Source organism: Geodermatophilus sp. SYSU D01186, from assembly GCF_054050215.1.
On record NZ_JBJGYW010000028.1, the window covers coordinates 1 to 55,359 of the forward strand.

General features: G+C 73.6%; 61 protein-coding genes and 1 other RNA gene (1 of these 62 only partly in view). 19 read left to right on the forward strand and 43 right to left on the reverse strand.

The features are described from left to right. Positions 1-133: 133 nt before the first annotated feature. The 3 genes from ACI784_RS18770 to ACI784_RS18780 are packed head-to-tail and all read right to left on the reverse strand — an operon-like array spanning position 134 to position 3,218. On the reverse strand, positions 134-1,015 hold the full coding sequence (locus tag ACI784_RS18770; protein ID WP_457014493.1) for an enoyl-CoA hydratase-related protein: 882 nt from the start codon (positions 1,013-1,015) through the stop codon (positions 134-136). After that, positions 1,012-2,001: an acyl-CoA dehydrogenase family protein gene (locus ACI784_RS18775; RefSeq protein ID WP_457014494.1), complete on the reverse strand. Its 990-nt coding sequence runs from the start codon at positions 1,999-2,001 to the stop codon at positions 1,012-1,014. The genes ACI784_RS18770 and ACI784_RS18775 overlap by 4 nt, the downstream gene beginning before the upstream one ends. Next, the gene (locus ACI784_RS18780) at positions 1,998-3,218 is read right to left on the reverse strand and encodes an acyl-CoA dehydrogenase family protein (RefSeq protein ID WP_457014495.1); all 1,221 of its coding nucleotides are present in this window, start codon (positions 3,216-3,218) and stop codon (positions 1,998-2,000) included. The genes ACI784_RS18775 and ACI784_RS18780 overlap by 4 nt, the downstream gene beginning before the upstream one ends. A gap of 106 nt (positions 3,219-3,324) precedes the next feature. Here ACI784_RS18780 and ACI784_RS18785 point away from each other — a divergent pair, with 106 nt between their 5' ends. Beyond that, positions 3,325-3,948, forward strand: coding sequence for a TetR/AcrR family transcriptional regulator (locus tag ACI784_RS18785; protein WP_457014496.1), 624 nt, complete (start codon positions 3,325-3,327; stop codon positions 3,946-3,948). 82 nt (positions 3,949-4,030) lie between these two features. Continuing rightward, complete coding sequence (locus ACI784_RS18790; RefSeq protein WP_457014497.1) at positions 4,031-5,602, forward strand: long-chain-fatty-acid--CoA ligase; 1,572 nt, start codon at positions 4,031-4,033, stop codon at positions 5,600-5,602. Between the two features lie 161 nt (positions 5,603-5,763). On the opposite strand, the gene ACI784_RS18795 is transcribed toward ACI784_RS18790, so the two are convergent. After that, positions 5,764-6,615, reverse strand: a complete 852-nt coding sequence (locus tag ACI784_RS18795; RefSeq protein ID WP_457014498.1) for a patatin-like phospholipase family protein — start codon at positions 6,613-6,615, stop codon at positions 5,764-5,766. An 83-nt stretch (positions 6,616-6,698) separates the two neighbouring features. On the opposite strand from ACI784_RS18795, the gene ACI784_RS18800 reads away from it, so the two are divergent. Next, positions 6,699-8,444 (forward strand): class I adenylate-forming enzyme family protein, encoded by a 1,746-nt coding sequence (locus ACI784_RS18800; RefSeq protein ID WP_457014499.1) that lies wholly within the window; start codon positions 6,699-6,701, stop codon positions 8,442-8,444. Between the two features lie 71 nt (positions 8,445-8,515). Continuing rightward, on the forward strand, positions 8,516-9,583 hold the full coding sequence (locus ACI784_RS18805) for a potassium channel family protein (RefSeq protein ID WP_456923360.1): 1,068 nt from the start codon (positions 8,516-8,518) through the stop codon (positions 9,581-9,583). A 24-nt stretch (positions 9,584-9,607) separates the two neighbouring features. Here ACI784_RS18805 and ACI784_RS18810 read toward each other — a convergent pair whose 3' ends face one another. Together ACI784_RS18810 and ACI784_RS18815 are read right to left on the reverse strand one after the other, a co-directional pair. Continuing rightward, complete coding sequence (locus ACI784_RS18810; RefSeq protein WP_457014500.1) at positions 9,608-11,155, reverse strand: adenylate/guanylate cyclase domain-containing protein; 1,548 nt, start codon at positions 11,153-11,155, stop codon at positions 9,608-9,610. Next, positions 11,149-11,775, reverse strand: coding sequence for a PadR family transcriptional regulator (locus ACI784_RS18815; protein WP_456923358.1), 627 nt, complete (start codon positions 11,773-11,775; stop codon positions 11,149-11,151). Before ACI784_RS18815 ends, ACI784_RS18810 begins: the two co-directional genes overlap by 7 nt. A gap of 74 nt (positions 11,776-11,849) precedes the next feature. Here ACI784_RS18815 and ACI784_RS18820 point away from each other — a divergent pair, with 74 nt between their 5' ends. After that, complete coding sequence (locus ACI784_RS18820) at positions 11,850-12,707, forward strand: class I SAM-dependent methyltransferase (protein WP_457014501.1); 858 nt, start codon at positions 11,850-11,852, stop codon at positions 12,705-12,707. 4 nt (positions 12,708-12,711) lie between these two features. Here ACI784_RS18820 and ACI784_RS18825 read toward each other — a convergent pair whose 3' ends face one another. Then, complete coding sequence (locus tag ACI784_RS18825) at positions 12,712-13,158, reverse strand: SRPBCC family protein (RefSeq protein ID WP_456923356.1); 447 nt, start codon at positions 13,156-13,158, stop codon at positions 12,712-12,714. A 354-nt stretch (positions 13,159-13,512) separates the two neighbouring features. Between ACI784_RS18825 and ACI784_RS18830 the strand changes: the two genes are divergently transcribed. After that, complete coding sequence (locus ACI784_RS18830) at positions 13,513-14,433, forward strand: dioxygenase family protein (RefSeq protein WP_456923355.1); 921 nt, start codon at positions 13,513-13,515, stop codon at positions 14,431-14,433. A gap of 65 nt (positions 14,434-14,498) precedes the next feature. Here the strand turns inward: ACI784_RS18830 and ACI784_RS18835 are convergent, their stop codons facing one another. After that, on the reverse strand, positions 14,499-14,663 hold the full coding sequence (locus ACI784_RS18835) for a hypothetical protein (RefSeq protein ID WP_456923354.1): 165 nt from the start codon (positions 14,661-14,663) through the stop codon (positions 14,499-14,501). A 56-nt stretch (positions 14,664-14,719) separates the two neighbouring features. Beyond that, positions 14,720-15,235 (reverse strand): hypothetical protein, encoded by a 516-nt coding sequence (locus ACI784_RS18840; RefSeq protein WP_457014502.1) that lies wholly within the window; start codon positions 15,233-15,235, stop codon positions 14,720-14,722. A gap of 86 nt (positions 15,236-15,321) precedes the next feature. On the opposite strand from ACI784_RS18840, the gene ACI784_RS18845 reads away from it, so the two are divergent. Further along, complete coding sequence (locus ACI784_RS18845) at positions 15,322-16,302, forward strand: ornithine cyclodeaminase family protein (protein WP_457014503.1); 981 nt, start codon at positions 15,322-15,324, stop codon at positions 16,300-16,302. 11 nt (positions 16,303-16,313) lie between these two features. Here ACI784_RS18845 and ACI784_RS18850 read toward each other — a convergent pair whose 3' ends face one another. Beyond that, positions 16,314-16,646 (reverse strand): branched-chain amino acid transporter permease, encoded by a 333-nt coding sequence (locus ACI784_RS18850; RefSeq protein WP_456923351.1) that lies wholly within the window; start codon positions 16,644-16,646, stop codon positions 16,314-16,316. Then, positions 16,639-17,418 (reverse strand): AzlC family ABC transporter permease, encoded by a 780-nt coding sequence (locus tag ACI784_RS18855; protein ID WP_457014504.1) that lies wholly within the window; start codon positions 17,416-17,418, stop codon positions 16,639-16,641. Before ACI784_RS18855 ends, ACI784_RS18850 begins: the two co-directional genes overlap by 8 nt. Positions 17,419-17,481: 63 nt before the next feature. On the opposite strand from ACI784_RS18855, the gene ACI784_RS18860 reads away from it, so the two are divergent. Both ACI784_RS18860 and ACI784_RS18865 read left to right on the forward strand, forming a co-directional pair. Beyond that, positions 17,482-17,934, forward strand: a complete 453-nt coding sequence (locus ACI784_RS18860; RefSeq protein ID WP_457014505.1) for an Lrp/AsnC family transcriptional regulator — start codon at positions 17,482-17,484, stop codon at positions 17,932-17,934. 201 nt (positions 17,935-18,135) lie between these two features. Beyond that, the gene (locus ACI784_RS18865; RefSeq protein WP_457014506.1) at positions 18,136-19,362 is read left to right on the forward strand and encodes an epoxide hydrolase family protein; all 1,227 of its coding nucleotides are present in this window, start codon (positions 18,136-18,138) and stop codon (positions 19,360-19,362) included. A 65-nt stretch (positions 19,363-19,427) separates the two neighbouring features. Here ACI784_RS18865 and ssrA read toward each other — a convergent pair. The 7 genes from ssrA to ACI784_RS18900 form a co-directional block, all read right to left on the reverse strand. Beyond that, positions 19,428-19,802: a transfer-messenger RNA gene (gene ssrA / locus ACI784_RS18870) on the reverse strand. A 129-nt stretch (positions 19,803-19,931) separates the two neighbouring features. Continuing rightward, complete coding sequence (locus ACI784_RS18875; protein ID WP_456923348.1) at positions 19,932-21,071, reverse strand: magnesium and cobalt transport protein CorA; 1,140 nt, start codon at positions 21,069-21,071, stop codon at positions 19,932-19,934. A gap of 207 nt (positions 21,072-21,278) precedes the next feature. Then, a complete protein-coding gene (locus ACI784_RS18880; RefSeq protein WP_456923347.1) occupies positions 21,279-22,898 on the reverse strand; it encodes an SLC13 family permease in 1,620 nt (539 codons plus the stop codon). A gap of 47 nt (positions 22,899-22,945) precedes the next feature. After that, positions 22,946-23,485, reverse strand: coding sequence for a carboxymuconolactone decarboxylase family protein (locus ACI784_RS18885; protein ID WP_457014507.1), 540 nt, complete (start codon positions 23,483-23,485; stop codon positions 22,946-22,948). Continuing rightward, positions 23,482-24,339: an SCO6745 family protein gene (locus ACI784_RS18890; protein ID WP_456923345.1), complete on the reverse strand. Its 858-nt coding sequence runs from the start codon at positions 24,337-24,339 to the stop codon at positions 23,482-23,484. The genes ACI784_RS18885 and ACI784_RS18890 overlap by 4 nt, the downstream gene beginning before the upstream one ends. Positions 24,340-24,348: 9 nt before the next feature. After that, positions 24,349-24,810: a protein-tyrosine phosphatase family protein gene (locus tag ACI784_RS18895; RefSeq protein ID WP_457014508.1), complete on the reverse strand. Its 462-nt coding sequence runs from the start codon at positions 24,808-24,810 to the stop codon at positions 24,349-24,351. 3 nt (positions 24,811-24,813) lie between these two features. Beyond that, on the reverse strand, positions 24,814-25,797 hold the full coding sequence (locus ACI784_RS18900) for a GNAT family N-acetyltransferase (protein ID WP_457014509.1): 984 nt from the start codon (positions 25,795-25,797) through the stop codon (positions 24,814-24,816). Positions 25,798-25,965: 168 nt separating this feature from the next. Between ACI784_RS18900 and ACI784_RS18905 the strand changes: the two genes are divergently transcribed. Beyond that, on the forward strand, positions 25,966-26,286 hold the full coding sequence (locus ACI784_RS18905; RefSeq protein WP_456923342.1) for a GYD domain-containing protein: 321 nt from the start codon (positions 25,966-25,968) through the stop codon (positions 26,284-26,286). Between the two features lie 4 nt (positions 26,287-26,290). Here the strand turns inward: ACI784_RS18905 and ACI784_RS18910 are convergent, their stop codons facing one another. From ACI784_RS18910 to prfB, 8 genes are all read right to left on the reverse strand, one after another. Then, positions 26,291-26,659: a VOC family protein gene (locus ACI784_RS18910; protein WP_456923341.1), complete on the reverse strand. Its 369-nt coding sequence runs from the start codon at positions 26,657-26,659 to the stop codon at positions 26,291-26,293. After that, positions 26,659-27,555, reverse strand: coding sequence for an amidohydrolase family protein (locus ACI784_RS18915; RefSeq protein WP_457014510.1), 897 nt, complete (start codon positions 27,553-27,555; stop codon positions 26,659-26,661). The genes ACI784_RS18910 and ACI784_RS18915 overlap by 1 nt, the downstream gene beginning before the upstream one ends. Then, the gene (locus ACI784_RS18920; RefSeq protein ID WP_457014511.1) at positions 27,552-28,475 is read right to left on the reverse strand and encodes an NADP-dependent oxidoreductase; all 924 of its coding nucleotides are present in this window, start codon (positions 28,473-28,475) and stop codon (positions 27,552-27,554) included. The genes ACI784_RS18915 and ACI784_RS18920 overlap by 4 nt, the downstream gene beginning before the upstream one ends. After that, a complete protein-coding gene (smpB, locus tag ACI784_RS18925) occupies positions 28,472-28,948 on the reverse strand; it encodes an SsrA-binding protein SmpB (RefSeq protein ID WP_456923338.1) in 477 nt (158 codons plus the stop codon). The genes ACI784_RS18920 and smpB overlap by 4 nt, the downstream gene beginning before the upstream one ends. 9 nt (positions 28,949-28,957) lie before the next feature. Further along, on the reverse strand, positions 28,958-29,137 hold the full coding sequence (locus tag ACI784_RS18930; RefSeq protein ID WP_456923337.1) for a hypothetical protein: 180 nt from the start codon (positions 29,135-29,137) through the stop codon (positions 28,958-28,960). 227 nt (positions 29,138-29,364) lie between these two features. After that, on the reverse strand, positions 29,365-30,249 hold the full coding sequence (ftsX, locus tag ACI784_RS18935; RefSeq protein ID WP_456923336.1) for a permease-like cell division protein FtsX: 885 nt from the start codon (positions 30,247-30,249) through the stop codon (positions 29,365-29,367). A 56-nt stretch (positions 30,250-30,305) separates the two neighbouring features. Then, positions 30,306-30,995 (reverse strand): cell division ATP-binding protein FtsE, encoded by a 690-nt coding sequence (ftsE, locus tag ACI784_RS18940; protein WP_456923335.1) that lies wholly within the window; start codon positions 30,993-30,995, stop codon positions 30,306-30,308. A gap of 205 nt (positions 30,996-31,200) precedes the next feature. Next, positions 31,201-32,316, reverse strand: coding sequence for a peptide chain release factor 2 (prfB, locus tag ACI784_RS18945; RefSeq protein WP_456923334.1), 1,116 nt, complete (start codon positions 32,314-32,316; stop codon positions 31,201-31,203). Between the two features lie 45 nt (positions 32,317-32,361). Here prfB and ACI784_RS18950 point away from each other — a divergent pair, with 45 nt between their 5' ends. Beyond that, positions 32,362-32,673, forward strand: coding sequence for a DUF6343 family protein (locus ACI784_RS18950; protein WP_456923333.1), 312 nt, complete (start codon positions 32,362-32,364; stop codon positions 32,671-32,673). A gap of 10 nt (positions 32,674-32,683) precedes the next feature. Here ACI784_RS18950 and ACI784_RS18955 read toward each other — a convergent pair whose 3' ends face one another. Together ACI784_RS18955 and cutA are read right to left on the reverse strand one after the other, a co-directional pair. Continuing rightward, positions 32,684-34,447, reverse strand: a complete 1,764-nt coding sequence (locus ACI784_RS18955) for a putative bifunctional diguanylate cyclase/phosphodiesterase (RefSeq protein ID WP_457014512.1) — start codon at positions 34,445-34,447, stop codon at positions 32,684-32,686. 107 nt (positions 34,448-34,554) lie between these two features. Beyond that, positions 34,555-34,887 (reverse strand): divalent-cation tolerance protein CutA, encoded by a 333-nt coding sequence (cutA, locus tag ACI784_RS18960; RefSeq protein WP_456923330.1) that lies wholly within the window; start codon positions 34,885-34,887, stop codon positions 34,555-34,557. A gap of 62 nt (positions 34,888-34,949) precedes the next feature. Here cutA and ACI784_RS18965 point away from each other — a divergent pair, with 62 nt between their 5' ends. Next, positions 34,950-35,186 (forward strand): hypothetical protein, encoded by a 237-nt coding sequence (locus ACI784_RS18965; RefSeq protein WP_456923329.1) that lies wholly within the window; start codon positions 34,950-34,952, stop codon positions 35,184-35,186. Positions 35,187-35,203: 17 nt separating this feature from the next. Here ACI784_RS18965 and ACI784_RS18970 read toward each other — a convergent pair whose 3' ends face one another. Genes ACI784_RS18970 through ACI784_RS18980 form a run of 3 tightly spaced genes read right to left on the reverse strand, consistent with a single transcriptional unit; the run spans position 35,204 to position 37,706 of the window. Further along, complete coding sequence (locus ACI784_RS18970) at positions 35,204-36,001, reverse strand: MBL fold metallo-hydrolase (RefSeq protein WP_457014513.1); 798 nt, start codon at positions 35,999-36,001, stop codon at positions 35,204-35,206. After that, the gene (locus ACI784_RS18975) at positions 35,998-36,873 is read right to left on the reverse strand and encodes an alpha/beta hydrolase (protein WP_457014514.1); all 876 of its coding nucleotides are present in this window, start codon (positions 36,871-36,873) and stop codon (positions 35,998-36,000) included. Before ACI784_RS18975 ends, ACI784_RS18970 begins: the two co-directional genes overlap by 4 nt. Positions 36,874-36,884: 11 nt before the next feature. After that, on the reverse strand, positions 36,885-37,706 hold the full coding sequence (locus ACI784_RS18980; protein WP_456923324.1) for an alpha/beta fold hydrolase: 822 nt from the start codon (positions 37,704-37,706) through the stop codon (positions 36,885-36,887). 243 nt (positions 37,707-37,949) lie between these two features. Here ACI784_RS18980 and ACI784_RS18985 point away from each other — a divergent pair, with 243 nt between their 5' ends. Further along, on the forward strand, positions 37,950-38,897 hold the full coding sequence (locus tag ACI784_RS18985; protein WP_457014515.1) for a helix-turn-helix domain-containing protein: 948 nt from the start codon (positions 37,950-37,952) through the stop codon (positions 38,895-38,897). A gap of 185 nt (positions 38,898-39,082) precedes the next feature. Here the strand turns inward: ACI784_RS18985 and ACI784_RS18990 are convergent, their stop codons facing one another. Continuing rightward, entirely contained in the window at positions 39,083-40,309 is a 1,227-nt protein-coding gene (locus ACI784_RS18990) for a serine hydrolase domain-containing protein (protein ID WP_457014516.1), read from the reverse strand. 596 nt (positions 40,310-40,905) lie between these two features. Here ACI784_RS18990 and ACI784_RS18995 point away from each other — a divergent pair. Next, a complete protein-coding gene (locus ACI784_RS18995; RefSeq protein ID WP_457014517.1) occupies positions 40,906-41,658 on the forward strand; it encodes an SDR family NAD(P)-dependent oxidoreductase in 753 nt (250 codons plus the stop codon). A gap of 9 nt (positions 41,659-41,667) precedes the next feature. On the opposite strand, the gene ACI784_RS19000 is transcribed toward ACI784_RS18995, so the two are convergent. Genes ACI784_RS19000 through ACI784_RS19025 form a run of 6 tightly spaced genes read right to left on the reverse strand, consistent with a single transcriptional unit; the run spans position 41,668 to position 45,395 of the window. Then, positions 41,668-42,135: a hypothetical protein gene (locus ACI784_RS19000; RefSeq protein ID WP_457014518.1), complete on the reverse strand. Its 468-nt coding sequence runs from the start codon at positions 42,133-42,135 to the stop codon at positions 41,668-41,670. Beyond that, positions 42,132-42,596 carry a TadE/TadG family type IV pilus assembly protein gene (locus ACI784_RS19005; protein ID WP_457014519.1) on the reverse strand — a complete coding sequence of 155 codons (465 nt, stop codon included), beginning with the start codon at positions 42,594-42,596 and terminating at the stop codon, positions 42,132-42,134. The genes ACI784_RS19000 and ACI784_RS19005 overlap by 4 nt, the downstream gene beginning before the upstream one ends. Continuing rightward, positions 42,589-42,795, reverse strand: coding sequence for a hypothetical protein (locus ACI784_RS19010; protein ID WP_097207893.1), 207 nt, complete (start codon positions 42,793-42,795; stop codon positions 42,589-42,591). Before ACI784_RS19010 ends, ACI784_RS19005 begins: the two co-directional genes overlap by 8 nt. A gap of 31 nt (positions 42,796-42,826) precedes the next feature. Further along, positions 42,827-43,768, reverse strand: coding sequence for a type II secretion system F family protein (locus ACI784_RS19015; RefSeq protein ID WP_456923318.1), 942 nt, complete (start codon positions 43,766-43,768; stop codon positions 42,827-42,829). Further along, the gene (locus ACI784_RS19020) at positions 43,765-44,637 is read right to left on the reverse strand and encodes a type II secretion system F family protein (protein WP_457014520.1); all 873 of its coding nucleotides are present in this window, start codon (positions 44,635-44,637) and stop codon (positions 43,765-43,767) included. The genes ACI784_RS19015 and ACI784_RS19020 overlap by 4 nt, the downstream gene beginning before the upstream one ends. Next, positions 44,625-45,395 carry a CpaF family protein gene (locus tag ACI784_RS19025; RefSeq protein WP_457014521.1) on the reverse strand — a complete coding sequence of 257 codons (771 nt, stop codon included), beginning with the start codon at positions 45,393-45,395 and terminating at the stop codon, positions 44,625-44,627. Before ACI784_RS19025 ends, ACI784_RS19020 begins: the two co-directional genes overlap by 13 nt. Positions 45,396-45,443: 48 nt before the next feature. On the opposite strand from ACI784_RS19025, the gene ACI784_RS19030 reads away from it, so the two are divergent. The 3 genes from ACI784_RS19030 to ACI784_RS19040 all read left to right on the forward strand — a co-directional run bounded on the left by ACI784_RS19030 (position 45,444) and on the right by ACI784_RS19040 (position 48,212). Further along, positions 45,444-46,886: a recombinase family protein gene (locus ACI784_RS19030; RefSeq protein ID WP_457014522.1), complete on the forward strand. Its 1,443-nt coding sequence runs from the start codon at positions 45,444-45,446 to the stop codon at positions 46,884-46,886. A gap of 736 nt (positions 46,887-47,622) precedes the next feature. Then, positions 47,623-47,844, forward strand: coding sequence for a hypothetical protein (locus ACI784_RS19035; RefSeq protein WP_457014523.1), 222 nt, complete (start codon positions 47,623-47,625; stop codon positions 47,842-47,844). A 2-nt stretch (positions 47,845-47,846) separates the two neighbouring features. Further along, complete coding sequence (locus ACI784_RS19040; RefSeq protein ID WP_457014524.1) at positions 47,847-48,212, forward strand: hypothetical protein; 366 nt, start codon at positions 47,847-47,849, stop codon at positions 48,210-48,212. A gap of 412 nt (positions 48,213-48,624) precedes the next feature. On the opposite strand, the gene ACI784_RS19045 is transcribed toward ACI784_RS19040, so the two are convergent. The 4 genes from ACI784_RS19045 to ACI784_RS19060 form a co-directional block, all read right to left on the reverse strand. Beyond that, complete coding sequence (locus tag ACI784_RS19045) at positions 48,625-49,185, reverse strand: hypothetical protein (RefSeq protein ID WP_457014525.1); 561 nt, start codon at positions 49,183-49,185, stop codon at positions 48,625-48,627. Positions 49,186-49,202: 17 nt separating this feature from the next. Continuing rightward, a complete protein-coding gene (locus ACI784_RS19050; RefSeq protein ID WP_457014526.1) occupies positions 49,203-51,704 on the reverse strand; it encodes a BsuBI/PstI family type II restriction endonuclease in 2,502 nt (833 codons plus the stop codon). 315 nt (positions 51,705-52,019) lie between these two features. Then, positions 52,020-52,556, reverse strand: a complete 537-nt coding sequence (locus ACI784_RS19055) for a hypothetical protein (protein ID WP_457014527.1) — start codon at positions 52,554-52,556, stop codon at positions 52,020-52,022. Positions 52,557-52,788: 232 nt separating this feature from the next. Further along, positions 52,789-53,724, reverse strand: coding sequence for an AraC family transcriptional regulator (locus ACI784_RS19060; RefSeq protein WP_457014528.1), 936 nt, complete (start codon positions 53,722-53,724; stop codon positions 52,789-52,791). 90 nt (positions 53,725-53,814) lie between these two features. Between ACI784_RS19060 and ACI784_RS19065 the strand changes: the two genes are divergently transcribed. Beyond that, positions 53,815-54,492: a class I SAM-dependent methyltransferase gene (locus ACI784_RS19065; protein WP_457014529.1), complete on the forward strand. Its 678-nt coding sequence runs from the start codon at positions 53,815-53,817 to the stop codon at positions 54,490-54,492. Here ACI784_RS19065 and ACI784_RS19070 read toward each other — a convergent pair. Next, positions 54,474-55,007 (reverse strand): OsmC family protein, encoded by a 534-nt coding sequence (locus ACI784_RS19070; protein WP_457014530.1) that lies wholly within the window; start codon positions 55,005-55,007, stop codon positions 54,474-54,476. The genes ACI784_RS19065 and ACI784_RS19070 overlap by 19 nt on opposite strands. An 84-nt stretch (positions 55,008-55,091) precedes the next feature. Here ACI784_RS19070 and ACI784_RS19075 point away from each other — a divergent pair, with 84 nt between their 5' ends. Beyond that, positions 55,092-55,359, forward strand: the 5' portion of a protein-coding gene (locus tag ACI784_RS19075; RefSeq protein WP_457014531.1) for an MmcQ/YjbR family DNA-binding protein. Its footprint extends 125 nt past the window's final position; 268 of the gene's 393 nt are visible here — the first part of the coding sequence; its start codon is at positions 55,092-55,094; its stop codon lies off the right edge, out of view.

The following is a 55,359-nucleotide window of genomic DNA, read 5'->3' on the forward strand; positions in this document are numbered from 1 at the left end:
GGCATGCCGTACTTCAAGTCTCGATTCTGCTCCTCTACCACACGCCCCCCCACCCCCCCCCCCCCCCCCCCCCCCCCGCCCGCCCCCCCCCCCCCCCCCCCCCCCCCCCCCCCCCCCCCCCCCCCCCCCTCCGCTAGGGCGTCACATCGGCGGGCGGCTCCGGCCACCGGGGGACGCCGGCGACCGCGCCGTCCCCCAGGGGGGCGGCGAACCGCGGCGGCCGCTTCTCGAGGAACGAGGCGACCCCCTCCGCGGCGTCCGGCCCGGCGCCGAGCTCGACCAGGGCCCGGGACTCGGCGCGGTGGGCGTCCCACGGGGAGGCCGTCCCGAGCATCGACCACAGCAGCTGCCGGGCCGCCCCGACCGCCACCCCGGAGGTGTTGTCGGCGATCTCGCGCGCCAGCTCCAGGGCGGTGGGCAGCAGGTCGGCGTCCGGGACCACGCGGGAGACCAGGCGCCCGCGCAGCGCCTCGGCGGCGTCGAACACCCGGCCGGTCGCCACCCACTCCATCGCCTGGCTGATGCCGACGACCCGCGGGAGGAACCAGGTGGAGGCCGCCTCCGGCACGATGCCGCGCCGGGCGAAGACGAACCCGAAGCGGGCCGACTCCGCCGCGATCCGGACGTCCATCGGCAGGGTCATGGTGGCGCCGATGCCGACGGCCGGGCCGTTGACCGCGGCGATGACGGGCTTGCGCAGCGCCGCGAAGGGCAGCGACGCGATGCCGCCCCAGTCCCGGGGGACGCCGTCCACCGTGCCGCGGGCCACGGGGTCGGGGCGGCCCCGGTCGCGGAAGGTGCCCTGCCCGCCGCCGAGGTCCGCGCCGGGGCAGAACGCCCTCCCGGCCCCGGTCACGACGACCACCCGGACGGCGTCGTCGGCGTCGGCGGCCGCGGCCGCGGCGGCCAGCTCGGTGGCCATGACCGCGGTGAACGCGTTCATCCGGTCCGGCCGGTCGAGGGTGATGGTGGCGACGCCGTCGGCCACCTCGTACCGCACCTGGGGAGCGGTCATCCGAGCGCGCCGGCGACCGCGAGCCGGGCGACGGCGTCCAGGTGCTCGGCCGCGTCGCCCAGCAGCAGCCGGTCGACCTTGGCCCGCCGCCAGTACAGGTGGGCGTCGTGCTCCCAGGTGAAGCCGATGCCGCCGTGCACCTGGATGCAGGTCTCGGCGGCCCGCTCCAGCACCTCGGCGGCCTGCGCCTTGGCGGCGCTGGCCGCCAGCGGCAGCTCGTCGGGTGCCGCGTCGGCTGCCCACGCGGCCCACCAGACCAGCGAGCGCAACTGGTCCACCCCGACCCAGGCGTCGACCAGCAGGTGCTTGACCGCCTGGTAGGAGCCGATGCGGCGACCGAACGCCTCGCGCTGCTGGGCGTACCCGACGGCCATCCGCACGGCTGCGTCGGCCCCGCCGAGGTCCTCGGCGGCGAGCGCGACGGTGGCCACCTGGCGGGCGCGGGTCCACAGGTCGGCGGCGTCCTCGGCCAGCACGCGCCGGGAGGTCAGCCGGACCGAGGCCAGCCCGCGGGTGGCGTCCACCGGCGGCCCGCTGGTGGCCTCGCCCTCCCCGACCACCAGCGCGCCGTCGTCCAGGCCGAGGAACAGGCGCGCGCCGGCGGCGTCGATCGACGGCGCGGAGCCGGTCACCGGGCCGTCGACGACGGCGAACCGTGCCGACCCGTCGGCCAGCTGCGCGGCGAGGTCGGGGTGCCCGGCGAGCAGGACCCCGGCGCGGGCCGCGGTCACCAGCGACGGGCCGGCGAGCACCGCGCCGCCCTGCTCGGCGACGACGGCGAGGTCCAGCAGCGACGCACCGGCACCCCCGGCCGACTCGGGCACCGTGATGCCGAGGAAGCCGATGTCGGCCAGGTGCTCGTGCCCGGGCGCGAGCGCACCCCCCTCGAGCGCATCGCGGGCGGCTCCGGCCGAGGCCGTGCGGCGGTAGAAGTCGCGGGCGCCGGCGGCGGCGTCGCGCTGGTCGGGGCCGAGGTCGAAGTTCACCGCCGGCCTCCCGAGAACGGCACGTCCTTGTCGCCGCGGGGTTCCGGCGGCAGCCCGAGCACGCGCTCGCCGAGGATGTTGCGCAGCACCTGGTCCGTGCCGCCGGCGATCGCCAGGCCCGGCAGGTACCCCTGGCTGCGCTGCCAGGTGTCGTCGCCGTCCGCGGTGGCGGCGTAGACCGCGTCGTCGCCCAGCAGCCGGACGCCGGCGTCGGCGACCAGCTTCGCCGCGGCGGTGCCGGCCAGCTTGCCGGCGCTGGCCTCCGGCCCGGGCAGCCCGCCCTGGCTGAGCACGGTGAACCGGCGGTACCCGGTGTAGCGGGTGGCCAGCGAGGCGACGACCGCCCGGCCCACCGCCTGCCGGGCGAGCACCTGCCGCTCGGCGTCCAGCCGCGGCAGCCGTTCGCGGGCCAGCGCGGCGAGCTGCTCCACCGGGACGCCGAGGTCGCTGCCGGCACCGCCGATGGTCACGCGCTCGTTCATCAGCGTGGTGATCGCGACCCGCCAGCCCTCGCCCGGCTCGCCCAGCCGCTCCTCGTCGGGGATGCGGACCTCGTCGAAGAACACCTCGTTGAAGCCGGCCGAGCCGACCATCTGCCGCAGTGGCCGGACCGTCACCCCCGGCGCGTGCACGTCGACGACGAACATCGTCAGCCCGGCGTGCTTGGGGCGGTCGGGGTCGGTGCGGGCGAGCAGGATCCCGAGGTCGGCGACGTGCGCCAGCGTCGTCCAGACCTTCTGGCCGGTGACCACCCACTCGTCGCCGTCGCGCACCGCGGTGGTGCGCAGCGCCGCGAGGTCGGACCCGGACGCGGGCTCGCTGAACAGCTGGCACCAGACGTCGTCGGCGCGCAGCAGCCGGGCCAGGTACCGGCGCTTCTGCTCCTCGCTGCCGTGCGCGATGACCGTCGGCCCGCACATGCCCAGGCCGATGTGGTTGATGAGGGTCGGCACCCCGGCGCGGGCCAGTTCCTGCTGCACGATCGCCTGCTGCACCAGCGTGCCGCCCTGCCCGCCGTACTCGCGCGGCCAGGTCACCCCCACCAGGCCGGCCTCGGCGAGGACCCGCTGGGTGCGCCGCAGCCCGGCCTCGTGCGTGCGGGCGTCGACCGCCTCCTCCCCCACGCCGACGTGCAGCAGGTCGGCCGCCCGCTCCTCGAGCACCTGCCGGACCGACGCCCGGTAGGTCGCCTCGTCGGGGGTGTCGTCGAAGTCCACGGGCTCGCCTCTCTCCGGTGGGGCGGTCGGCGGCAGCGTGACAGCGGTCCCCCGGAACGGTCAACGGTGACTGTTCGGCGGCCCGGGCCGCCCCTACGCTCGCGCGGTGACCGCCGGCCCCGCAGCGCCCCGGTCCCGCTCCGCGCGGACCGCCGACAGCCGGGCGCTGATCCTCGACGCGGCGGTCGCCTGCCTGGTCGAGGACGGCTACGCCGGCGCCTCCACCCTCGCCGTCCAGGCGCGGGCGGGGGTGTCCCGGGGGCGGCTGCTGCACCACTTCCCGTCCCGCGCCGAGCTGCTGGTGGCCGCCGCCGAGCACCTGTCGACCACCGTGCTCGCCGGTGTGCGGCAGCGCGCGGCGGCCCTCATGGCCGACCAGCCGGCCGGCCCCGAGCGGGTCGACCGGGCCGTCGACCTGATGTGGGCGACGTTCCAGGAGCCCCCGTTCTGGGCCGCGGTGGAACTGTGGACGGCGGCCCGCACCGACCCCGAGCTGCGCGCGGCGCTGCGGGACGGCGAGCGGCGGCTGCGGGCGGCGATCCGGGCCGTGGCCGACGGGATCTGGGGCCCGGAGATCGCCGCCGCCGAGCTCTACGCCGAGACCTGCGAGCTGCTGTTCACCAGCATGCGCGGGGTCGCGATCGTCTACGCCTTCGAGGACCGGCCCCCGGCCACGGACCCGCACCTGGCGCTGTGGAAGCGGCTGGCCACCCGGATGCTGTCCGCCTGAGCCCCGGCAGTCACGGTTGACCGCCCCGGACCGCCCGGCCAGCATGACGCGGGTCACACCCGGCGCGCGGCAGGAGGCCTCCGTGAGTGTCGAGATCCCCCGGCTCCAGGGCCGCGGCATGACGATGGCCGACCAGCTGGCGCGCTGGGCGCGGCGCACACCGGACGCCGTCGCCCTGGTCTTCGAGGGCACGCGGCGCGGCTACGCCGAGCTCGACGAGCGGGTGACGCGGCTGGCCCACGCACTGGCCGACCGCGGGGTGGTGGCCGGCGACCGCGTGGCCGTGCTCGGGCTCAACGGCCCGGAGGTCTGGGAGGCCTACCTCGCCGGCGTCCGCCTGGGCGCGGTCGTCGTCCCGGTCAACTTCCGGCTGGTCGCCGACGAGGTCGCCTACGTGCTGACCGACAGCGGGACCACCGCCCTCGTCGTCGACGGCGCGATGGCCGGGCTCGCGGCCAAGGCCCGCGAGCAGACGCCCGGCGTGCACACCGTGCTGACCATCGGCGAGGAGTACGAGGCGGCGCTGGCCGCGGCCGGCGCCGACCCTCTGGACGTCGAGGTCGACGAGGGCGCCGCCGCCTTCATCATGTACACCTCGGGCACCACCGGGCGGCCCAAGGGCGCGGTGCTCACCCACCGCAACCTGCTCATGCACGTGTTCAGCATGGTGGTCCACCTCGGCGCCGATCCCAGCGACCGGGTGGGCTGCCCGGGCGCCCCGCTGTTCCACATCGCCGGGCTGGCCGGGGGCCTGCCGCCGCTGCTGCTCGGCGGCACCCACGTGGTCCTGCGCTCCGGCGGGTTCGACCCGGTGGCCACCCTGGACCTGATCGAGCGGGAGAAGATCACCAACATCTTCCTCGTGCCGGCGATGTGGGCGGCGGTGGTCGCCGTCCCGGACATCGCCCGGCGGGACCTCTCCTCGCTGCAGCGCATCTCCTGGGGCGCGGCGCCGGCGTCGACCACGCTGCTGCGCACGCTGATCGACACCTTCCCGCAGGCGGAGGTGGTGACCGCCTTCGGGCAGACCGAGTGCAGCCCGGTCACCTGCTTCCTGCGCGGCGAGGACTCCGTGCGCAAGATCGGCTCGATCGGGACGCCGATGCTGAACGTCGAGGTCCGCATCGTGGACGAGGCGATGCACGACGTCCCGCGGGGCGAGGTGGGCGAGATCGTCTACCGCAGCCCGATGGTGATGAAGGAGTACTGGCGGAAACGGGAGCAGACCGCGGAGGCCTTCGCCGGCGGGTGGTTCCACTCCGGCGACCTGGTCCGCGAGGACGAGGAGGGCTACCTCTACGTCGTCGACCGCAAGAAGGACATGATCATCACCGGCGGCGAGAACGTGTACTGCGCCGAGGTCGAGGACGTCCTGGCCGCGCACCCGAAGGTCGGCGAGGTGGCGCTGATCGGCGTCCCGGACAGCCGCTACGGCGAGGCGCCGCTGGCCGTCGTCGCCCCGCGGGACCCGGCCGACCCGCCCACCCCGGCCGAGCTCACCGCCTGGTGCCGGGAGCGGCTGGCGCACTACAAGAACCCGCGGGAGTACTCGCTGGTCGGCGCGCTCCCCCGCAACCCCAGCGGCAAGGTGCTCAAGACCCGGCTGCGGGAGGAGCACTCGGCCGGCTCGCTGGTCGCCGACCCCGCCGTCTGAGAAAGGACCCCGTCCTCCCCACCCCTCGCAAGCTCGGGGCGGTGCCCGGGACGAGGCCAGGGGCCAAGGGGGACCCCGTCCTCCCCACCCCTCACAAGCTCGGGGCGGTGCCCTGGACGGGGCCAGGGACCAAGGCGGACGCCGTCACACGTCCGCTTCGCTCAGCCCTGCCAGGCCTCGGCGACCTGCGCGGCGACGCTCGCCGCCTGCGCGCGACCGGCGCGGGCCGACCCCGCGCGGGCGGCCGGGTCGAGCACGTTGCGGCCGATGGCCGCGCGGCTGCCCTCGTCGGGCGAGACGACGGCGACCCGGGCGACCATCCCGGTCACCTGGGCGTCGACGCTGGCCAGCGGGCCGACCCCGCGCGGGATCGGCGCGAGGACGACGACCCGCTCGTGGCCCTCGGCGAGGTCGGCGTTGGCCGCCGAGCGCATCCCGCCGTCGACGTAGCGGCGGCCGTCGATCGTCACCGGCGGGTAGACGCCGGGCACCGCGCAGCTGGCCGCCACGGCCAGGAGCAGCGGGACGCCGGAGTCCCGGTCCAGGGCGCGGAACTCGCCGGTGTGCGCATCGACGGCGGTGACGGTGAGCGCGCGGTCGGGCCACTCGGTGCTGGCCAGCCGGCTGCCGATGACGTCGAGCCGCTCCTGCTCCGACGGCGTCAGCCCCGCCCGCTCGGCGGCCAGCGCCAGCGCACCGACCCGCCGCCGGAACTCGACGTCCCGGCCGCGGCTGCGCAGCACCGCCCAGGCGTACCGGGCCAGGGCCGCGCGGGTCATGCGGGCGACCCGCTCATCGGTGGGCGGCTCGAGCTGGCGGGCGAACAGCGTCTCCAGGTCGGCGCCGCTGGTGACCTGCGCACCGACCACCGAGCCGGCCGAGGTGCCGACGACGAGGTCCGCGCCGGTCAGGTCGACGCCGGCCTCCGCCAGGCCGGCGAGGACGCCGATCTCCCACGCGATGCCGGTGATCCCGCCGCCCCCGAGCACGAGGGCCGCGCGCTGGTCGCTCATGCCGCCATCCTCACCCACGGTGGGACCTCGACACCCGTTGTGACGTGCGCCACGCTGGGGCACCCCGGACAGGAAGGTCCCGCATGACCGCCACGCAGGCCCCGCCGACCCCCGGCGCGAACAGCTGGCCGCCCGGCCTGCCCCGCTCGCTGGAGTACCCGCAGGTGCCGGTCGGCTCGATCCTGCGCGCGGCCGTGCGCCGCTGGGGCGACCGCGAGGCCTTCGTCGACCACGACGTCCCGCTGACCTTCACCGAGCTCGGCGCGCGGGCCCACGCGGTCGCGAACTGGCTGGCCGACGCCGGGGTCGGCCGCGGCGACGTCGTCGCGGTGCACATCCCCAACTGCCGGCAGTACCCGGCGGTCTACTACGGGGTCCTGCTCGCCGGGGCCACCTTCTCCCCCACCAACCCGCTGCTGCCCGCGGCCGACCTCGCCGCGCAGCTGACCGACGCCGACGCCCGCGTGCTCGTCACCTGGGACCAGGTGCTGCCCCTCGTGCGCACGGCGCTGGCCGGCACGCCGGTCGAGACCGTCGTGGTCACCGGGGAGGCACACACCCTCGACCTCGCCGCCCGCCTCGACGGCCTGGCCGCCGACGACGTCGACCTCGCCGCCCTGCTCGCCGCCGACCCCACCGACCGCCGCCACGACGCCGCCGTCGACCCCGCGGCCGACCTCGCCCACCTGGCCTACACCGGCGGCACCACCGGGGTGAGCAAGGGCGTGGAGCTGCCGCACCGCGCCGTCGTCACCAACGTCCTGCAGTCGGCCTGCTGGACGTCGGGGTCGCTGCCCGAGCTCGACGCGGCCGGCGACGTGACCCTGCGCCAGGTGGTCGGCCCCGAGGAGTACCCGACCCGGCTCGGCGAGGCCCGCATCATCAACCTCACCCCGTGGTTCCACGCCATGGGCGCGATCGGCTACCTCAACGGCATGGTCCTGAGCGGGACGACGACCGTGGTCCACCTGCGGTTCGACCCGGTCCGCTACGTCGAGGACGCCGCCCGGTACCGGGTGACGTCGATCGGCGGCGCACCCCCGGTGTTCGTCGCGCTGCTGCAGGTCCCCGGCATCGGCGAGGCCGACCTGTCGTCGGTGCGCGGGGTCTCCAGCGGTGCCGCGCCGCTGCCCGTTCCGCTCATCGAGAGGCTCCGCGCGCTGCTGCCCGACGCGGTCATCGGCGAGGGCTACGGCCTCACCGAGGTCACCATGCAGGCCACCGGCAACCCGTCGTTCCGCTCGGGCACCCGCAAGGCCGGCACCGTGGGGGTGCCGGTGTTCGACACCGAGATCACCATCCGCCCGCTGGGCGGGGGCGACCCGCTGCCGCCCGGGGAGCGCGGCGAGGTCTGCATCCGGGGGCCGCAGGTCATGCGCGGCTACGCGCACCGGCCCCAGGCCACCGCCGAGGCGATCGACGCCGAGGGCTGGTTCCACACCGGCGACGTGGGCGTCCTCGACGAGGACGGCTACCTGGCGATCGTCGACCGCACCAAGGACATGCTGCTCTACAAGGGCTACAACGTCTTCCCGCGCGAGCTCGAGGAGGTGCTGTTCGGCGTCCCCGGGGTGGCCGGCGCGGCGGTGGTCGGCCGGCCGGACGAGGAGGCCGGCGAGCTGCCGGTCGCCTACGTCGTCCGGCGGGCCGATGACGTAGGGGCCGCGCTCACCGCGGAGTCGGTGATGGCCGCGGTAAACGGCCGGGTGACGCCCTACAAGCGGCTGCGCGACGTCGTGTTCATCGACGCGATCCCGGTCTCGGCGGCGGGCAAGGTGCTCAAGCGGGAGCTCGCCGCGCGGGAGCGGGCGGCGGCCACCGGCGGCTGAGCCACCGGCGACTCACCCCGAGGGGTGCGGCGCGGACGCGGGAGTCACCGCGGCTCACTATCGTCCCGCGGGTGGAGAGCGACAGCGGCCTCTCGGAGACCGAGCACAGCGGCGTACGGATCGCGCACGTCGAGCAGTCGCCGGTGCGGCAGGTGTGGCAGCGGGTGCTCCTCGCCGCCTTCTTCCTGTCGCTCACGGTGCTCATCGTCTGGCTGGACCGCGACGCGTACCGCGACGGCGACCAGGTCGGCATCTCGCTGCTCGACGCGATCTACTACTCGACGGTCACGCTCTCCACGACCGGGTACGGCGACATCACGCCGCTGACCGACGGCGCGCGGCTGGTGAACATCCTGTTCATCACGCCGTTGCGCATCATGTTCCTGATCGTCCTCATCGGGACCACCCTCGAGGCGCTGACCGCGCGCTCGCGGGAGGAGTTCCGCATCCGTCGCTGGAGGTCCCGCGTGCGCCAGCACGTCATCGTGTGCGGCTACGGCACCAAGGGCCGCAGCGCGATCCGCTCGCTGCAGGCCACCGGTACGCCGCTGGAGCAGATCGTCGTCGTCGACCCCGAGCCGCGGGCCATCGACGAGGCCAACTCCGTGGGCCTCACCGGCATCGTCGGCGACGCCGGGCGCACCGAGGTGCTGCGCCGCGCGTCGGTGGAGCGGGCCCGCGCGGTCATCGTCGCGGCCAACCGGGACGACGCCTCGGTGCTGATCACCCTGACCGTCCGCCAGCTCAACCCGAGCGTCCCGATCACCACGTCGGTGCGCGAGGAGGAGAACGCCAACCTGCTGCGCCAGTCCGGCGCGGACACGGTCATCACCACGTCGGCCACCTCCGGGCGGCTGCTGGGGCTGTCCACCGACAGCCCGCGCGTGGTGGCCGTCGTCGAGGACCTCGTCACCGGCGGCCAGGGGCTGGACCTCACCCAGCGACGGGTCACCGCCGGCGAGGTGGGTCTGGGCCCGCGGCAGCTGCGCGACATCGTGCTGTCGGTGACCCGCGGCGGGCGGACGCTGCGCTTCGACGACCCGCTGATCGGCACCCTCCAGGCCGACGACGTGCTCGTGGTGGTCAAGTCCCACGCGAAGGGGCCGGTCCAGACCGGCGGTCAGGCCGCCGCCGTCTGAAGGCCCGGCGGACCACCAGGGCCCTCAGACGGTCAGCACCCAGGTCTGCGTCGGCTCGTCCCGGCCGCGCAGCTCCACCACCGTGCCCGGCGCCCAGTGCTGCGCCTCGTGGCCGCCGGCGGAGCGGATCACGTTGTTCGAGACCAGGGCGCGACCGGGGTGGTCCTTGGCCAGGTCGGTGAGCCGGGCCGCCTCGTTCACCGGGTCGCCGATCACCGTGTACTCCAGCCGGCGGGCCGCGCCCACCTGGCCGGCCCACACCGGCCCGCAGGCGACCCCCACGCCGACGTCGACCTCGCCCGCCGCGGCGACGGCCGTGCAGATGCGCCGCGCCGCCCGCAGCGCCGCCCCGGCCGGGTCCGGGTGGTCGGCGGGGGCGCCGAAGACGCACAGGGCGGCGTCCCCCTCGAACTTGTTCACCAGGCCGCCCTCGTCCTCGACCATCGCGACGACGATCTCGAAGAAGCGGTTGAGCAGGCCGACCATCTCCTCCGGCCCGGTGCGCCGGACGAGCGTCGTCGAGCCGGCGATGTCGACGAACAGCGCGGCCACCGTGCGCACCTCGCCGCCGAGGGAGACGCCCGCGTCCAGGGCCCGCTCGGCGACCGTCGTCCCGACGTGCCGGCCGAACAGGTCGCGCAGCCGCTCGCGCTCGGCGAGCCCGTCGACCATGGAGTTGACGCCCTCCTGCAGCAGGCCGATCTCCCCCGCGTCGTCCACCGGGACCCGCACGCCGTGGTCCCCGGCCCCCACCCGCTGCACCGCCCGGCGCAGCTCCCGGAGGGGCATGCCGACCGAGCGGCCGGCCTGGTTGGTCGTGTAGAGCCCCACCACCAGGGCGACGAGGACGAGGAACACCAGCGCGTCCTCGGGCGGGCCCTCCGGGTTGCTGGGGTCGAGGAACAGCAGCGCCAGCCCCATCAGGGGAACGCCGCTGGTCAGCGACCAGGCCAGCAGCAGCCGCGGCCGCACGCCGAGGACCAGCGCACCGGCCGGCGGGTGGGTGGCCAGCGCCCGCGCGGTGAGCCCGCGGGCCAGCCGCAGCGTGAGCAGGTAGCAGTGCCCGGCCGCCGCGACCCCGCCGAGCAGCGCGGCCAGCGCCACGCGCAGCCCGACCAGGGACAGGTCGGAGACGACGGCGCCGACGATCCCCACGAGGACGCCGCCGGCCAGCCAGCCCAGCCCGACGACGAGCGCGACGTCGGCCGGCAGCCGCAGCGCCTGGGCCGCCTCCTCGGGACCCGGTGGCCGGCCGGCCCGCAGCCAGGCCGTGGTCAGCCGCTGGCGGCGCAGTACGGCCAGGACCCCGAGCGGCAGGGCCACCACGAGGTAGCCGACCGCGCTGAGCACGATGGCCGTACGGCCGGCGGGGTCCCGCGCGCCGGTCGACAGGCCCCACAGCAGCAGCGCCACGATGGCCAGGCCGACGAGGTTGGCGGCCAGGACGTGCAGGACGATGTACGGCACCGCGCGGCGGCCGCGGGGGGCGAACTCCAGCGCCGCGTCCACCCGCCGCAGCGCGGCCCCGCTCACCGTCGCCCCGGGCGGGCCGGTGCGGACCCGGGTCACCACCGGGCCCGCCGGGCGGTCTCGGTCTGCTGCGCTCCGTCGGCGCTCGCCCCGGCCGGGTCGTCGGGCCACTGCTCGACCTGGGTGGTCGCCCAGTCGGCCCAGTCGGCCACCAGCCGGTAGAAGTCGGTGAGGAACCGGCCCACCAGGAGGTGCTCGGCCGACCGCTCGGGGAAAGGCCCGTCACCGGCCGCGTACGCCTCGGCCGACGCCCGGGTGGCACCGTTGCGCTCCTCGGCCCAGCGGCGGGCGGCGGCGAGGGTGGCGAGGGCGTCGGCCGTCGTCCCGTGCTCGGCGAAGGCCAGCTTGAGCAGCTGCTCGAACTCCAGCACCGGCCCGCTGCCGGGCTCCCGGTGCCAGGCGGCCAGGGCCTCGCGCCCCTCGGGGGTGATGGCGTAGACGGTGCGCGAGCGCTGCCCGACCGCCTCCGACCGCGCCGTGGCGAGGCCGTGCGCGACCAGCTTCTTGGGCTCCTCGTACAGCTTGCTCTGCGCTCGCGGCCACATCCGGCCGACGCTGCGGTCCATCTGGCGGGTGAGCTCGTAGGTGCTCCACGACGGCCGCACCGCGAGCAGGCTGAGGATGGCGTACGAGGTCGTGGTCAGCGCCCCCGGGCTTGACATCTTCCTCCCTATGGGAGTACGCCGTCCGGCATGCTCCCCAAGGGAGCAGACTAGCCGCCGCGAAGGGACGCGCCATGACGCAGACCCCACTCCGGATCGACCCCGGCAACCTCGAGCAGGCCCGCGCCTGGGACGGCGGGGAGGGTGCGCACTGGGCCGCCAACGCCGACCGGTACGACGACGCGGTGCGCGCCCACCACCCGGTGTTCATGGCCGCGGCGGGCATCACCGCCTCCGACGAGGTGCTCGACGTCGGCTGCGGCGCCGGGCGCACGACGCTGGACGCCGCGCGCACCGCCGTCGACGGGCACGCGCACGGGGTCGACCTGTCCGCCCCGATGCTCGAGGTGGCCCGTGCGCGGGCCCGGGCGGAGGGGTTGACCAACGCCACCTTCACCCAGGCCGACGCCCAGGTGCTCGCCTTCCCGCCCGCCGCGTACGACGTGGCCCTCAGCCGCAGCGGGGCCATGTTCTTCGCCGACCCGGTGGCCGCGCTGCGCAACGTCGCGGGCGGACTGCGCCCCGGCGGCCGGCTGGTGCTGATGACGTGGCAGGACGTCGGGCGCAACGAGTGGATGGCGGCGCTCATGGAGGCGCTGGCCGCCGGCCGCGCGCTCCCCCTCCCGCCACCGGGCAGTCCTGGACCCTTCGGGCTCAGCGACCCCGGCCGCATCCGCGCCGTCCTCACCGCCGCCGGGTTCGCTGACGTCGGGGTCGCGACACTGGAGGTGCCGGTGCACCTCGGGCGGGACGCCGCGGACGCCGAGCGGCTCGTGCTCGGGCAGCTGAACTGGCTGCTCGAGGGGCTCGACGCCGCGGGCCGCGAGCAGGCGCTGGGGTCGCTGCGCGCCTCGCTCGCCGCGCACGAGACGGTCGACGGCGTCACCTACGGGTCGGCCGCCTGGCTCGTCACCGCGCGCCGCGGGGCCTGACGCCTCACCTCCGTTCCAGCCGCTCCCGGAGCCGGGTGAGGTCCTTGCGGTTGGCCCGGCGGATCGCGGTCGCCATCACGGGGCCGGCGAGCCGCGAGAAGCCGCTCGGGCGGCCGCGGTTGCGCAGGGTCATGCGGGTGCTCCCGTCGTGCCGCGGCTCCCAGGTGTAGGTGGTCTCCATCGGGAACGGCCCCTGCGCCGTGCGCATGACCAGCCGGCGGCCGGGCTCCAGTTCGACGACCTCGTAGGTGTAGGCCAGCCGGCGGCCGAGGAAGGTCGCCACGAAGTCCATGCGGGAGCCGACCGCGACCGGTGGCGGGGTGCGCCACTCGACCGACGCGATGTTCGCGTACCACTCAGGGGCGTTGGCCGGGTCGCCCGCGTAGGCGGCGACCTCCTCGACCGGACGGCGGACCACCGTCTCGGTCACGACGTCGACGTCCCTGGCCACTGCTGCACCTCCCGGTCGCGCGGGAGCATCGTCCCGCAGGGCGACGTCCCACGCTCACCCCGGACGTGGCGGGGAGAACCGGCGCGACGCCGGTGTCCCTCACCTGCAGGATCTGTGCGCGAGATGCTCGCGACGGCCACCGCTCCGAGCGCGGCCACCGGATCTGCCGTGGAGGTCACCAGCATGGACGAACCCAACGGGGTGGCCGGGGCGACCGACGCAGAGCAGGTCCTCGACCACGTGACCCCCCCCCCGGGCCACGCTGCACTCCGTCCACCCCGACACGGCGCGGCCCTCGCCCCTGCCGCCCCCCGTCATCCCGCTCGACGCGACCCCCACCGGAGGTACGACCCCATGACCGACCTGCACAGCACGCACCGCGACCCGGCCGTCCAGCCGGAGGACATCACCGAGGACACCGTCACCGACGCCACCGTCGACAGCTTCGCCGCGACCGCGGACCCGCGACTGCGGGAGCTGCTGTCGGCGGTCGTCCGCGGCCTGCACGCCGCGGTCCGCGAGGTGGAGCCCACGATCGCCGAGTGGGAGGCGGCGATCGACTTCCTCACCCGCACCGGCCAGAAGTGCGACGACGTCCGGCAGGAGTTCGTGCTGCTCTCCGACGTCCTGGGGGTGTCGGCGCTGGTCGAGAACATCAACCACCGCAAGGTCGCCGGCGCCACCGAGGCCACCGTGCTGGGGCCGTTCCACATGACGGTCTCCCCGTCGCGCGCCAACGGCGACTCCATCGACGAGGTGGGCGGCCGGGAGCCGTGCGTCGTCGAGGGGCGGGTGCTGTCGGTCTCCGGACAGCCGCTGGCCGGGGCCACGGTCGACGTCTGGCAGGCCGACGAGGAGGGCTTCTACGACGTCCAGCAGCCCGACGTGCAGCCGCCGGGCAACGGCCGCGGTCTGTTCACGACCGACGGGGAGGGCCGCTTCTGGTTCCGCACCGTCGTCCCGGCGCCCTATCCCATCCCCACCGACGGCCCGGTCGGCGAACTGCTCGCCGCCACCGGCCGGCACGCCTACCGGCCGGCGCACATCCACTTCATCGCCCAGGCGCCCGGGCACGTGCCGGTGACCACGCACATCTTCGTGGCGGGCAGCCCGTACCTGGACTCCGACGCGGTGTTCGCCGTCAAGCACAGCCTGGTCCGGGACTTCGCCCCGGTCGACGACCCGGAGCAGGCCGCCCGCCTCGGGGTGGCCAGCCCGTTCCGGCACGCCGTCATCGACCTGGTGGTGCAGCCGGAGGGGACTCCCGCCGCATGACCGCGACCGGCTCGTCGGGCAGCGGCTCCGCCGCCCGCTGATGGGGGCCGCGACGGGCCGCGGGCTCAGGCCAGGGCGGCGTCGGCGACCTCGGCCTGCAGCACGAGGTCCGCCGCGGTCGTGAGCCAGCCCGCGACCAGCAGCAGCGGCCACGGCCGCTCGTCGTCCAGGGACGCCGTCCCCGCGCTCAGCCCCGCCTGCGCCACCGCGCGGCACGCTGTGTTCCTCATGCTGGAGGAGATCGGCGCCGCCCGTCCGGAGATACAGCCGTGACACACGAACGTCATCACGACGGGGCAGGCGGCGTGACCTCCGCGGCCGAGAGCCGCTCCGCCAGTGCCGCCAGCCCGCCCCTGACCATCGCGCCGTAGGCGTCGTCGCCGAGCGCCGCCGCGGCCTGCCGCCCCAGCTCGAGGTGACGCCGGGCCGCGGCGAGGTCGCCGAGCTTGCGGTGGTCCTCGGCGAGGTTGAGGTGCAGCGACGGGTAGAACGCGGCGACCGGGCCGGTGGCGCCCGCCGCGGCCGCCCGCTCGTCGGTGATCGACTCCGCCGCCACCAGGGCGCGGAGGTCCCAGGCGAGCTCCTCCCAGGGGTCGTCCTGCACGTCGGCCATGTGGTGGGCCAGCGTGCAGCGGTGCAGCGGGTCTGCGCCGGCGTAGACCTCGGCCCAGATCTCGGTGAACGCCGCGCGCGCCTCGGCCCGGCGGCCCTGCCGGCCCAGGGCGATCGCCTGCCCGATGCGGGCCATGGTCTCGTCGACGACTGCGGGCTGTGCGCCGTCGCCCGGCGGGGTCGCTGCCATGCCGGGACCGTACGGTGGGAGTACGACAGCACGGGCGCCGTCAGGACCCGTTGACCCGCCCGCCCGGCCGCGCGCAGCATCGGACGGTGCTGCTCCTCCGCCACCGGGACGTCGAGGGGCTCCTCGACGTCGCCCAGCTGGTCGACGCGCTCGCCATCACCATGACCGAGCTGTCCGCGGGCCGCGCGTCGGTCCCGCCGCGGGTGGCCGCCCTCGTCCCCGACCGCGAGGGCGTGCTGGCGGCGATGCCCGGCTTCAGCCCCGGTCTCTGCGCGCTGACCGTGAAGGTCCTGTCCGTCTTCCCCGGGAACCGGACGGTCGAGGCCCCGACGCACCAGGCCCTGGTGGTGCTCGTCGACCCCGAGACCGGCACGCCCCGGGCGCTCATGGACGGCAACGCGATCACCACCGCGCGGACCGCCGCCGGCTCCGCGCTGTCCATCCGGCTGCTCGCCCGGCCCGAGGCGTCGGTCCTCGCCGTCCTGGGCACCGGCGTCCAGGCCCGCGCCCACGCGCTGGCCGCCCGTGTCGTCCGCGACCTCGACGACGTCCGCGTCGCCGGCCGCCACCCGGAGCGCGCCGAGGCCCTGGCCGCCGAGCTGCGGGAGCTCGGGCTCCCGGCGCGGGCCACGGCGACCTGGGAGGAGGCGACGCGCGGTGCGTCCATCGTGTGCGCCACGACCGCGTCGGACGAGCCGGTGGTGCGGCGCGAGTGGCTGGACGACGGCACCCACGTCACCTCGGTCGGCTACACCGCCACCGGCCGCGAGGTGGACGACGACACCATGGCCGAGGCACTGGTGGTCGTCGAGCACCGCGACACCTCGTTCACGCCGTACCCGGTGGGCAGCAACGACCTCACCGAGCCGGCCGCGCGGGGCCTGATCGCACCCGACGAGGTGGCCGAGGTCGGCGAGCTCGTCGAGGGACGGCGGCCCGGGCGGACCTCACCCGGACAGCTCACCGTCTACAAGTCGGTGGGCGTCGCCGTCCAGGACACCGCAGCGGCCGCCCTGGTCTACGCGGCCGCCTGCCGCCGTGGGGTCGGGCACCGCATCACGCTCTGAGCGGGCCGGGATCAGCCGCCGGCGAGCGCGGTGGCGAGGACGACGTGGACGACCGTGCCGGTGAGGATGCTGACCAGGGCGTTGCGGCGCCACAGGTGCAGGCCCACCGTGACGGCGACGGCCACGACGAACGGCAGCGCGGCCGTCCCGGTCGTCGTCGGGACGTCGCGCAGGGTGTAGACGGCGAGGATCAGCATCACGCCCAGCGGCACGTGCCGGCTCAGGTGGCGGACGACGGCGCTGTCGCGCATCGGCGCCAGCACGGCGAACGGCGCGGCCCGCATGGCCCAGGTCAGCGCGGCGGCGATCGCCACGGTCGCGGCGACGTGGCCCGGCTCAGGCACCGACGGCCTCCAGCTCGGGAGCGCGGCCGCTCTCCCTGCGCGCACCGCGGCGGCCGACGGCGCACCGCAGCAGGAGCAGCAGGGTGAACGCGGCGTAGGCGGCGAGCAGCATCTGCCCGGGCAGCAGGAGCACCGCGGCCAGCGCGCAGCCGAGGGCCAGCACCGCGGTGCGCAGGTCCGGCCGGGCCCGGTAGGCGTCGATGGCCAGCACGATGAACAGCGCACTGAGGGCGAAGTCGAGACCGCGCAGCGAGTCCAGCGGCAGCGCCTCGCCCAGCAGCGCGCCGAGCGCCGCCCCGGACACCCACGAGAGGTGCAGCAGCACCTGCAGGACGAGGATCCGCGCGCCCGGCCACCGCCGCCCCTCGGGGGTGGCGGTCATCGCGTAGGCCTCGTCGGTCAGCGCGAACGTGCTGTAGGTCCGGCCCAGCCTGCCGCGGACCCGGTGCAGCGGGAAGGACAGCGCGTAGAAGACGTGCCGGGAGTTGACCACCAGCGTGGTGAGGGCGACCTGGGCCAGTGGCGCGGCGGCGGTGACCATCGCGACCAGCAGGAACTCCAGGGACCCGGCGTAGACGACGGCGCTGAAGACCGGGGCCCACCACCACGCCAGGCCGCTGTGCAGCACCAGCAGCCCGAACGCGATGCCGAGCGGGACCATCCCGAGACAGACGGGACCGGCCGTCCGCACCGTCGCCCACACCTCGGCACGCCGTCCGGCTGAGGACGGCGGAGTCACGGGCCGGGGAGCAGGAAGAACCTGGCGGTGCACGGTTGGAACGCTAGAACAAGACTCAGGTCACCCGATTGCGAGTCGTGTCGCTAGCGTGCCCACATGCGCAACGAACCGCGCCTGGACCGCATCGACCGCGACATCCTGTTCCACCTGGAGCGCGACGGCCGGCTGAGCAACGTCGAGCTCGCCGCCCGCGTCGGCCTGACCCCGCCGCCGTGCCTGCGGCGGGTCAAGCGGCTGGAGGCCGAGGGCGTCATCTCCGGCTACCGGGCCGTCGTCGACCCGCGGGCCACCGGCCGGGCCTTCGAGGTCGTCGTCGCCGTGGAGATCGCGGCCAACGACCGGCGCACCGTCGAGGAGTTCGAGGCCGCCGTCCTCGCCTTCGACGAGGTGGTCGCCGTGCGGCGGCTGTTCGGCAAGCCCGACTACTTCGTGCACGTGGCGGTCGCCGACGCCGAGGCGTTCGAGGCCTTCCAGATGGGCAAGCTGATCGGCCTGCCGGCCGTGGCCCGCGCCGTCTCCCACCAGACCATGCGGCTGCTCAAGGGCTGAGCGGGCGCGACCGGCCGCCGGTCACGGAGCGTTCCGCCGTGCGGTGGGAGGGCCCTGCGACCCTGGCGCGCCCCCGGGAGCCGAGAAGCGTTGCCTGCGCCCCGGGAGCGCCGACCGTTCCGGTGGCGCTGACACGGGGCTCCTGCGCCTGACGGTCCGGCCTCCCCCCGACGATCCGGACGACGAGGGATGGACCCCAGGATGACGACCGTTGCGCAGGAGACCGGCAGCGCTGTCCGCCCGTTCCGTGTGCAGGTGCCGGAGGAGGCGATCACCGAGTTGCGGCGCCGCCTCGCCGCGACGCGCTGGCCCACCCGGGAACTGGTCGGCGACCGGTCGCAGGGCGTGCAGCTGGCGACGCTGCAGGCCCTGTGCCGCTACTGGGCCGACGAGTACGACATGGGCCGGCTGGAGGCGCGGCTGAACGCCCTGCCGCAGTTCACGACCGAGATCGACGGGGTGGACGTCCACTTCCTCCACGTGCGGTCGCCGCACCCGGACGCGCTCCCGCTGGTCATGACGCACGGCTGGCCGGGCTCGGTCGTCGAGCTGCTCGACTCCGTCGGCCCGCTCACCGACCCGCCCGCCTTCGGCGGGCGTGCCGAGGACGCCTTCGACCTGGTGCTGCCGTCGCTGCCCGGCTACGGCTTCTCCCGGGAGCCGGCCGACCTCGGCTGGAACGTCGGCCGCACCGCGGTGGCGTGGGCGGAGCTGATGCGCCGCCTGGGCTACAGCCGCTACGTCGCCCAGGGCGGCGACGTGGGCGCCGCCGTCACCGACGCGATGGGCCGCCAGGCGCCCGAGGGCCTGCTCGGCATCCACCTCAACCTGCTCGTGACGGTGCTGGGCGGCCCGCCGCGGACGGACACCGAGGAGGAACGAGCGGCGCAGGAGCAGCTCGCCACCTTCCAGCAGACCGGCTTCGGCTACTTCCTGGAGATGGCGACGCGGCCCCAGACGATCGGCTACGCCCTGCTGGACTCACCCGTCGCCATGGCAGCCTGGATGTGCGACCACGACACCGACAGCTACTACAAGATCTCCCGCGCCTTCGTGGACGGGCGGCCCGCGGGGAACCTGACCCGCGACAACGTCCTCGACAACACCACGCTGTACTGGCTGACCGGCACGGGCGCCTCGGCCGCCCGGTCGTACTGGGAGGACGGACTGGCACGCGCCCAGGCAGCCGCGTCCGGCCAGGCTCCTCCGGACGTGACGGTCCCGGTCGGCTTCACCACGTTCCCCGGCGAGATCTGGCGGACGCCGCGCAGCTGGGCCGAGACGGCCTATCCCACCCTGAGCTACTTCAACGAGGTCGACCGCGGCGGCCACTTCGCCGCCTGGGAGGAGCCCGAGCTCTTCGCCACCGAGGTCCGGGCGGCGTTCCGCCCGCTGCGCGGCCCGCAGATCCCCGGACCGCGCGGCTGACCGCGGCACGGCGCGGACGCACGAGAGCCCCGCGAGGACGTCGTCCTCACGGGGCTCTCGTACAGGGGTGGAGGTGGCGGGAATCGAACCCGCGTCCTACGACGCATCACCAGGGCTTCTCCGAGCGCAGTCCGCTGCGTCTCTGCTCGACCCTCCCGATCTCGCGGACGAGACGGGATGACGGGCCCAGTCGCTGTTTGGTGTCCCGTGCGCGCCCGCGACCGGCACGCACGGTGAGTCATCTAGCTGATGCCAGGATCCGGGCCGATGACGAACCCGGGCTGACAGAGTCGACCTAGCTGATCAGGCAGCGAGGGCGAACTCGCGCTGACTGGAGTCGGCGCTTGATTGGTTTGCAACGCGTGGTTAACGAGCTCATCGTTGCCTTCCTCGGCTCGCTTCCCCTGGTCATCCGACCGCAGTCGAGACCATTCACCCCCTGTGTAGTTGTGCAGTCAGGGTAACGGCACCGGCAAGACGGTTGTTCCCGCCGCCCCGCGGAGACGCGCCCGAACCCCGTCCCGGGTCCCGCCCGAGCCTGCGGAGGGTGGGGAGGACGGGGTCCTCCGTCAGATCCAGCCGCGGCGCTTGAAGACGGCGTACAGCGTCACGCTGACCCCGACCATCAGCACCAGGGCGAACGGGTAGCCCAGGTGCCAGTGCAGCTCGGGGATCGAGTCGAAGTTCATCCCGTAGACGGTGCCCACCAGCGTCGGGGCGAAGAGGATGGCCGCCCAGGCGGAGATCTTCTTGACCTCCTCGCCCTGGGCGATCGAGGCCTCGGTGAGCTCGCGGATCTCCTCGTTCTGCCGCTGCGCCACCAGCGTCGCGTTGACCGTGAGGATGTCGCGCAACTGCAGCCGGAAGCCCTCCACCCGCTCGTTGACGCTGGTCACGTGGTCGGCGACGTCACGCAGGTAGCTGCGCAGGTCCTCGTCCACCCCGTACTTGTCGAACCCGGCGGTGATCGCGGCGAGGATGCCGGTCAGCGGCTGGGCGGCCCGCTGGAACTCCAGCACCTCCTGGGACAGCTCGTAGATGCGCCGGGAGACGCCGGGGTCGCCGCGGAAGACCTCGGTCTCGATCTCGTCGATGTCGTTGGCCAGCCCCGCGACCACCGGCGAGTACCCGTCGACGACGGCGTCGAGGATCGCGTAGAGGACCGCCTCGCTGCCCTTCTCCAGCAGCGCCGGCTCGCTCTCCAGCCGGCGGCGCACCCGCGAGAGGTCCGGCGACTCGCTGTGCCGGACGGTGATCGCGAAGTTGGGGCCCAGGAACAGGTGCAGCTCCCCGAACTCGACCTCCTCGGCCGCGTCCAGGTAGCGGGCGGCCTTGAGGACGACGAACAGCGTGTCGCCGTAGCGCTCGAACTTCGGCCGCTGGTGCGCCTTGATCGCGTCCTCGACGGCCAGCTCGGGCAGGTCGTACTGCTCGGCCAGCTCCCCCAGCTCGCCGGGCTCGGGCCGGTAGAGGCCCAGCCAGACCAGGCGCTCGGGGTCCTCCACCAGCCACTCGTGGCTCTCCGCCACCGTCGCCGGAGTCGCCACCCGCCGGCCCGAGGAGTAGACGGCGTTGTCGACGATCAGCGCGTGCCGCTCCCGCTCGGTGGGGACCGGCACGGGCGCCGGTGGCGGCGCGAGGCTCAGCTCGGGCCGCGGACGGCGGCCGAGGGACAGGGCGGTGAGGGACGCACGGCGGCGGTCGACCACGACGGACTCCCGGGGGACGCTGGAGCGGGGGGACACACGGGGGTCCGCACCCGCGCGAGCGCGCTAGGCGGTGCCGACCCCGGTGCCGGTACTGGGCGGTTCGCTGCGCATGCGCTCGCTCTCCTCCCGTCGTCCGGGCCTCGGGTCAGCAGGCCGTCCACCATCGTGACACGCCGGGGGCGACGGACGCCGTCGGCCCGACGGACATCACCCCACGGAGCCGAGGACCAGGTCGATCATCACCGGCAGCAGGACGACGATCAGCAGCCCGCCGAGGACGTCGAAGGAGATGCCCGAGCGGATCATCTTGGTGATCGGCACGATGCCGGAGCCGTAGACGATCGCGTTCTGCGGCGTCGACACCGGCAGCATGAACCCGAAGGACGCCGCGAACGTCGCGGCCAGCGCCGGAACGAAGGGGTTGATCCCCGCGGCCACCGCGACCGGGATGATGATCGGCACCACGACGGCGGCCGACGCGGTGTTGCTGGTCGTCTCCGAGATGACGATCGCGAGCAGCACGGCGAACACGGTGATCGCGAAGGTGCTGGTGAGCCCGAGCGCCTCTGACGAGCTGGTCCCGATGGTCTCGGCCAGGCCGGTGTCGGCCAGCAGCGAGCCGAAGATGATCCCGGTGCCGAACAGCAGGATGGTGCCCCAGTCGATCTTCGCCGCGTCCGACCAGTTGAGCGTGAACTCGCGCGCCTTCCAGTCGGTGGGCAGCAGGAACAGCAGCGAGGCCCCGAGGACGGCGACGATCCCCTCGTCCAGCCGGTCGGAGATCGTCACGTAGAGCTGGGAGTCGGTGCCGGCGGTCAGCGCGATGACGCCGGGGAAGATCCACAGGAACACCGTGGTGCCGAAGGCCACCAGGGTGTTCCGCTCCGCCCGGGTGACCGGCCCGAGCTCGGCGCGCTCGCGCTGCACGTACTCGTGCACACCCTCGATGCGCTTGATCTCCGGCCGGTTGAGCAGCAGCAGGACGGCGGCGAGTGCCACGAACATCAGCGCGCAGATGGGTAACGCCATCAGCATCCAGTCGAGGAAGCCGATCCGCTCCCCCGTCGCCTCCTCGATCAGGCCTCGGCCGATGAGGTTCGGCGGCGTCCCCACCGGGGTGATCAGCCCACCGACGCTGGCGCTGTAGGCCAGCATCAGCATCAGCGCGACACCGACCCGCAGCCGGAGCGGGTCGAAGTCAGGGGCGACCAGCTCCTTGTCCTGCATCAGCTTGGCGATGACCGAGAGGATGCCGATCGCCGTCGGCAACAGCATCGCGACCGTGGCGGTGTTGGAGACGAACGCCGACAGCAGGCAGGTGATCAGCCCGAAGGCGATGACCACCCGCGCGGTCGAGGTGCCGACCCATCCCATCGAGAGGATGGTCATCGCGAACCGCCGGGCCACGCCGTGCTTGAGCATCGCCGCGGCGAGGATGAACGCGCCGATGAACGTGAAGACCGTCGTCGACCCCAGCGGCGCCACCGCGTCGTCGGCCGGGACGACGCCGAGGACGACGATCGCCCCGACCCCGATCAGGCCTCCGACCGGGATCGGCACCGGCTCGGTGATCCACAGGACGATGACGCCGAGCAGGACCGCCGCGAGCAGGTGCTGGTCGCGCGGCAGGTCGAGGGGCAGCAGCGCGAAGACGATCGTCACGACCGGGGCCAGGAACAACCCGACGGTCCGGCGTCCCTTCTCGAACCGCTCCTCGGCGGGGCTGAGGGACTGCTCCCCCAGGCTGCGGTAGGTGGCGGAGCCGCGGAACGCGGCGTCGACGTCGGTCCGCTGCCCGGACCCGGTTCCCTGGTCGGTGGTCGCCATGGCCCCTCCATCGAGGACTGTGACCCAGACCATAGGGAAGGCGGCGCCTATCCGGCGACCTCCTCGTCCGGCGCCGGCACCTGCAGCGCGACCAGGAAGCGCGACACCATGGCGTACCCGGCGACCAGCGCGGCGAGTTCGACGACCTGCCGGTCGTCCAGGTGCGCCCGGGCGGCGGCGAACACCTCGTCGGGGACGGCGACGGCGCGGGTGGAGGCGTCGGTGAACGCCAGGACGGCGGCCTGCACCGGCGTCCAGACCGGCTCGGAGACGGCATCGGGTTGCTGCAGGACCCGCAGCTGCAGGTCGGCCAGCCCGGCGCGGCGGCCGATCGGCTCGTGCGCGGCCCACTCGAAGGCGGCGTCGTTGAGCACGGCCACCCGCAGCACCACCAGCTCGCGCAGGTCGGCCGGCAGCGTCGTCCCGCCGCGCAGCGCACCCAGCAGCGCGTTCCAGCCCTCCGCCACCGGCGGGCTGTGCAGGAGCAGCCGGTCCAGCGTGGACAGCCGGCCGCCGCGGCGGACGCGGATCAGGTCGGCGGTGGGCCCGTCGCCGGCGGCCTCGGGGAGGCGCGGTCCGCCGGTCACCGGGCGGCGAAGGTGCCGGAGGGGTAGGCGCCGGCCGCGACCAGCCGTCCCGACAGCAGCCGGCCCAGCTCCACCACCCGCGCGGTCCCCTCGGCGCCCAGGTGGCGCCAGGGCCCGGCCGAGAGCTCGTCGGTCTCCGCCTCGACGGTCGCCCGCAGCTGCCGGCCGGCGCCGGTGAGGGCCCCGTCGGCCAGCAGGCCGCGACCGGCCAGTGCGGCGCCGGCGGCGGCCCACTCCTCGTCGCTCCAGCCGCGGGTGGCCTTGGCGGCGGCCTCGGAGAAGCCCCGCCCGGTGGCCGTGTGGGTGACCAGCGCCTCGAGGCCGGTCAGGCCGTGCCGCAGGAGGGCGGCGACGTGCCCGTCCCCGCGGTACTCGCGCAGCAGGGTGGCGCCGTGCCAGAGCACCAGGAGGGGCTCCTCGGGCCACGGCAGGTCGGCGTGGCCGGCGTACAGCGGCCGCCCCTCGGGGGTCAGCACGCTGCACGCCTCCCGCAACAGCGCGGCCAGCTCGTCGACCTCCGGGCTCCCGGGCCCGCCGAGCAGCCGGGTCAGCGCGGCCCGCGCCGCGGTGAGGCGGGCGGTGAGGACCTGCTCGGGGCTCGCCAGCGTCCAGGCCCGGGGCAGGTGGCGGGCGACGACCGCGGGCGCGAAGTTGTAGAAGGTCGCCGTCACGAGCCCGGGGCCGACCGCGCCCATGGGCGCCGCCCGGCCGGCGAAGTAGCACATGCGCCCCGGTCGCAGGCCGACCGCGGACAGGTGCTCGTCCTGCTCCGGCGCGAAGTAGAGCTGGCTGTGCAGCGGCTCGACGGCGCGGTGCGCGCGGGCGACGTCGGCGAGGTGATCGGCGCTGACCATGGGGCGACCCTAGGAGGACCCCGTCCTCCCCACCCCTCCGGATGGGCTCGCCGGCCGGATCGACCGCAGCCACCGCCGCTGCCACGGCGTCTCGACCGCCCGGGGGTGGTACCCGGCCCGCACCCACCGGACGGCGTCGTCGGCCGGCAGCCCGTCCAGGACGGCGAGGGCGGCCAGCGCCGTGCCGGTGCGGCCGATCCCGCCGGAGCAGCCGACCTCCACGCGCTCCCCCGCGTACGCCCGCCGGTGCGCCTCCCGCAGCGCGTCGAGGGCGTCGGCGGGGTCGGTCGGCACCCAGAAGTCCGGCCAGCGCACCTGCCGGTGCGGCCAGGGCGGGAGCGGGCCGGAGCCGAGGACGACGGTGAGGTCCGCCGGCTGCGCCTCCGCGCCCAGCCGCCGGCCGCGCACCCGCGCGCCGCCGGGGAGGGTCACCACCCCGGCGCCGTCGTCCCACGGCCCCGCGCCGGACACCGCTCAGTCCGCGGCCGGGAGCCGGTGCACCCACGACGTGCGGGTGCGCACCGGCGCGAACCCCAGCCGCGCGTACAGGGCCGGCGCACCGGTGGAGTTCTCGCTGTCCACCTGCAGCCCCGCCGTGCCGCAGCCGGTCGCCGCGGCGGCGCGCAGCGCGGCCGCGATCGCCGCGGAGGCGACCCCGCGGCCGCGCGCCGGACGCAGGACGCCCACCTGCCCGAGGTGGGTCTGGCGGACGCCGGTGGCCCGGGTGTCGGCCTCGTAGACGTAGGCCAGCACGTAGCCGACCACCGCGCCGTCGGCGAGGGCGAGGACCGACAGGTCGGGGCGGAACGCCTTCTGCCCGGTGAACCACGCCCGCCAGGTCACCTCGTCGCGCTCGGCGGAGCCGAAGTGCTCGGCGAACGCCGCGTTGTGGGCCCGCCGGACCTCCTCGTCCCGGTCACCGGTGAAGGGCACCAGCTCGATGCCGGGCACCGCGGGGACCTCGGGCAGGTCGCGCAGCGGCCGCTCCATGTCCCGGTACCAGCGCTCCGGGGCGAACGCCGCGCGTCGCAGCAGCCCCTCCAGGGACGTCATCGCCGGGTACGCCGAGACGGTCAGCAGGCCGGGGACCTCGGGGTGGTCGCGGCGGTGCAGCTCGGCTCCGCGCCGCAGCTGCCAGTCCAGCAGGAAGCGCCCGACGCCCCGGCCGCGGGAGCCGGGGTGCACGCGGCCCTCCAGCTGGACCCGGTGGCCGTCGCGGACCCCGCGCGCGGCCGTCGCGGTCGCCCAGCCGACGACCGCGCCGTCCGGACCGCACACCGCCAGGCCGTCCCGCGACAGGTCGAGCAGGTCGCCGGCCCACCACTCGGTGAGGTCGTCGGCGTCGAGGTGCTCCCCGGTGCCGTCGAGCGGCTCCGCGGCGGCCAGCAGCGCGGCGACCGCGTCGACGTCGCCGGTCGTCAGCGGACGGGCGGTGAGGCCGTCGGGCAGAGGGGACACGGTCTCGCAGCGTAGGGACGCCGCCCCGCCGTGGCGACCCAGTCACGGCTCTGGACCGTCCGTCGCCGCCACGCCGCGCCCTCCCCGGCCCGCGCCCGCGGGCGTTGCGACGGCGCCCCGGCCGCCCCGACCATCGCACGCGCACGGGGGCCGGACACGGAGACCGCGATGCCCCGCTTCCTCGTCATCGGCAACTACGCACCCACGGGCGCCAAGGCGATCCTGGCGGCCGGCGGCACCGCCCGCCGGTCGGCGATCGAGAAGATGCTGTCCGATGTCGGGGGGCGCCTGGAGACGTTCGACTTCGCCTTCGGCACCGACGACGTCTACGCGATCGTCGAGCTGCCGGACCACAAGACCGCCGCGGCGGTGAGCCTGACGATCAACGCCTCCGGGGTCGCCGCGACCCGGACCATCGTCCTGATGACCCCCGAGGAGGTCGACGCGGTCGGACAGGTGCACGCGGACTACCAGCCGCCGACCGCCTGAGGTCTCACGGCACGAAGAGGCAGAACGGGTGCCCGGCCGGGTCCAGGCACACCCGGACGTCGTCCTGCGGCTGGAACTCCGCGAGCGTCGCACCGGCCCCGACCGCGACCGCGACGGCCGCGTCGAGGTCGTCGACCTCGATGTCCAGGTGCAGCTGCATCCGGGGGTCGCCGGGGCCGGCCGGCCACACCGGGGGCACGTGCTGCTCCTCGCGCTGGAAGGACAGCCCCGGGCCGCCGTCCTCCGGGCGGAGGGTGGCCCACTCCGGGTCGTCGTCGCGCAGCGGCCAGCCGAGCAGCCGCTGGTAGAAGCGCGCCAGCCCCTGCGGGTCGGGGGTGTCCAGCACGGTGGCGGTCAGCGAGAACCGCGGCATCAGACCTCCACTCCGAACAGTCGCGCACCGTTGCCCCAGAGGACGGCGCGCAGCCACTCCTCGCCCAGGTCCAGCCGGTGCAGCGCGGCCAGCTGGTGGGCGTAGGCGTACGGGATCGACGGGAAGTCGCTGCCGAGCAGCACCTTGTCGCGCAGCGCGGCCAGCCGGGGCCGGTCGGCCGGGTCGAAGGGCATGAGCCGCTCGGTGAAGTCGGTGGCGAACATCGTGGTGTCCAGGTGCACCCGCTCGTACCGCTCGGCGAGGTCGAGGAACTCCCGGTACTCGGGCATGCCCAGGTGGGCGATGACCAGCCGCAGCCGGGGGTACCGCTCGAGCAGCCCGGTCATCGGTTCCGGGCCGGTGTGCTCGCCGGCCAGCGGGCCCGAGCCGCAGTGGATGACCACCGGTGTGCCGGTCTCCTCCAGCCGTGCCCACACCGGGTCCAGCAGCGGGTGCCGCGGGTCGAAGGCACCGACCTGCACGTGCACCTTGAACACCCGCACCCCGCGGTCGAGGGCCTCGGCGACGTGGTGCGGCGCCTCCGGCTCGGGGTAGAAGGTCGCCGACTGCAGCACGCGGGGGTGCTGCCGCGCGAACCCGGCCGACCAGTCGTTGAGCCACGCCGCCATCCCGGCCTTGTGCGGGTAGGGCAGCGTCGGGAACGCCCGGACGCCGAGCCGCTCCAGCACCGCCAGCCGCTCGACGTCGGGCAGCGCGTACCGGATCGGCCAGGCCGCGCCGTAGTGGGTCTCCGCCGCCTCGAAGTAGGCCCACACCTTCGCCTGCACCCGCTCGGGCAGGAAGTGCACATGCACGTCGACCAGCCCGGGCAGCCCCAGCTCACGCCAGTACCGCGGGACGTCGGCGTCGTCGACCGGCGGCTGGAGAGGGCTCACCGGAGAGTGACCACGACCTTGCCCCGCACGTGCCCCTCGGCGACGAGGGCCTGCGCGTCGGCCACCTGCTCCAGCGGGAACGCCTTGGCGATCGGCACCCGCAGCTGCCCGGCGTCGGCCATGCGACCGAGCTCCTCCAGGTCGTGGGTGTCGGGCCGGACGAAGACGTAGCGGCCGCCCATGTCGTTGACCGCCGGGTCGACGACGCTGGCGATGCGCGCCCGGTCGCGGACCTGCCGGCGGGCGTCGGCCAAGGTCTCCCCGCCCACGAGGTCCAGGACGGCGTCCACCGGCTCGGACAGCTGGGCGCTGACCGGACCGGCCGAGTAGTCGAGCACCTCGGCCACCCCGGCGTCGCGGAGGAAGCCGTGGTTGCGCGGCGACGCGGTGCCGACCACGTGGGCGCCCAGGGCGACGGCGATCTGGACGGCGTTGAAGCCGACCCCGCCGGCGGCCCGGTGCACCAGCACCCGTTCCCCCTCGCCGACCGCGAGCACCTCGGTGAGCGCCTGGTAGGCGGTCAGCCCGGCCAGCGGCAGCGCCCCGGCCTCGGCGAAGGACAGCGACGCCGGCTTGTGCGCCAGGCAGCGCTGCGGGGCCGGCACGAGCTCGGCCATCGCGCCCCACTGGACGTCGTCCCGGCGGACGTAGCCGAACACCTCGTCACCGGGGCGGAAGTCCACGACCGCGGGACCGGCCGCCTCGACCACACCGGACAGCTCCCAGCCCGGGACGATCGGGAAGTGGTGCGGGTAGGCGCCGGCGAGGAAGCCCTGCCGGATCGCGATGTCGACCGGGTTGACGCCGGCCGCGTGCACCCGCACCAGCACGGTGTCGGGGCCGACCGGCGGCTCGGGCAGGTCGTCGCGCACGGTCAGGACGTCGAGACCGCCGAACCGGTCCTGGGCCGCACCCCTCACCGGCGGCCCTTCACGTAGCGGCCGAAGGCCTTCTGGATCTCCCGGCGGGAGTCCCGCTCGGCCATGTCCTGCCGCTTGTCGTAGGACTTCTTGCCCTTGGCGAGGGCGAGGGTGGCCTTGACCTTGCCGTCCTTGAAGTACAGGTCCAGCGGCACGAGGGTCAGGCCACCCTCCTTGGTCTTGCCGACCAGCTTGTCGATCTCGGCGCGGTGCATGAGCACCTTGCGCTTGCGGCGCGGCGCGTGGTTGGTCCACGTGCCCTGCACGTACTCGGGGATGTGCACGTGCTGCAGCCAGACCTCGCCGTCGTCCACCGTGGCGAAGCCGTCGACGAGGGAGGCACGGCCGGCACGCAGGCTCTTCACCTCGGTGCCGGTCAGCACCAGGCCCACCTCGTAGGTGTCGAGGATCGAGTAGTCGTGCCGCGCCTTCTTGTTCTGGGCGATCAGCTTCCGCCCCTGTTCACGCGGCATGTCCCCAGGTTAGGCGACGGACCGGACCGGGGCCTCGACGTTCCCCGGCAGCGGTTCGGCGCGGGACGGCGTCCGCCCGCGGGCCGCCGTCCAGGTCAGCATCAGCGCCGAGGTGACGCCCCAGCCCGCCGTGCAGGCCAGCCACAGCGGGGCGACGGCGACCTCGACCGCCCGGTCCACCACGCTCACCGGCACTCACCGCACGGGCACAGGCCGGCCCACAGCCGGCGCGACTCCCCCACCAACGCGCTCTCCGCTCTTCCCACCGTCGGCCCCCGCGCTGAGGCTCCCCGTCCTTACCCAGCGGTGACGATGAGCAACCCCCCGTGTCGGCAGAAACGGCGAGATCGCCGGCCTCGCACGGTTCCGGGGCCCGGAGCGTGCGAGACCGGCGATCTCGCCGGCGTGGGGAGGCGCTACAGGCGCACGTACAGGCGCAGCGTCACGTACGCGGCAACCGCGGCCAGGCCGACGCCCGCCCCGGCGATGATCGGGCTGATGAAGGCGATCGCGCCCCAGTCGACCGGCGGGATGATGCCCGCCTTGATCGGCCCGGCCAGGGTCTTGTCGACGAACAGCACCTTGGTGAGCACCAGCCCGCCGACCGCCAGCAGCGCGCCGATCAGCCCGGCCAGCGCGGCCTCGAGGATGAACGGCAGCTGGGTGTACCAGCGGGAGGCACCGACCAGCCGCATGATGTTGGTCTCGTTGCGCCGGTTGAACGCCGCCAGCTGGATGGTGTTGGAGATCAGCAGCAAGGCCGCCAGCGCCTGGACGACGGCCACGGCGATCGTCGCGTTGCGGGCGCCGTTGAGCAGGCTGAACAGCCGGTCGAGGAAGTCACCCTCGTCGCGGACCTGGTCCACGCCGTTCTGCCCGTTGGGGAACTCCGCGGCGATGACCTCGTAGCGCTCGGGGTTCACCAGCTCGACGCGGAAGCTCTCCGGCAGCGCGTCCGGCGGGGTGTTCTGCACGAGCTCCGGCTGCTGGCTGAACTGCTGCTGGAAGCGCTCGTAGGCCTCGGCCTTGGACTCGTAGAGGTAGGAGGCCACCTCCGGTGAGTCCGCGAGCTCCTGCTCGATCGACGAGCGCTGCTCGTCGGTGACGCCGTCGGCCAGGAAGATGGAGACCTGCACCTTGTCGTAGTAGATCTCCTTCATGTCGGAGATCATCCCGGCGATCAGCAGGCCGGTGCCCATGAGGCCGAGCGAGATGGCCGTGGTCAGGATCATCGCGACCGTCATGGTGAGGTTGCGACGCAGCCCGGTGGCCACCTCGGAGAGCACGAAGTTGACGCGCATGGATTCCCTGTCTGGAGTTCAGCTGGCGGGGGTCGGCGGACCGGCTCGGCCGGCCGTCAGCGACCGACGCCGTAGACGCCGCGCGACTGGTCGCGCGCGACGACGCCCCCGTTGAGCTCGATGACGCGGCGGCGCATGGAGTCGACGATGTGGTAGTCGTGCGTCGCCATGATCACGGTGGTGCCGGTGCGGTTGATCCGCTCCAGCAGAAGCATGATCCCCTCGCTGGTCTCCGGGTCGAGGTTCCCGGTGGGCTCGTCGGCCAGCAGCACCAGCGGCCGGTTGACGAACGCGCGGGCGATCGCGACCCGCTGCTGCTCACCACCGGAGAGCTCGCCGGGCAGCCGGTTGGCCTTGCCCTCGAGGCCGACCATCTCCAGCACCTCGGGGACGACGCGCTTGATGGTGCGCTGCGGCTTGTTGATGACCTCCAGCGCGAAGGCCACGTTCTGGGCCACGGTGCGGTTGCGCAGCAGCCGGAAGTCCTGGAAGACGCAGCCCATCGTGCGGCGCAGCTTCGGCACCTGCCACTTGCTCATCGTGTTGAGCGTCTTGCCGTTGACCGTGACGGTGCCGGAGGTGGGGTCGTCCTCCTTCAGCAGCAGCCGGAGGAAGGTCGACTTCCCCGACCCGGAGGAACCGATGAGGAAGACGAACTCGCCCTTGTCGATCTCCGTCGACACGTCATCGAGGGCCGGCCGGGAGCTGGCCGGGTAGAGCTTGGTGACGTGTTGCAATTCGATCACGAGGCGCCACGGTACCTTCCCCGAGGCGCGTCCTTGTCCGTTCGCCACGGAACGCCCCGGTGCAGGATCCGCGCAGCGTGACGGTGCCGCGGAAGCCCCGCGGTACCCGCTCACCCAGCGTGGCGCATTCCGCGCGACACCGTGCGAACGGTGTGACGAACGGGACGCCCGGGGTCACTGTGCCAGGGACGTCAGCGGCCCGTGTTCAGCCGGCGGCCACGGCCTCCTGCTGGCGGCGCCACCGGATGCCGGCCTCGATGAAGCCGTCGATGTCGCCGTCGAGGACCGCGGCGGTGTTGCCGGTCTCCTGCTCGGTGCGGAGGTCCTTGACCATCTGGTACGGGTGCAGCACGTAGGAGCGCATCTGGTTGCCCCAGCTGCTGCCGCCCTCACCCTTCAGCGCGTCCATCTCGGCCCGCTGCTCGGCCTGCCGCACCGCCAGCAGCCGTGCCTGGAGCACGCGCAGCGCCGCGGCGCGGTTCTGGATCTGGCTCTTCTCGTTCTGGCAGGAGACGACGATGCCGGTCGGCAGGTGGGTGATCCGGACGGCGGAGTCGGTGGTGTTCACGCTCTGCCCGCCCGGCCCCGAGGACCGGAAGACGTCGATGCGCATCTCGTTCTCGGGGATGTCGACGTGGTCGGTCTGCTCCACGACCGGGAGCACCTCCACGCCGGCGAACGACGTCTGCCGGCGTCCCTGGTTGTCGAAGGGCGAGATGCGCACCAGCCGGTGGGTGCCCTGCTCCACCGAGAGGGTGCCGTAGGCGTAGGGCTGCTTGACGGCGAAGGTGGCCGACTTGATGCCGGCCTCCTCCGCGTAGCTGACGTCGTACAGCTCGACGGGGTACCGGTGCCGCTCCGCCCAGCGCAGGTACATGCGCATGAGCATCTCGGCGAAGTCGGCGGCGTCGACGCCACCGGCCTCCGAGCGGATCGTGACCAGCGCCTCGCGCGCGTCGTACTCACCGGACAGCAGGGTGCGGACCTCGAGCTCGTCGATCGCCTTGCGCAGGCTCTCCAGCTCCCGCTCGGCCTCGGCGGTGGTGGCCTCGTCGCCCTCCTCGGCGGCCATCTCGTGCAGCAGCCCGACGTCGTCGAGGCGGCTGCGCAGCTCCTCCACCCGCCGCAGGTCGCCCTGCAGGTAGGAGAGCCGGGAGGTGAGCGCCTGGGCGGCCTCGACGTCGTTCCAGAGGTCGGGGGCCGCGGCCTGCTGCTCCAGCTCGGCGACCTCGCGGCGGAGTCGGTCGACGTCGAGCACAGCCTCGATCGACTTCAGGGTCGTGTCGAGTTCGTCCAGGACGACGGAGAAGTCAGCGGCCACGTCGACCCAGGGTAGTGCGCTCCGGCGCGGGGTAGGTGGCCCGCCATGAGCGAGCCCCGTCGACGCCGGTCACGGGCCGACCACGAGCCGCGGTCCCGGACCGACTACGCCCGCGGCCTCCCCGACCACCACGACCCCACCGCCGGGATCGGGGGCGCGGCACCGGCGCAGTCGGCGCTCACGCTGCGGCTGGTGCTGGCCGCGTTCGGCCTGGTGGTCTGCCTCGCCGGAGGGCTCGTCTGGCTGGCGATCGACCTGCCGGTGTGGCCCGCGGTGGTGCTGTTCGTCCTCGCCGCGGTGGCCGCCGTCGACCTGGTGGTGGTCGTCCGCCGCAAGCGGCGCGGCGAGCCCGGCTGAACCCCCGCGGTCAGCGCCCGCCGGTGCCCAGCCCCCGCGCGGCCACCCAGGCCGCCAGCTCGTCGGGCGGCATCGGCCGGGCGATGTGGAAGCCCTGCGCCAGGTGGCAGCCCAGCTCGACGGCCATCTGCAGCTGGTCGGCGGTCTCGACGCCCTCCGCGAGGGAGCGCGCGCCGCAGGCCCGCCCGAGGGCGACGATCGCGGCGACCGCGGCGGCGGCCTTGCTGCGCCGTCCCTCCGGGTAGGCGACGAGGCTGCGGTCGATCTTGAGCACGCCGGCGGGCATCGTCACCAGCTGCGCCAGCGAGGAGAAGCCGCTGCCGAAGTCGTCGATGCAGACCTCGACGCCGGAGCGCCGCAGCTCGGCGAACTGGGCCGCGGCCCGCTCGGCGTCCTGGGCCACCGACGTCTCGGTCAGCTCGACCACCAGCTGCTCGGGCGGCAGCCCCGTGGCGGCGAGCGCGTCGCGGACGTCACGGAGGAGGGTGCCGGTGGCGAACTGGCTGGCGCTGATGTTGACGCTGGCGATCAGCCGCATCCCGGCCCGCGTCCAGGCCACCGCCTGCCGGGCCGCCTCGCGCAGCACCCACCGCGCCAGCGGCGTCATGAGGTCGTGCTGCGCGGCGACGGGCAGGAACTCCGACGGCGGGAGCAGCCCGCGCTTGGGGTGCTGCCAGCGCACCAGCGCCTCCACCCCGCTGCAGCGCAGGCTCGGCAGGCGGACGACGGGCTGGTAGTGCAGCACCAGCTGCTCGTCGAGGATCGCCTCCCGCAGCTCGCCGGCGACCGAGGCCCGCCGCTGGGCGGCGGTGCGCAGGTCGGCGGTGAACAGCCGCACCCGGTTGCGGCCGGCCGCCTTGGCCGCGTACATCGCGAGGTCGGCGTCCCGGACCAGGTCGGTGGACCGGACCTGCGGCGCCTGCGGGTCGGCGGCGGTGGCGATGCCGATGCTCACGCCCAGGCGCACCATCCGGCCGCCGAGGTCGAAGGGCCGGTCGACGCTGCTGCGGCAGCGGTCGGCCAGCGTCTCGGCGCCGCCGGTGTCGCAGTCGCGGCAGAGGACGACGAACTCGTCGCCGCCGAGCCGGCCGACGGTGTCACCGGCGCGGGTGGAGCCGGTCAGGCGCCGGGCGATCTGGCGCAGCAGGTCGTCGCCGGCCTCGTGGCCGAGGGAGTCGTTGACGTCCTTGAAGCCGTCGATGTCGAGGAAGAGGACCGACACGGGCCCGCGCTCGGGGCGCTGCAGCTCGGCGTCGATGAGCTCGTGCAGGTGGGCGCGGTTGGGCAGGTCGGTGAGGGTGTCGTGGCGGGCCCGCCAGTCCGAGGCCCGCTCGGCCGCCACCCGGGAGGTGACGTCGGTGTGGGTGACCACCACCTGGCCGGCCTGGTCCACCCGGGAGGCCTGGAGGTGGAACCAGCGGACGCCGTCGGGGTGCTCGAGGGCGTAGTCGGCCTGCACCGAGGCGCACTGGCCACGGGAGAGCGCCCGCAGCCGGTCGACCAGCGACTCGGTGCCGGCGCCGCCGCTGAGCCGCCGCGCCATGGCGAAGTAGTCGCCGGCCACGCCGACCCGCATGCGGTCGTCGCCGAGCACCTCGGCGGCGTTCTCCCACGCGGTGTTGGCCAGCAGCACGGTGCCCTCGGCGTCGATGAGCAGCGTCGGGGAGGGCAGCGCGTCGAGCACCGCCTCGACGGCGACCGCCGAGCTGGTGGGGCCCTGGACCCGGCGGCGGACGTCGAGGGGCAGGTCCGGCTGCCCCGGCCGTCGTGCCACGTGCCCTCCTGCGGGGTGCGGGCCGCCCCTCGCGGCGGCCGGTCGGCTGGGTGGGGCGGCGGTGCGGGCGCCGGTGTCGCCCGCCCGGCGCGCGCTGCTGCCCGGGGTCAGTGCTCCGGCTCCCTCGTCTCGGCGACGACCCACCGGAGGTACTCCGGGTTGCCGCCGACCAGCGGCAGGGCGATCACGCAGGGGACGTCGTAGGGGTGCAGCTCGGCGGTGCGGGCGACGACGGCCGGCACCAGGGCGCGCCGGGTGTGCAGCGCCACCCGCGCCTCCGGCTCGTCGTGCACCGCGCCCTCCCACCGGTACACCGACCGGATCGCGGCCACCTGGTGCCCGCAGGCCGCCAGCCGTTCCTCGACCAGCGTCCGGGTGTACCCGGCCAGCCAGTCGGCGTCGGCGGCGGTCACGACGACCTCACAGCACTCCTCCTGCACGGGACCATCCTCTCCCCCGCGCTCGGACGTGCAGCAGCCGCCGCGCGGGGTAGGGCCCCGGCATGAGCGACGAGATGAGCATCCGGCTGGACAGCGAGGAGTACGTGCTGCGCCCCGACGGGGCGTCCCTGCAGGTGGGGCGCCGGGTGGGCGGCGACGTGACCTGGCTGGACACGGTGGACACCGGGCTGCTCCCCGCCGGGGCGCGAGACGCGCTCGAGCGCGGGGACACCGACGACGCGGAGTTGCTCACGGCGCTGCGCGGGGTGGTGCAGGCGGAGGTGCAGCGGGGCGGCTGAGCGCCGTCCGGGAGGGGTCAGGCCGGCAGCTCCACCGGCGCACCCAGCGGCACCCAGCGGAAGAGCGCGGCCAGCTCCGGCGGCGCGGCGGCGAGCTGCCGCTCGGCGGCCGCGCGGCCCTGCCGGAAGTGCGTCCAGCCCTCGTAGTGCACCGGGACGGCGGTGCGCGGGCGGAGCACGCGGCACAGGTCGACCGCGTCGCGGGCGGTCATCGACCAGCGCAGCGGCCCGGTCACCGGGAAGCGGACCCCGCCCAGGTGCAGCAGCGCGGTGCCCACGCGGAGGCGCTCCCCGATGCGGCGGACCCCGTCGAACAGGACGGTGTCCCCGGAGATCCAGACCACGCCGTCGGCCTGCCCCTCCCAGCGCAGCGCGAAGCCGGTGACCTCACCGGAGATCGGGGTGGTCAGCGGCGGCCCGTGGCGCGCCGGCGTCGCGGTCACCTCGATCGACGGTCGGCCGGCCCCGGCGAGCACCGTCGTCTCCCAGGGACGCAGCCCGCGGGCGCCGCTCCCGAGCCGCCGCGCGCCCGAGGCGGTGGTGACGACGACCCCGGCCGCGGGCAGCAGCGCACGGCCGGCGTCGTCGAGGTTGTCGCCGTGGCCGTCGTGGCTGAGCAGGACGGCGTCCACCGGCGGCAGGTCCCCGGCGGGGAAGGCCGGACCGGCCACCTTGCGGCTGGAGCTCCCCCAGCCGAACGCGTACCGCCTGCCGGGCGCGTCGAACGTCGGGTCGGTGAGCAGCCGCCAGCCCCCGACCTCGATGAGCACGGTCGGCCCGCCGACGTGGGTGAACCGGACGGGCCCCGCCGTCACTGGGCGCCGGCGACCTCGGGCCGGCTGCCCCGGGCGTGCTCGACCGCCCAGTCCAGGGCGGAGTCGGCGATCTGCTCCCAGCCCTCCTGGGCCGGCAGCAGGTGGGCGTAGCCGGGGTACTCCCGGTGCTCGGTGACCGTGTGCGGCGCCCGGTAGTGCCGGACGTTCGACCGCTGCACGCTCGTCGGCATGATGTGGTCCTCGCTGCCGGAGACGAACAGCAGCGGCGGGCGGGCGTCGTTGGCGTAGTCGACCGCGGCGTCCTGCGGGCCGGGCATGAAGTTGGCCAGCACCGAGTTCCACAGGATCCGGCCGGACGCCGGGATCGCGTACCGCTGGTACAGCCGCCGCGACTCCTCCTCGGGGAACGTGTTGGTGAAGGCGTAGCGCCACTGCTCCTCGTCCAGAGCCACCGCGCGGTGCCGGTTCGCCGGGTTCTTGAACGCGACGAACGTCGAGCGCAGCTGCGACAGCGGCAGCACCCGCACACCCTCGGTGGGGGCGGAGTTGAGGACGACGCCGACCGCGCCGTACCCGCGGTCGAGCAGCAGCTGCACGAGGGTGCCGCCGGCGGAGTGCCCGATGAGGATGGGCGGCTTCGGCAGCGCCCCGACCACCGACTCCAGGTGCGCCATGATCTGCGGCAGCGTGAGCTCGGCGATCGGCGTCGGGTCGGCGTTGAGCGCCTCGACCTCGACCTCGAACCCCGGGTAGGCCGGGGTCAGCACGCGGTAGCCGCGGGCCTCGTAGTGCGCCTTCCACGCCTCCCAGCTGCGCGGGGTCACCCAGAACCCGTGCACGAGGACGATCGTGTCGGGCGCGCCGGCGGCGGACGCCTCGGCGGGCCGCGGGGTGGGGACGGTGTCGGTCATCTCGGTTCCTCTCAGCCGCGCGCGAACGCGAGCAGGTCGGCGTCGAACTCCTGCTCGTGCGCCCCGGTGAGGCCGTGCGGACGGCCCAGGTAGACCGTCAGCTCGGCGTTCTTGAGCAGCTCCGCCGTCTTCGGTGCGGAGTCGTGGAACGGCACGATCTGGTCGTCGTCACCGTGCGCCACGAGCACCGGGACGTCGATCTGGCGCAGGTCGTCGGTGAAGTCGGTCTCGCTGAACTCGCGGATGCAGTCGTGGGCGCCCTTGAGGCCGGCCATCATGCTCATCCGCCAGAAGTCGTCCAGCTGGCCCTGGCTGACCTCGCTGTCCGGCCGGTTGGCGCCGTAGAACGGGATCGCGAGCTGCCGGTAGAACTCCGCGCGGCCGCCCAGGACGCCGGCCCGGATCGCGTCGAAGGCCTCGATCGGCGTGCCCTCGGGGTTGGCGGCGGTCCTGAGCATGGTCGGCGGGATGGCGCCGAGCAGCACGGCCCGGGCGACCCGTCCGGTGCCGTGCCGGCCCATGTAGCGGGTGACCTCGCCGCCGCCGGTGGAGTGCCCGACGAGGACGACGTCGCGGAGGTCCAGGCGCTCGATCAGCTGCGCCAGGTCGTCGGCGTAGGTGTCCATGTCGTTGCCCTGCCACGGCTGGGCGGACCGGCCGTGGCCACGGCGGTCGTGCGCGACGGCCCGGAAGCCGTTGCTCGCCATGGCGAACAGCTGGCCGTCCCACGCGTCGGCGCACAGGGGCCAGCCGTGGCTGAACACGACCGGCTGCCCCTCGCCCCAGTCCTTGTAGAAGATCTCCGTGCCGTCGGTCGTGGTGATCGTGGGCATCGCGGTGTCCTCGCTGGATGTCGTCGCTCGATGTCGTCGCCGGACCCTCCGGTCGCCGAGCCTGGCAGCGGCCGGCCGCGGGTGCCGGTCCCTGTCTGCACACCTCTGGTCCCTGCACGCACGGGCGAGGGGTTCACCGCCGGACGCCGTCCTGCCAGACTCGTCCCGCGAGCGGGGGCGCCGCCCGTCCCCCGGCGCGCGACGACGACGTCCCGCCGCCCTCCGCCCGCCCGAGGGAGTCCGATGCTCCTGCTGGACACCGCGGCGCTGCCGCCCGAGCAGCGGGTCGACGCCTTCCGCGCCGCGTTCGGGCAGGCGTCGGTGCCCTGCCGGATCGAGCACCTGGGGCCGCCGGCCGAGGTGCGCACCCGCATGCACCTGTGGCGCTACGGCCGGGCGAACCTGTTCACCACCGACTCGTCGGGGTTCCGGCTGGTGCGCACGCCGCGGCACGTGCGGCAGGAGGACCCGCCGGTGGTGGCGCTGGCGCTGCAGTCCAGCGGGCTCGGGCGGTTCACCCAGTTCGGCACCGACCAGGAGGTGCGCGCCGGCGAGCTGATGCTCAACGACCTGCGGGTGCCGTACTCCTTCTCCTGGTCGGGGTCCGGGGGCTCACGCGCGTTCCAGGTGCCCTCCGAGCAGCTGGGGCTCTCGCCGGACGTCGTCCGCGCGGCCGCGCCGCGGTTGCGAGCCAGCCCGCTGCACGACCTCGTGCGCGACCACCTGGTCGGCCTGACGCGGGACGCCGGCCGGCTCACCGCCGACCCGGCCGCCGCCACGCTCGGGACGGCGACGACGGAGCTGGTGCGGGCGCTGCTGGTCTCGGCGGCGGCGCCCGACCGGCTGGTGGCCGGAGTCCGCGCCGAGACGCTGGCGACGCGGGTGCTGGCCTACGCCCGCCGGCACGTGACCGACCCCGAGCTGACCCCGGAACGGATCGCGGCCGCGCACAACGTGTCGGTGCGGCAGCTGTACAAGGTCTGTGCCCGGGCGGGCGTGAGCCTGGAGCAGTGGCTCATCGAGCAGCGGCTGGAGGCGGCGCGGGCGGAGCTCACCTCGCCGGCCGGCCGGCAGCGCTCGATCGCGGCCGTCGCCCGGGGCTGCGGGTTCAGCGACCCGAGCCACTTCGCCCGGCGGTTCCGCGCGGCCTACGGGACGACCCCGCGGGAGTGGCAGCGGTCGACCGGCTGACCTCGCCGCGGCCGAGTGCGCAGTCGTGGTCGCCCGCGGCGGCGTGTCGTCGCGTGCCGGCGACCGCACCTGCCCGCTCGGCGGGGATCAGCCGCGCGGCAGCTCCACGGCCGGGGTGCCGGGGCGCGGACCGCAGCCGGTCTGCGACCAGCGGTGCGGGTCCACCCCGGTGGGTGACCCCGCGGTCAGGCGGCGGCGCCGACCGCCGCAGGGACGACGCCCTGCTCGACCAGCGTCTCGACCACCGCCACCACGAGGACGACGATCCGGTCCTCGGCCGGCATGCTGTTGAGCCCGATGGCCACGATCAGGCCGGACTCGGGCAGGTGGACGTGCAGGGTCCGGAAGCCGATCGTGCCGCCCTCGTAGGCCCAGAACGTGCCGAACCCCTCCGCGGTCTGCTGGGCCACGCCCAGGCCGAACCCGCTCGGGTCGCTGGGCGAGGTGGACTCGATCGGTTCGCCGGTCGCGGTCGAGACCAGGCTGGTCAGCTCCTCCTGCTGCTCGGGCGGCAGCAGGCGGCCGGAGTAGAGCGCGCGCTCCCAGCGGGCCAGGTCGCCCGTCGTCCCGACGATGCCGCCGGCGCCCCGGCCCCAGGACATCGTGTCCCGGCTGGCGTCGCGCCCGAGCAGGGCGGTCCGGGCGGGCCCCCGGTCGTCGGCGAAGTAGCCGGCGGGTACGCGGTCGGCGATCCGCGGCGGGTACAGGTGCGGGCGGTAGTGCAGGTCGTCGAGGTCCAGCGGGTCGAGCAGCCGGCCGTACAGCTCGTCCTCGTAGCTCTCGCCGGTCACCCGCTCGACGACCAGCTCGGCGAGCACGTAGTTGGTGTTCGAGTAGCTGTAGCCGGAGGTCGCCGGGAGGCCCTCCGCGTACCCGACCAGCCGCTCCGGGGAGAAGTTCGTCCGCGGGTCGGCGACGTAGTCGGCCCAGAAGGACTCGTCGTGGTCGTAGGTGGGGATGCCGCTGGTCATGTTCAGCAGCCGCCGGATCGGCACGTCGGCCCACTGCGGGTACTCGGGCAGCCAGTCGCCGAGCGGGTCGTCGAGCGACAGGCGGCCCTCGGCCTCCAGCTGGAGCAGCAGCACCGAGGTGAACGCCTTGGTGTTGCTGCCGATCTGCCAGAGGGCGTCCTCGGCCACCGGTTCGTCGCCGCCGTACGTCGTCGTCCCCGCGGCCACGTCGACGTGCGGACCGTCGGGCAGGCTCACGGTCAGCCCCGCGGCCGACACGTGCTCCGCCTCGCCGCGCGCCTGGAGGTAGGCCTCCAGGTCGGCGCGCAGCTCGGCCCGCAGGACGTCGTCCTGCGCGTGCGCCGGCAGGACCGCGACCTGCGGGACGACGAGGGTGGCGAGCCCGACCAGGACGACGAGGACGACGCGGGTCGGGAGGAGGCGGGCGCGCTGTTCGGTCATGGGGACTCCCCAGCCGGGACGGGAGACGCGTGCGAGCAGCAGGGTCCCGCGGCCGGGCCCGCGCCGACAGGCCCTGACGCAGCGCCCGGCCGATGACCTGGGTGCCCCCGACCGGGCGCAGCCGTGCTCCGTTGGGGTGACCTCCCGGCGCACACCGTTGTGGTGCAGCTCACTTCGTCGAACGCTCTCCGCTCGGAGCTACTGGGGGGACGTGGGAGCGATGGCGTGGTGGAACTGGGCCCTCATCCTGTGGGCGGCTGGGGCGACGGCGGGCGTGGTGTGCCTCGGCGTCGTCCTGTCGAACCGGGTGGAACGGCGGCAGGCCCCGGCGTCCGACGACGACGGGCTGGGCGTGTTCGACGAGGAGGCCGCACAGCGCGCGGAGATCCCGGCGGCCCGGCGCCCGCGGCCAGGACCTTCTGCTCTTCTGCGGTCCGGCGGGACGAGGAGAGTCGTCGACGCCCTGCGTTTCGATGCGCCCACCGGCAGGTCTCGTCGGGGGGCCTGAGCCACACCGCGTCGTCCGGCTCCCCTCGCCGGCCTCCTGCCGCGGACGGCCGCCGTGCCCGAGCGGACGACCGGATCGGGAGGACGCCATGAGTGACCGTCTCGCCGGCAAGGTCGCGCTGATCACGGGTGCGGCACGGGGTCAGGGGGCCGCGGAGGCGGCGCTGTTCGCCTCCGAGGGGGCCCGCCTGGTGATCGGGGACATCCGCGCCGAGCAGCTCGCCGAGGTGGCCGCGGAGCTCACGGACAAGGGCCACGACGTGGTCGCCCACGCGTTCGACGTGAGCGACGAGGACGGCTGGGCCGGCGCGGTGGCACTGGCCGAGGAGCGCTTCGGCCGGCTCGACGTGCTGGTGAACAACGCCGGCGTCCTCGACATGGCCGGCGTCGAGGCCACGACCATGGAGAACTGGGAGCGGGTGATCGCGACCAACCAGACCGGGGTGTGGCTGGGCATGAGGGCCGTCGCACCCGCGATGCGCCGGGCCGGTGGCGGATCGATCATCAACACGTCGTCGATCTACGGCCTGATCGGGAGTGGCGGGGCGACGGCCTACCAGGGGACGAAGGGTGCCGTCCGCCTCCTGACCAAGACCGCGGCCGTCGAGTTCGCCGGGGACGGCATCCGCGTCAACTCGGTGCACCCCGGGATCATCGACACACCAATGGTGGCGGAGGACGTGCCCGACGAGGTCATCCCGATCATCGTCGGCGCCACGCCCCTGCAGCGGATGGGGCGACCGGACGAGGTCGCCTACGGCGTGCTCTTCCTCGCCTCGGACGAGGCGTCCTACGTGACCGGCTCCGAGCTCGTGATCGACGGCGGCTACTCGACGCAGTGAGCCGGCCGCTCAGCGGTCGACGTAGCGGTCGCGCTCGACGACGAACTGGCCGGTGGCGGTGTTGGCGTCGACGAACTCCGGCAGCAGCGGGATGCGCACGGTCACGGTGACGCAGACGGAGAACTCCTCCCCCGGCGTCAGGCTCGGCGTGTAGCTGCCGGCGGCGTCGCAGTCGGCACCCGGCGGTGCGTAGGCCAGCCGGACGTCGGTGGCGTCGACCGCCTGGTCCTCGACCGCCAGCCGCGCCGCGACCTCAGCGCGGGCGGCACCGCTGACCGGGTCGGGAGCGGTGCCGATCGCCCGGCCGGCCTCGCGCGCCGCCGCGGTGGAGGCGAACACCCCGCGCTGCACCGCGGAGAACCCGGCCACGATGTAGACCAGCGGCACGAACACGACGATCGCGATGAACACGAACTCGACCAGCGCCGAGCCTCGCTCACCCTCCAGCCGGCCCAGTCGTGCGCGCAGCCACCTCACGCCGCGGCCTCCTTGACCGCCCGGCCGGTCACCTCGAGCGGCAGCAGGTCGCCCAGCCCCGCCAGCAGGGTCGGCACCGACCCCGAGCAGCGGACGACCACCAGCGTCAGCCCGGTGTCGTCGGCCTCCTCGACCGAGCTGCACACCAGCCCCTCCGCCGTCCCGACCGACGTCGCCCGCGCCACCGTCGCCACCGCGCGGTCGGCACCGGCCGACGACGCGACGTCGCCGAGCGCCGCGTACCGGGCACCCTCCTGCGCACTGGCGGTCACCACGTTGCGCACGTGCACGTAGACCGCCACCTGCAGCACCGCCAGCAGCAGCACCACGACCAGCACCGAGACGAAGACGAACTCGACGACCGCCCCGCCCCGCTCCCGGTCCTCCGGCGGCGGCCCCTCTGCAGGGTCCCGCCGCGAGCCTGCGAGGGGCGGGGGGCAGAGGGGTCCTTTCTCAGCCACCTGTCGTGACGGAGTCCAGCGCGTTGGTCACCGCGGAGACGATCGCCTCGCGGAACGGGATGAGGATGGCCAGCACCAGGGCCGCCGTCATCACCGTGATCATCACCCAGCCCGGGACGTCGCCCCGCTCGGGGTCCTCGCCCCTGAGCCGGTCGCCCAACGCGGCCAGCACGGCCAGGACCCCCGTGAACTGCGGCATCAGTGTCGTCCTTCCTGTCGAGTCCGCCGGCTCATCGCGCCAGCGAGACGATGCTGATCAACCCCGGGAACAGGGCGAAGAGAACGGTGACCGGCAGCACCAGGAAGACGACCGGGACCATCATCGCGATCTCCTTCCGCCCGCCGGCCTCCAGCAGCCGGCGCTTGCCGGCCTCGCGCACGTCGGCCGCCTGGGCACGGAGCACCTCGGCCAGCGGGGTGCCGCGCTCGATGGCGACGAGCAGGCCGTCGATGAACCGGGCCAGCGCGTCGACCGACGTCCGGTCGGCGACCTGCTGCAGCGCGTCGGTCAGCGGCACCCCGGCGCGGGCGCGGCCGAGCGCGGAGCCCAGCTCGCCGGCGAGCTCACCGCCGGAGAGCCGGGTGACACGGGCGATCGCCGCGGTCGGGCTCTCCCCCGCGGTCACCGCGAGCGCGAGCAGCTCGGCGACGACGGGGAACTCCGCGAGCAGCAGCTCCTCGCGGCGGCGGACCTGCTGGGTGAGCCACCAGTCGCGGCCGAGCACCCCGCCGACCAGGCCGGCGACACAGAGCAGCGCCGCCGACAGCACGTTGAGGCTGCCTGCGAGCAGCGAGCCGACCCCGGCGAGGAGCGCGGCGCCCAGCAGTCCGAGGCCGCCCCAGACCACCTGCTCGATGCGGAGGTCCTCGACGGTCGAGTCCCCGCCCAGCGCGTCGAGGCGGCGGCGCACCGCCGTCCGGCCGCCGAGGACGCGGTCGACCAGACGGGCGCCGTCGGCGACCACCGGGCCGAAGACCCGGCGCGCGGCGGTGAGCAGTCCGGCTTCGGTCGCCGTGCCCAGCAGCCGGGACGGCGGCGGGGTGTCGTGCACGTACGGGGCGAGCCGGTCGACCAGCCGCACCGAACGGAACGGCGGCGCGAACGTGACCACGAGCAGGACGCCGGCCGCCACGGCCAGCCCGAGCAGCATCCCCGCGAGCGCCGCGCTCACTGCAGCACCCGCACGTCCTGCGGCAGCCGGCCGATCTGCAGCATCAGCCGGTAGGCGACCAGGCAGACCGCGGCGCCGCCGAGCAACAGCGCGGTGCCGAGGGGCGAGTCGTAGGCGTCGAGGGTGGTCGACTGCGTGGCGAGGAGGAGGAGCACGACCCACGGGGCGGCGACCGCCAGCCGGGCCGCCTGCACCACCCATCCTTGGCGGGTCTCCAGCTCGGCGCGGGCCCGGGCGTCCTCGCGGAGGAAGGTGGCCAGCGTCCGCAGGACCCGGCCGAGGTCGCTGCCGCCGACCTCGCGGGCCACCCGCAGCGTCTCGACGATGCGGTCACCGACCGGGTCGGCCAGGGAGTCCTTGAGCCGGTCCAGGCACTCTCCGAACCGGCCGGTGGAGCGGTACTCGGTGGCGAACCGGGCGAACGGTGCCCGCAGCGCCTCCGGACCCCGCGTGGCCAGCGCGGCGAGCGCCTCGGGCAGGGACAGGCCGGCGCGGACGGCGGAGGCCAGGTTGTCCACGACCTCCGGCCACACCTCGCGCAGGTCCGCCCGCCGCTTGACCGCCAGCCGGCGCACCTGGACGGCCGGCAGCGCGAACCCGAACGCCGCGAACACCAGGCTGACCGTCACCGTGCCCGTGGTGAGCAGGACGACCACCAACACCAGTAGTCCGAGCCCGACCTGCAGGGCGGTCAGCTGGGCGGCGTTGATGCCGGTCAGGCCGGCCGCGGCGAGTCGCTGCTGCCGCCGCGACGGTCCGCGCGCCCCGCTCCGGCGCCGCGGCGCGCGTGGTCCGCTGCGCCAGATCAACAGCAGGCCGACGCCCAGCAGGAGCCCCAGCAGCGGCCCGGTCAGGGTCACGACCCCCACCGGGCGTCGTCGAGCAGCGCCGGCAGGTCGAAGCCGTGGGCGGCGAAGCGCTCGGCGTGCGGCGGGTAGCCGTCGGCGCGCACCAGCCGGCCGTCGCGGGTGGTGAAGACGTCGGCCAGCTCAATGACGCCGTCCTCGGCCCGTCCGGGGACCGCGGCGATCTCGCGCACCCGCCGCCGTCCGTCGGGGTCGCTGCCCACGTGGACGACGAGGTCGACGCTGGCCGCCACCGTGGGGACGACGAAGCCGTGGCCGATGTTCTCGCCGGCCAGCAGCGGCAGCGTGCACATCTTCACCACGGCCTCGCGGGCGCTGTTGGCGTGCAGTGTGCACATGCCGGGCAGGCCCGAGTTGAGCGCGATGAGGAGGTCGAGGCACTCCTCCTGGCGCACCTCGCCGACGACGATCCGGGAGGGCCGCATCCGCAGCGCCTCCTTCACCAGCCGGCGCAGCGGGATCTCCCCGGCGCCCTCGAGGTTGGGCTGGCGGGTCTGCATCGCCACCACGTCGGGCAGCGGCACCCGCAACTCGAAGACCTCCTCGCAGGTGACCACACGCTCCCGCGCCGGGATCGCGGCGCACAGGCAGTTGAGCAGCGTGGTCTTGCCTGCCTGGGTGCCGCCGGCGACGAGGATGTTCAGCCCGGCCGCGACCGCGGCCTCCAGGAACCGGGCCGCCTGCGCCGTCAGCGTGCCCAGGGCGACCAGCTCGTCCAGCGAGTGGGCCTGCAGCACGAACTTGCGGATGTTGACCGCCATGTGCCGGCGCGTGATGTCCGGCGTGAGGACGCGGTTAGCATGCATCACATGCCCACGAGACGACGCGGCTCAAAGCGCCCGAGCGACGGCCCCGTCAAGGCGTCCATCTACTGCCGCATCTCCTTGGACTCCACCGGCCTCGGGCTCGGCGTAGAGCGACAGGAGCAGGCGTGCCGGGAGCTGTGCGAGCGCAACGGGTGGGAGGTCGTCGGGATCTACATCGACAACGACGTCTCCGCCTTCTCCGGGCGACGACGTCCGCAGTTCGAGGCGCTACTGGCCTCCAACCCCGAGGTCATCGTCGTCTGGCACACGGACCGCCTGGTCCGGCTCACCGCAGACCTTGCTCGGGTGATCGACCTCGGCTGCGATGTGCATGCCGTCACAGCCGGGATGATGGACCTGAGCACCCCCACGGGGAAGCTGCACGCCCGGATGATCGTGAACTTCGCGGAGTACGAGAGCGAGCACAAGGGAGAGCGCCAGCGTGCCGCCGGCCGCCAGCGCGCATCGCAGGGGCGAGCCTGGTGGGGTTCTCGCCCCTTCGGCTTTGAGCTGGACGGCAGCCACCGTGAAGCCGAGGCCGAGGCGCTACGAGCAGCGTATGCCGGGGTGCTCGCCGGGGCATCGGTCGCCAGCCTCGCCCGCAACCTCAACGCTGCGGGTCATGTCACCACCTTCGGCAAGCCGTGGGGGCCTGCGTCCCTACGCCCGGTCCTGCTCAACGCGCGGAACGCTGGCCTGCGGGAGTATGACGGCGAGATCATCGGCCCGGCGAGCTGGCAGGGCATCGTCTCCGAGGAGACGTATCGCGCGGCGTCGCGCATCCTCACCGACCCCGCTCGGGGACAGGGCGGTCAGGGGCCAGCCGCGTCGGCACTGTTGACCGGCATTGCCCGCTGCGGAGTCTGTGGTGGCGACGTGAAGCAGAACCGTCGGTACCACTGGAAGGACAAGACGCAGTCCTACTCGATCTACGTGTGCAAACGGAACTCCTGCGCTTCGGTTCCTACGGGCTACACCGATGGGCGCGTCTGGCGTGAGGTGACGCGCGTCCTGCGCGAGCCGGAGTTCCACGCCGCCTGGTCGACCCCCCTGCCTACCGAAGAGGCCGGGGACGCCGCAGTGCTGCGAGAGGAGGAGGCAACTCTGCGACGCCGACTGACGGACGTCGCCGAGGACTACGCGGCGGGCATCCTGACACGCGCACAGGTGCAGACAGTCACCACCAAGACCCGCGCCCGGCTGGAACAGATCGAGAGCGAGCTGGCGGAGATCGGCAGCGCCTACAACCTCTCCTCCGTCCTGGGCGATGTCGAGTACGTGTACCAGCAGATCGACAGCATGAGTCCGAACGAGCAGCGGGCGCTCGTGCGAGCGGTGGTCGAACAGGTGACGCTGCACCCACGCCCCAAGGGCACGAAGAACCTGACCCGCGAGTGCGTGGTCGTGAAGCTGCGGTCGGCAGCAGACATCCGCCGCCACCAGTAGAGGGCGGGAGCCCGCGCGGACGACGTCCCTGGAACGGCGTCACATCGAGCGGCCCGGTCCCGCATGGCTGCCTCCCGCGCACGGACCCACACGGTGTGACGAGACACGTCCTGTCAGACCCTCCGGGTGCACCCGAAGCCGTGCGACGATAGGTCCGCGGCACAGAGACGCCAGCGGCTGTCCCCGAGTGAACCGAGGGACAGGCTGGTGAGCGACCGGGAGCAAGCCGAGACCCGGACCCGCCCGCACTTCGGCACTTCGACCCGTGACCGGTCTGTCCGGTCCCCGGCGTCGCTGTGCGGGCTTCTGTGTCTGATCTACACGAGTCGTTCCGTTGACATGCGATGCCTGGGGCCTGCCTCCGGCACCCGCTGAACGGAGACCCACCTCTCGTGTACGACCCCACTTCTGACAAGAACGAACGCCCCGAGACGATCGGCGAGGCGATCGCCGACGACCGTCGCACGGCGGCCTACCGCCGTGCCGGCCTCTGCCCCCGGTGCAGTTCCCACCTCTCCAAGGGGCACGCCTACGGATTTACCCGCATCCCGGAAGACCCGTGTGACGACTGCGCGCCCATCGTCGCCATGTTCCCCGAACCGACCGCCTCACCCTCCTGGCGAAAGTGGCCCCGTGGCCGCGTGGGACGTCCCCTGACGTGGCCCTCCGCCTTCCGGGGTGTCACCGGGTGCCCGACCAATGCGGACACCGTCGCGCGTACCGGGGAGGAGGCAGAGTGACGCTCACGCCGGACATGGGCGACGCCGAGCTGACCGCGCACTTCCGGGAAGCGGGGTTGAGCATCTTGCACCTGGGGGCGGTCACCCGGTGGTCCATCGCGGACATCCTCGCCGCCTGTGTCGGTTCCCCCGAGCGCCTGGCGGAGGGATACCGAGAGGCCATCGAAGAGGCCCTGTGTCGAGTCACCCTCACGCCGCCCGAGGGCGGGGCGTTCTGACCGTGGCGATCAACTTCGGTCCGAACATGCCCTGGGGCGGGGTGTCGCAGCGCGAGTACCAGCGGATGGCCCGAGACCAGCGCCACACCCTGACCTACCGGGTCTACTTCGCGGCGCTCGGGTGGGCCAACCAGATCGGCCATGCCGAGTTCGCCGAGAAGGAGCTGAACGGATTACTCGGGAAGGGCGGGAAGCCCTTGTCCCGGCAGAGCCTGCGCGACGCGATCACGCGGGCAACGAGGCTCGACCTCGTCCTCCCCGAGTCCGGCACCCGGTGCCTCGTCCTCGGACACTGGCAGTTCCAGAAGGGGTGGTACGGCACGAAGAAGTGCCGGACACACGGCATCGAGGCTGCCCGCGCCGCCTGATGTCACGTGGACGTACGTGTGAGGCACGTATTCGCTACGTGCGAGGCACGTACGCCTACCCCCTCTGACCTGGCGAAACGGGCCACTCCTCTCTTATCTCATTTGGAGCGCCGGCGAATAGGTCAGAGGGGGCCAGGTCCTCAGTTCCTGGGGGCCTCCGGCCCCACAAGGCCAGGTCCTCAGTTCCTGGGGGCCTCCGGCCCCACCAGGCCAGGTCCTCAGTTCCTGGGGGCCTCCGGCCCCACAAGGCCAGGTCCTCAGTTCCTGGGGGCCTCCGGCCCCACAAGGCCAGGTCCTCAACTCGCCCCCTGTGCGGCCCTGACGGGCCGCACAGGGACTGGCCTACGTAATCCTTCAGGTCGCCGCTGGAGCGGCCCTGACGGGCCGCACAGGGCTTGCGCACAAGAAGCAATCACCCTGCGCCGGAGAACTCCTCAGATCGGTCTGACGGTCGATAACTCGCTGGACTTGGCACGTACTTGGACGTGAGCGATCTCTTGAACTTTTTCTTCCGTCGCCGCTGCGTGAAGTAGCCACTCTTGATCTTTACCAGTAGCAGTGTGCCTACGTTTCGAGCCCACTTGACGCCGTTGGCATCCACAAACTCGACCCAGACATTGAAGTTGACTAGCGTGCGCTCCGGCCTGATGTCGGCACTTCTCGTTTCACCAGGCATAAGGGCAGAGAAGCCGAGAGGTATGGTGATCGTCTCAAAGGTCAGGTCTTGGGTGAGCTCGCGGCTCTTTGCGAAGACGCCAAGAACTGGCTGGGTTGAGGCGTTCTGAACCTGAAGGCGATAGCCTTGCTCAGGACTGATGTCCTCGGAATCCAGATCGACCCAGCACGCAATCAGCGTAGCCTGACTAGCTTCCGCCTTCCGCTTGTCGCGGAAGATTATGTAAAGCGCGGCAGGCACAGAGAATGAGCTGATCCATTGCGCTACCGATCCCCAATCGACGTCCCCCACTCCCATGACACAAAGCCTAAAGGCTAGTCAGCGTAAGGCCCGAGGAACCGGCTTCCGTTGAAGTGCACGAGGTGGCTCGGGCTGTCGGCACACCAGACCTCAGTTTCCCAACTGATGTCGGTGAGGTACTCGCTGAAAGCCGATCGCGTCATGAACGACGTCACGAACACAAGCCCTGCGGTCGAACCGGCGAAGAGCTTCTTCAGCTCATCATGGCGCTTAGCGTTGACGGGACCATGCGACGTCACCGCTTCGATAAGCAGGAGCCAGTTGCGATCAGGGTCGTAGACCACAAGGTCAGGCATCTTGCCGTGCTTATCGAAAGTCAGCCCAAGCTTAGTGAAGGACTCCTCCTCGTTCACAGCCCACTTCGCGTCCGCGTCGCCGACGTAGAGTACGTGTCCACCGGGCACGAACCGAGGACAGAAACCATCGACCAGTTCCTTGATGAGGACATTCTGACCACCCGGCGACAGCGTGACCTCGGTTCCGTCAGGAAGCGTCACAGGGATACGCGCCATCTCGCGCTCGGCAGCATGCCGCGCCCGCAATGAAGTAACCTGCGTCCGATAAGCCGCTAGTGCATCTGACCATCCCGGCTGGCCAAACTGCTGAAGCAGGAGAAGAGCGGACTGCTCAACCTGATATACAGCCTTCGGACTGTTCACAGGGCGATCCGGCTTATCGGGGTTGTAGAGGAGGAGGCCGGCATCAACAAACTGGTGCACCGTTTGCCGGCGAACCGTCTCCCTCGTGTTCGGCTTGTACGTCTTGCCATACTTCTCCGAGAAGAAGTCCATCATAGGTGTGATGCCCCGAAGCGGGGCGCTCGCGGCACTCCACGGATCGTCGGGACCGAGGTCGAGAAGTGCAAGCAGCGAAAGAGCGGACCTCTCGTTCAGCTGCTCGCGCGGCATGTCGAGTGCCCGCAGCACTGCCAGGGCCTCTTCGATCTTCTTCTGAACGCTCAACGGACTAGTCCCATCCCCCGCTAGTGCTGGCACGTGCTGTTCTATAAGCGTGTCGATCTTCTCTTGCTCAGGTAGTGCCGAACCGGAGGACGCGCCGAGGGCCGTCAGTTGCTCACGGGTCGGGTATCGAAGGGACCGAAGATCGCCACAGTTGACCTGCGTGTGCCCCGAGAACTGCCTGAAGTACAGGTCAACGAGGCTGCTGTTCAGGAAGACAGATAGGCCACGGGCGAAGTCGAGATCGCCAAGCCCTGCCCCCGACTCATGGAAGACGTTGGTGTGGTTCTCGAAACCGATGAGGTCGTAACCGGGCAGGTCCTCGGGATCAAACACCGCAGCACTGACCCGACGACGTTCTTCCTTCGCGGAGAACCGCTTGGTGAGGACATAGGAGCCGGTGCCCATGAACTGACTGGCGTTGTCGCTCGCAACTTCGATGTGTTGCGCCTTGCGGAAGCTAGGCAGGGGCCAGTCGACGCGACCCGCCCTGATGTGGGCCTGGTAGATGAGGGGCACCGAGGTTTCCGTCGCCTCGTTGCGAAGCCACTGCCGGGCGCGGAAGTCAACAACACGGCCCGTACTGACCTTGATGCCGAGATCCGAAAGAGTGCACGGAAGAGCCTGCATCCGCCGAGCAATCTCCGCCTGTCCTTCATCGGTCGCTACATGGATGAAGAAGTCCGGATCGTCGGGCCGAACGACCTCCACGTAGGGAACGTGTCGCACGACGATCATGTCTTCGTCGAGGCCGTGCGAGGTCGTCAGCTCAACCTGATCCGACCTCACCCCCTTCACGGCAGCGAAGATCACGTTCTCCTGAAGGACGGCATCGCCAGCGAAAGCCTTATTCCGTGCTCCGAAGACATGGATGGCCTGCAAGCCGAGATCACCTAGGAAGAACCTGCGGAAATCCCGGAAGTACGTGCCGTTGAAGAACGACCGTGGAGTGATAGCAACGAGCTGACCACCCGGCGAGAGTAGCCGTTGAGCCAAGGCCAGGAAGGCCGTGTAGAGGTTGGTCGTCTCGATCCCTGCACGCTGCAAGGTCCGGCGCGCATCGCTATTTGAGTTGATCTTCCGATAGGGCGGATTCATCAAGACCAGGTCGAACTGTTCCGGGTCCTCGGGGGAACTGAGAGTTCCGGGCAGTTGGTCGACTCCCCAGGCCAGGAAGTCCTCCGAACGCTGGTCGTACGTGAATCGTCCACCTGAGACCCTGGTCAGCGAGTTCAGCGTTTCGGTCAAGGGTTGCGCCAGGGCGGGATCGACTTCAAAGGTTACGGCGTGAACGGTCGCCGCTGGGCTCTCATCGAGAAGCCGCGTGACGTAACTGGCAGTCAGCGAGCCGACGCCTGCGCCCGGATCGAGCAACCGGACGTGCTGACCCGAGACGGAAGCGTGCGAGGACAGCAACCCGGCCACGGTGCTGGGCGTGAAGAACTGCCCCAGCTTGTCCCGGCTCTTCGGGTCCAGGGCTTCGCTCACCTGCACCCGCCGTTGCTCGACCTCATCCCGAAGGGCCTGCATCAGGTCCGGCGACTCGCGGTTGACCACGCAGGAAGGGTAGGGCGGGGTACAGACAGAACGGAGAAGGCACCCCCGTACCCACAGGTTCTTCTGCTCGCAGGCCCCAGACGACGACCTTGGAACTGTGGCAACCCCCGGGCTGCTAAGACCCGGCGATGCCCTGGTGCGGCCTCAGGGGGTCATACCCCAGGGGTCGCCGCAGGCCCTGTGGGCCTCCCTAAGGAGGGCACGACGAAGACCAGGGGGTAGGGGGTGGCTCTCCTTCTCGGGCCACGTCCTTCGCTCGGCCACGGGGTCTGCGCCGCGCAACAGACCAGCTCAGACCTACCGGAGGATGGCGGTTCAGTGCCGAGGCAGTAGCCCGAAACGATCATCACTGTCCGTGAGCGGGAGTGATGTGCCTGCGGTCCGCGTGGCCACGGGGATGACCACGTGCAGTCGCGACCCGTCGGGCATCGTCGCGTCCACGAACGGCGTCGACATGTCGATCCGCCGTCCCGAGGTGCGCAGCATCCGCTCCACCAGGTCGGCCAGCTCCCCGGCACCCAGGATCGTCGTGGTCAGCTCGCTGCGGCCCCGCCGTGCCACGAACACCCGGCCCGGCTCGTTGACCCAGATCTCCTCGACCTCCGGGTCGTCGAGGTGCCGCTGCAGCGGACCGAACCCGGCCACCCGGTCGAGCACGTCGCGGACCACGGAGTCCGCGTCACCGATCGGCGGCAGCGCCGAGGTCAGGGAACGCTCGGAGTAGTCGGCGACGACGTCGCGCACGAGCAGCCGCACCGGCGCGGGATCTGTGAACGGGTCCAGCCCACGGCGCCGGATGAGCTCGCGCACCTCGCCGTCGACCACCTCCAGCGCACTGGTCGCAGTCGGCACGCCCACCCCCGTCGGCCTGTCGAGATCGGATCCAAGGTCGACGGGCTGTAAGAGAACGGCACGGTCCGCAGGGCCGGTCGGCGACGGTCTGTGGACAACGCCGCGCCAGCCCCACCCGGTCGGGTGTCACCCCGCACCGCCGGCCGGCGACCGGGTGTGACCGCGGTCACTCGTGCTCTGCCCACGGTGGTGGGCAGAGCACGAGCCCCCGCAGGTGAGGGTGTCCGGTCCGCTAGGCCCCGGCCGGCGCGCCCGTCCGGCGCCACTCCTGAGGCGAGACCCCGTGTGCCGCGCGGAACCGGCGGATCAGGTAGCCCGCGTCGGCATAGCCCACCCGGCCGGCGATCGCCTGCACGGTCAGGTCGGTCTCGGTCAGCAGCCGGCGCACCTCGGCCAGCCGGCGCTCGGTGATCCACTGCTGCACCGTGCGCCCGGTGCGCTGCCCCACCACCGTCGTCAGGTGGCCCGCCGACAGCCCCACCTCCGCGGCCACGTCGCGCAGCGAGATCGGCTCCGGGTACCGCCGCTCGACCACGTCGAAGACCGCCGCCAGCAGCGGCTCGTCCCGCAGCCGCAGGTGCCCCGGGACGTCGGCCGCCAGCCGCGCCAGCTCCACGAGCAGCAGCGTCAACCGGGCCAGCGCGGCCTCGGCGTACCCCTCGCGGCGCTCCCGCAGCTCCTGCTCGAGGCCGGCGAACCGCCGCACCCAGGCCGGCCGCTCGTCCTCGGGCACCGACAGCCGCTGCACCCCACCGGCCCGGCGCCCGACGAACGGGAACAGCAGCGGGTGCGCCCGCCACGAGCCGAGCGAACCCGGGCTGCGCCGCTCCACCGCGTCCGGCGGGAAGGACGCCGTCCACACCGCCGCGTCGAGGTGCGGACCCGACCACTCCGGGCCCACCACCTCCCCCGGCGCCACCACGACGACGTCCCCCGCCGTGAGCTCCCACGTCCGGCCGTCCAGGACCAGCCCGCCCGCGCCCCGCTCGACGTAGCTGAGGACGAGGAAGTCGTGCGCGTGCGGCCGGTGCGGGAACCCGGGCAGCCCGTGCGCGCCCTCGAACAGCGAGACGGTCACCGGGGGCAGCCCGGCCACCCGCGCGTAGCCGTAGAGCGGCGCACCGTCGACCCGGCCCACGATCGGCTGCTCGTCCGAAGATCGTCCCATCGCGCCCGAAGCACCGCCCTTGTCGCCCGGAGTGGCAGGCCCGAGGGTAGAGGTCGAGACCGGAAGATCGAGCACGAGCGAGGCAGGGACATGAGCGAGACGACCAGCGGGCCACGGCTGCGGACGGCGATCAGCGGCACCGGCCGCGAGTACCTGCCCGGGATGGGGCGCCCCTGGCTGCTCCCCCTCTACGACCCGATGACCCGGCTGCTCGGCGTCCAGCAGGTGCACCGGCGGCTGCTCGACCAGGCCGCGCTGCGCCCCGGCCAGACCGTCCTGGAGATCGGCTGCGGCACCGGCAACCTGCTGCTCGACGCCAAGCAGACCCAGCCCGCGGCCACCGCCGTCGGCGTGGACCCGGACCTGTCCGCCCTGGCCCGCGCGCAGCGCAAGGCCACCCGTCGCGGGCTGGCCGTCCAGCTGGACCGCGGGCACGCGGAGGAGCTGCCCTACGCCGACGACAGCGTCGACGTCGTCCTCTCCTCGTTCATGCTCCACCACGTGCCCGCCGGCGAGCAGGAGACGGCGGTGCGCGAGGTCGTGCGGGTGCTGCGCCCCGGCGGAGCGCTGCACCTGGTGGACGCCGACGGGCACGACCACGAGCACGGGGGTCACCGCGGCCACGAACACCACGGCCCGGCCCGCCACCACGGGGGCGCGGCCCTCCCCGACCTGCTGCGGCGCGCCGGCTTCACCGAGGTCACCGAGACCGGCTCGGACTCCCGCCGCCACGTCGGCCGGTTCACCTTCTACCGCGCGACGGTCTGACCCCCGGCCGGCACCGCCCTCCGCACCTGGAAGTGCGGCGGGCGGGCGAGGGTCTGGGCGACCACGCAGTACCGCTCGGTCAGCTGGACGAGCTTGGCCAGGGTGGCGTCGTCGGCGTCGGTGTCGACCTCGGCGTCCACGGTGATCTCGCCGAGCCCGACCGACACCTCGCGGGAGACGCCGAGGGTGCCGCGGGCGTCCATGTCGGCCCGGGCCCGGAACTGCGCCGAGCGGAGCTGCACGCCCATCGCCGTGGCGACGCTGCGCATCGTCACCCCGGCGCAGGCCAGCAGCGCCTGCAGCAGCATGTCGCCGGAGCAGGCGTCGCTGCCGTCGCCGCCGGTGTAGGGGTGCAGCCCGGCGCGGACCGGCCCGGCCCAGGTCTGCACCGTGCAGGTGATGCCGGGGTCGGCGTACTCCGCCTCGGCGTGCATCGGCGCCCGCGCGGCCTCCGGGTCGTCCCGGTACCGCTGCTTGAGCGGCGCCTGCAGGTCTCGGAGCGCGGCGGCGTCCACGGGCCCTCCCTCTCGCCGGGGTCCCCATGCTGGCCCGGCGGCGGAGCCCCCGCCAGGTCGGCGGTCGCCACTAGCCTGCCGCTCATGGCGACCTGGTCCGACGTCCGCGACACGGCCATGGCCCTGCCGGACGTCGACGAGCGGCCGCGGCAGGACACCCTCCAGTGGCAGGTCCGCGACAAGGGCTTCGTGTGGGAGCGCCCGCTGCGCCGCGCCGACCTCGCCGCGCTCGGCGACGCCGCACCCCGGGGGCCGGTCCTCGCCGCCTGGGTGCCCGACCTCGGCGCCAAGGAGGCGCTGCTCGCCGACGACCCGGCCGTCTACTTCACGACGCCGCACTTCGACGGCTACC

Coding starts and splice junctions, on each gene's coding strand:
- ACI784_RS18770 (WP_457014493.1), bottom strand. CDS start 1,015: ATGACCGCTCCCCAGGTGCGGTACGAGGTGGCCGACGGCGTCGCCACC.
- ACI784_RS18795 (WP_457014498.1), bottom strand. CDS start 6,615: ATGAGCGACCAGCGCGCGGCCCTCGTGCTCGGGGGCGGCGGGATCACC.
- ACI784_RS18800 (WP_457014499.1), top strand. CDS start 6,699: ATGACCGCCACGCAGGCCCCGCCGACCCCCGGCGCGAACAGCTGGCCG.
- ACI784_RS18815 (WP_456923358.1), bottom strand. CDS start 11,775: ATGTCAAGCCCGGGGGCGCTGACCACGACCTCGTACGCCATCCTCAGC.
- ACI784_RS18820 (WP_457014501.1), top strand. CDS start 11,850: ATGACGCAGACCCCACTCCGGATCGACCCCGGCAACCTCGAGCAGGCC.
- ACI784_RS18830 (WP_456923355.1), top strand. CDS start 13,513: ATGACCGACCTGCACAGCACGCACCGCGACCCGGCCGTCCAGCCGGAG.
- ACI784_RS18835 (WP_456923354.1), bottom strand. CDS start 14,663: ATGAGGAACACAGCGTGCCGCGCGGTGGCGCAGGCGGGGCTGAGCGCG.
- ACI784_RS18840 (WP_457014502.1), bottom strand. CDS start 15,235: ATGGCAGCGACCCCGCCGGGCGACGGCGCACAGCCCGCAGTCGTCGAC.
- ACI784_RS18860 (WP_457014505.1), top strand. CDS start 17,482: ATGCGCAACGAACCGCGCCTGGACCGCATCGACCGCGACATCCTGTTC.
- ACI784_RS18865 (WP_457014506.1), top strand. CDS start 18,136: ATGACGACCGTTGCGCAGGAGACCGGCAGCGCTGTCCGCCCGTTCCGT.
- ACI784_RS18880 (WP_456923347.1), bottom strand. CDS start 22,898: ATGGCGACCACCGACCAGGGAACCGGGTCCGGGCAGCGGACCGACGTC.
- ACI784_RS18890 (WP_456923345.1), bottom strand. CDS start 24,339: ATGGTCAGCGCCGATCACCTCGCCGACGTCGCCCGCGCGCACCGCGCC.
- ACI784_RS18905 (WP_456923342.1), top strand. CDS start 25,966: ATGCCCCGCTTCCTCGTCATCGGCAACTACGCACCCACGGGCGCCAAG.
- ACI784_RS18910 (WP_456923341.1), bottom strand. CDS start 26,659: ATGCCGCGGTTCTCGCTGACCGCCACCGTGCTGGACACCCCCGACCCG.
- smpB (WP_456923338.1), bottom strand. CDS start 28,948: ATGCCGCGTGAACAGGGGCGGAAGCTGATCGCCCAGAACAAGAAGGCG.
- ftsX (WP_456923336.1), bottom strand. CDS start 30,249: ATGCGCGTCAACTTCGTGCTCTCCGAGGTGGCCACCGGGCTGCGTCGC.
- ACI784_RS18950 (WP_456923333.1), top strand. CDS start 32,362: ATGAGCGAGCCCCGTCGACGCCGGTCACGGGCCGACCACGAGCCGCGG.
- ACI784_RS18965 (WP_456923329.1), top strand. CDS start 34,950: ATGAGCGACGAGATGAGCATCCGGCTGGACAGCGAGGAGTACGTGCTG.
- ACI784_RS18975 (WP_457014514.1), bottom strand. CDS start 36,873: ATGACCGACACCGTCCCCACCCCGCGGCCCGCCGAGGCGTCCGCCGCC.
- ACI784_RS18980 (WP_456923324.1), bottom strand. CDS start 37,706: ATGCCCACGATCACCACGACCGACGGCACGGAGATCTTCTACAAGGAC.
- ACI784_RS18985 (WP_457014515.1), top strand. CDS start 37,950: ATGCTCCTGCTGGACACCGCGGCGCTGCCGCCCGAGCAGCGGGTCGAC.
- ACI784_RS18990 (WP_457014516.1), bottom strand. CDS start 40,309: ATGACCGAACAGCGCGCCCGCCTCCTCCCGACCCGCGTCGTCCTCGTC.
- ACI784_RS18995 (WP_457014517.1), top strand. CDS start 40,906: ATGAGTGACCGTCTCGCCGGCAAGGTCGCGCTGATCACGGGTGCGGCA.
- ACI784_RS19010 (WP_097207893.1), bottom strand. CDS start 42,795: ATGCCGCAGTTCACGGGGGTCCTGGCCGTGCTGGCCGCGTTGGGCGAC.
- ACI784_RS19025 (WP_457014521.1), bottom strand. CDS start 45,395: ATGGCGGTCAACATCCGCAAGTTCGTGCTGCAGGCCCACTCGCTGGAC.
- ACI784_RS19030 (WP_457014522.1), top strand. CDS start 45,444: ATGCCCACGAGACGACGCGGCTCAAAGCGCCCGAGCGACGGCCCCGTC.
- ACI784_RS19045 (WP_457014525.1), bottom strand. CDS start 49,185: ATGGGAGTGGGGGACGTCGATTGGGGATCGGTAGCGCAATGGATCAGC.
- ACI784_RS19060 (WP_457014528.1), bottom strand. CDS start 53,724: ATGGGACGATCTTCGGACGAGCAGCCGATCGTGGGCCGGGTCGACGGT.
- ACI784_RS19065 (WP_457014529.1), top strand. CDS start 53,815: ATGAGCGAGACGACCAGCGGGCCACGGCTGCGGACGGCGATCAGCGGC.